The organism is Ruegeria sp. BG5 (assembly GCF_056538425.1).
Window position 1 is genome coordinate 106,805 of the sequence record NZ_JBQFTC010000006.1, and the last position, 55,202, is coordinate 162,006.

The 55,202-nt window shown below is 60.5% G+C and carries 56 protein-coding genes and 1 tRNA gene (2 of these 57 running past the window's edge); 23 read left to right on the forward strand and 34 right to left on the reverse strand.

Annotated features, from left to right (window positions below; all coding sequences use genetic code 11):
• Window positions 1-74 carry the 5' portion of a M48 family metallopeptidase gene (locus ACR0KX_RS16915; RefSeq protein WP_480708619.1) on the reverse strand. It extends 613 nt beyond the left edge of the window, so the window shows 74 of its 687 coding nt (coding positions 1-74); its start codon is at window positions 72-74; its stop codon lies off the left edge, out of view.
• A gap of 100 nt (window positions 75-174) precedes the next feature.
• Here ACR0KX_RS16915 and ACR0KX_RS16920 point away from each other — a divergent pair, with 100 nt between their 5' ends.
• Both ACR0KX_RS16920 and ACR0KX_RS16925 read left to right on the forward strand, forming a co-directional pair.
• Window positions 175-501, forward strand: coding sequence for a TIGR02300 family protein (locus ACR0KX_RS16920; RefSeq protein WP_170520078.1), 327 nt, complete (start codon window positions 175-177; stop codon window positions 499-501).
• A 136-nt stretch (window positions 502-637) separates the two neighbouring features.
• A tRNA-Ala gene (locus ACR0KX_RS16925) sits at window positions 638-713 on the forward strand.
• Between the two features lie 36 nt (window positions 714-749).
• On the opposite strand, the gene ACR0KX_RS16930 is transcribed toward ACR0KX_RS16925, so the two are convergent.
• The 4 genes from ACR0KX_RS16930 to ACR0KX_RS16945 form a co-directional block, all read right to left on the reverse strand.
• Window positions 750-1,871, reverse strand: coding sequence for an alanine racemase (locus tag ACR0KX_RS16930; RefSeq protein WP_170624326.1), 1,122 nt, complete (start codon window positions 1,869-1,871; stop codon window positions 750-752).
• Window positions 1,868-3,115: a D-arabinono-1,4-lactone oxidase gene (locus ACR0KX_RS16935; RefSeq protein ID WP_170624327.1), complete on the reverse strand. Its 1,248-nt coding sequence runs from the start codon at window positions 3,113-3,115 to the stop codon at window positions 1,868-1,870. The genes ACR0KX_RS16930 and ACR0KX_RS16935 overlap by 4 nt, the downstream gene beginning before the upstream one ends.
• A gap of 88 nt (window positions 3,116-3,203) precedes the next feature.
• A complete protein-coding gene (locus ACR0KX_RS16940; protein WP_170454843.1) occupies window positions 3,204-3,725 on the reverse strand; it encodes a DUF2478 domain-containing protein in 522 nt (173 codons plus the stop codon).
• Between the two features lie 71 nt (window positions 3,726-3,796).
• Entirely contained in the window at window positions 3,797-4,462 is a 666-nt protein-coding gene (locus tag ACR0KX_RS16945; protein WP_170624329.1) for an NnrU family protein, read from the reverse strand.
• Window positions 4,463-4,608: 146 nt separating this feature from the next.
• On the opposite strand from ACR0KX_RS16945, the gene ACR0KX_RS16950 reads away from it, so the two are divergent.
• Window positions 4,609-5,271 (forward strand): DNA-3-methyladenine glycosylase I, encoded by a 663-nt coding sequence (locus ACR0KX_RS16950; RefSeq protein ID WP_170624331.1) that lies wholly within the window; start codon window positions 4,609-4,611, stop codon window positions 5,269-5,271.
• A 42-nt stretch (window positions 5,272-5,313) separates the two neighbouring features.
• A complete protein-coding gene (locus ACR0KX_RS16955) occupies window positions 5,314-6,000 on the forward strand; it encodes a hypothetical protein (RefSeq protein WP_170624333.1) in 687 nt (228 codons plus the stop codon).
• A gap of 3 nt (window positions 6,001-6,003) precedes the next feature.
• Here the strand turns inward: ACR0KX_RS16955 and ACR0KX_RS16960 are convergent, their stop codons facing one another.
• On the reverse strand, window positions 6,004-6,405 hold the full coding sequence (locus ACR0KX_RS16960) for a cytochrome c (protein WP_170520063.1): 402 nt from the start codon (window positions 6,403-6,405) through the stop codon (window positions 6,004-6,006).
• Window positions 6,406-6,497: 92 nt separating this feature from the next.
• Here ACR0KX_RS16960 and ACR0KX_RS16965 point away from each other — a divergent pair, with 92 nt between their 5' ends.
• Entirely contained in the window at window positions 6,498-6,935 is a 438-nt protein-coding gene (locus ACR0KX_RS16965; protein ID WP_170624335.1) for a DMT family transporter, read from the forward strand.
• Here the strand turns inward: ACR0KX_RS16965 and ACR0KX_RS16970 are convergent.
• Window positions 6,919-7,605 (reverse strand): ABC transporter ATP-binding protein, encoded by a 687-nt coding sequence (locus tag ACR0KX_RS16970; protein WP_170624337.1) that lies wholly within the window; start codon window positions 7,603-7,605, stop codon window positions 6,919-6,921. The two genes, ACR0KX_RS16965 and ACR0KX_RS16970, sit on opposite strands and share 17 nt — an antisense overlap.
• Window positions 7,598-8,893, reverse strand: coding sequence for a lipoprotein-releasing ABC transporter permease subunit (locus ACR0KX_RS16975; protein ID WP_170624339.1), 1,296 nt, complete (start codon window positions 8,891-8,893; stop codon window positions 7,598-7,600). Before ACR0KX_RS16975 ends, ACR0KX_RS16970 begins: the two co-directional genes overlap by 8 nt.
• A gap of 374 nt (window positions 8,894-9,267) precedes the next feature.
• Between ACR0KX_RS16975 and ACR0KX_RS16980 the strand changes: the two genes are divergently transcribed.
• Window positions 9,268-9,627 (forward strand): hypothetical protein, encoded by a 360-nt coding sequence (locus ACR0KX_RS16980; RefSeq protein ID WP_170454857.1) that lies wholly within the window; start codon window positions 9,268-9,270, stop codon window positions 9,625-9,627.
• Between the two features lie 36 nt (window positions 9,628-9,663).
• Here ACR0KX_RS16980 and proS read toward each other — a convergent pair whose 3' ends face one another.
• Window positions 9,664-11,004 (reverse strand): proline--tRNA ligase, encoded by a 1,341-nt coding sequence (gene proS / locus ACR0KX_RS16985; protein WP_170454859.1) that lies wholly within the window; start codon window positions 11,002-11,004, stop codon window positions 9,664-9,666.
• A 168-nt stretch (window positions 11,005-11,172) separates the two neighbouring features.
• Here proS and ACR0KX_RS16990 point away from each other — a divergent pair, with 168 nt between their 5' ends.
• The 5 genes from ACR0KX_RS16990 to ACR0KX_RS17010 all read left to right on the forward strand — a co-directional run bounded on the left by ACR0KX_RS16990 (window position 11,173) and on the right by ACR0KX_RS17010 (window position 16,957).
• Window positions 11,173-12,537: an FAD-dependent oxidoreductase gene (locus tag ACR0KX_RS16990; RefSeq protein ID WP_170737530.1), complete on the forward strand. Its 1,365-nt coding sequence runs from the start codon at window positions 11,173-11,175 to the stop codon at window positions 12,535-12,537.
• Window positions 12,537-13,511: an isopenicillin N synthase family dioxygenase gene (locus ACR0KX_RS16995; protein ID WP_480708620.1), complete on the forward strand. Its 975-nt coding sequence runs from the start codon at window positions 12,537-12,539 to the stop codon at window positions 13,509-13,511. Before ACR0KX_RS16990 ends, ACR0KX_RS16995 begins: the two co-directional genes overlap by 1 nt.
• An 88-nt stretch (window positions 13,512-13,599) precedes the next feature.
• Complete coding sequence (locus ACR0KX_RS17000; protein WP_170633992.1) at window positions 13,600-14,673, forward strand: AI-2E family transporter; 1,074 nt, start codon at window positions 13,600-13,602, stop codon at window positions 14,671-14,673.
• Complete coding sequence (locus ACR0KX_RS17005; RefSeq protein WP_480708621.1) at window positions 14,674-15,363, forward strand: HdaA/DnaA family protein; 690 nt, start codon at window positions 14,674-14,676, stop codon at window positions 15,361-15,363.
• 49 nt (window positions 15,364-15,412) lie between these two features.
• Window positions 15,413-16,957, forward strand: coding sequence for a Ppx/GppA family phosphatase (locus tag ACR0KX_RS17010; protein WP_170454869.1), 1,545 nt, complete (start codon window positions 15,413-15,415; stop codon window positions 16,955-16,957).
• Between the two features lie 12 nt (window positions 16,958-16,969).
• Here ACR0KX_RS17010 and ACR0KX_RS17015 read toward each other — a convergent pair whose 3' ends face one another.
• The 6 genes from ACR0KX_RS17015 to scpA all read right to left on the reverse strand — a co-directional run bounded on the left by ACR0KX_RS17015 (window position 16,970) and on the right by scpA (window position 22,424).
• Window positions 16,970-17,344, reverse strand: coding sequence for a hypothetical protein (locus tag ACR0KX_RS17015; RefSeq protein WP_480708622.1), 375 nt, complete (start codon window positions 17,342-17,344; stop codon window positions 16,970-16,972).
• A gap of 37 nt (window positions 17,345-17,381) precedes the next feature.
• Entirely contained in the window at window positions 17,382-18,374 is a 993-nt protein-coding gene (locus tag ACR0KX_RS17020) for an endonuclease/exonuclease/phosphatase family protein (protein ID WP_480708623.1), read from the reverse strand.
• Between the two features lie 4 nt (window positions 18,375-18,378).
• Window positions 18,379-19,059: a molecular chaperone DjiA gene (locus tag ACR0KX_RS17025; RefSeq protein WP_170454875.1), complete on the reverse strand. Its 681-nt coding sequence runs from the start codon at window positions 19,057-19,059 to the stop codon at window positions 18,379-18,381.
• Between the two features lie 45 nt (window positions 19,060-19,104).
• On the reverse strand, window positions 19,105-19,593 hold the full coding sequence (locus ACR0KX_RS17030; RefSeq protein ID WP_480708624.1) for an N-acetyltransferase family protein: 489 nt from the start codon (window positions 19,591-19,593) through the stop codon (window positions 19,105-19,107).
• On the reverse strand, window positions 19,590-20,192 hold the full coding sequence (locus ACR0KX_RS17035; protein ID WP_480708625.1) for a VOC family protein: 603 nt from the start codon (window positions 20,190-20,192) through the stop codon (window positions 19,590-19,592). Before ACR0KX_RS17035 ends, ACR0KX_RS17030 begins: the two co-directional genes overlap by 4 nt.
• Window positions 20,193-20,297: 105 nt before the next feature.
• Entirely contained in the window at window positions 20,298-22,424 is a 2,127-nt protein-coding gene (gene scpA / locus ACR0KX_RS17040; protein ID WP_170624357.1) for a methylmalonyl-CoA mutase, read from the reverse strand.
• 165 nt (window positions 22,425-22,589) lie between these two features.
• Between scpA and ACR0KX_RS17045 the strand changes: the two genes are divergently transcribed.
• Entirely contained in the window at window positions 22,590-23,036 is a 447-nt protein-coding gene (locus ACR0KX_RS17045) for a DUF4174 domain-containing protein (RefSeq protein ID WP_170454883.1), read from the forward strand.
• 76 nt (window positions 23,037-23,112) lie between these two features.
• Here ACR0KX_RS17045 and ACR0KX_RS17050 read toward each other — a convergent pair whose 3' ends face one another.
• Window positions 23,113-25,158, reverse strand: coding sequence for an acetyl-CoA carboxylase biotin carboxylase subunit (locus ACR0KX_RS17050; protein ID WP_480708626.1), 2,046 nt, complete (start codon window positions 25,156-25,158; stop codon window positions 23,113-23,115).
• Window positions 25,159-25,277: 119 nt separating this feature from the next.
• Window positions 25,278-25,481, reverse strand: a complete 204-nt coding sequence (locus tag ACR0KX_RS17055) for a hypothetical protein (protein ID WP_170454887.1) — start codon at window positions 25,479-25,481, stop codon at window positions 25,278-25,280.
• Window positions 25,482-26,131: 650 nt separating this feature from the next.
• On the opposite strand from ACR0KX_RS17055, the gene ACR0KX_RS17060 reads away from it, so the two are divergent.
• A complete protein-coding gene (locus ACR0KX_RS17060) occupies window positions 26,132-27,280 on the forward strand; it encodes a DcaP family trimeric outer membrane transporter (RefSeq protein ID WP_170624361.1) in 1,149 nt (382 codons plus the stop codon).
• Window positions 27,281-27,360: 80 nt separating this feature from the next.
• Here ACR0KX_RS17060 and ACR0KX_RS17065 read toward each other — a convergent pair whose 3' ends face one another.
• The 3 genes from ACR0KX_RS17065 to ACR0KX_RS17075 all read right to left on the reverse strand — a co-directional run bounded on the left by ACR0KX_RS17065 (window position 27,361) and on the right by ACR0KX_RS17075 (window position 29,979).
• Window positions 27,361-27,711, reverse strand: coding sequence for a hypothetical protein (locus ACR0KX_RS17065; protein ID WP_170624363.1), 351 nt, complete (start codon window positions 27,709-27,711; stop codon window positions 27,361-27,363).
• 136 nt (window positions 27,712-27,847) lie between these two features.
• Complete coding sequence (locus ACR0KX_RS17070) at window positions 27,848-28,333, reverse strand: DUF6497 family protein (protein WP_170624365.1); 486 nt, start codon at window positions 28,331-28,333, stop codon at window positions 27,848-27,850.
• Between the two features lie 113 nt (window positions 28,334-28,446).
• On the reverse strand, window positions 28,447-29,979 hold the full coding sequence (locus ACR0KX_RS17075) for an acyl-CoA carboxylase subunit beta (protein WP_170624367.1): 1,533 nt from the start codon (window positions 29,977-29,979) through the stop codon (window positions 28,447-28,449).
• Window positions 29,980-30,162: 183 nt separating this feature from the next.
• Here ACR0KX_RS17075 and ACR0KX_RS17080 point away from each other — a divergent pair, with 183 nt between their 5' ends.
• Together ACR0KX_RS17080 and ACR0KX_RS17085 are read left to right on the forward strand one after the other, a co-directional pair.
• Complete coding sequence (locus ACR0KX_RS17080; protein ID WP_170454897.1) at window positions 30,163-31,368, forward strand: multidrug effflux MFS transporter; 1,206 nt, start codon at window positions 30,163-30,165, stop codon at window positions 31,366-31,368.
• A gap of 65 nt (window positions 31,369-31,433) precedes the next feature.
• Complete coding sequence (locus ACR0KX_RS17085) at window positions 31,434-32,834, forward strand: helix-turn-helix transcriptional regulator (RefSeq protein WP_170454899.1); 1,401 nt, start codon at window positions 31,434-31,436, stop codon at window positions 32,832-32,834.
• Between the two features lie 73 nt (window positions 32,835-32,907).
• Here the strand turns inward: ACR0KX_RS17085 and ACR0KX_RS17090 are convergent, their stop codons facing one another.
• The 6 genes from ACR0KX_RS17090 to ACR0KX_RS17115 form a co-directional block, all read right to left on the reverse strand.
• Window positions 32,908-33,147 (reverse strand): HP1242/YdcH family protein, encoded by a 240-nt coding sequence (locus tag ACR0KX_RS17090; protein ID WP_170454901.1) that lies wholly within the window; start codon window positions 33,145-33,147, stop codon window positions 32,908-32,910.
• 78 nt (window positions 33,148-33,225) lie between these two features.
• Window positions 33,226-34,884 carry a choline dehydrogenase gene (gene betA / locus ACR0KX_RS17095; RefSeq protein WP_480708627.1) on the reverse strand — a complete coding sequence of 553 codons (1,659 nt, stop codon included), beginning with the start codon at window positions 34,882-34,884 and terminating at the stop codon, window positions 33,226-33,228.
• 88 nt (window positions 34,885-34,972) lie between these two features.
• A complete protein-coding gene (gene betC, locus ACR0KX_RS17100; protein ID WP_480708628.1) occupies window positions 34,973-36,481 on the reverse strand; it encodes a choline-sulfatase in 1,509 nt (502 codons plus the stop codon).
• Window positions 36,478-37,050, reverse strand: a complete 573-nt coding sequence (gene betI, locus ACR0KX_RS17105; protein ID WP_170454908.1) for a choline-binding transcriptional repressor BetI — start codon at window positions 37,048-37,050, stop codon at window positions 36,478-36,480. Before betI ends, betC begins: the two co-directional genes overlap by 4 nt.
• 81 nt (window positions 37,051-37,131) lie before the next feature.
• Entirely contained in the window at window positions 37,132-38,040 is a 909-nt protein-coding gene (locus tag ACR0KX_RS17110) for a DMT family transporter (protein ID WP_170454910.1), read from the reverse strand.
• Window positions 38,041-38,080: 40 nt separating this feature from the next.
• The gene (locus ACR0KX_RS17115) at window positions 38,081-38,680 is read right to left on the reverse strand and encodes a LysE/ArgO family amino acid transporter (RefSeq protein ID WP_170624372.1); all 600 of its coding nucleotides are present in this window, start codon (window positions 38,678-38,680) and stop codon (window positions 38,081-38,083) included.
• Window positions 38,681-38,767: 87 nt separating this feature from the next.
• Between ACR0KX_RS17115 and ACR0KX_RS17120 the strand changes: the two genes are divergently transcribed.
• On the forward strand, window positions 38,768-39,685 hold the full coding sequence (locus tag ACR0KX_RS17120) for a LysR family transcriptional regulator ArgP (RefSeq protein ID WP_170624374.1): 918 nt from the start codon (window positions 38,768-38,770) through the stop codon (window positions 39,683-39,685).
• Between the two features lie 4 nt (window positions 39,686-39,689).
• Window positions 39,690-40,379 carry a nitroreductase family protein gene (locus tag ACR0KX_RS17125; protein ID WP_170624376.1) on the forward strand — a complete coding sequence of 230 codons (690 nt, stop codon included), beginning with the start codon at window positions 39,690-39,692 and terminating at the stop codon, window positions 40,377-40,379.
• A gap of 16 nt (window positions 40,380-40,395) precedes the next feature.
• Here the strand turns inward: ACR0KX_RS17125 and ACR0KX_RS17130 are convergent, their stop codons facing one another.
• On the reverse strand, window positions 40,396-41,685 hold the full coding sequence (locus ACR0KX_RS17130; RefSeq protein ID WP_170624378.1) for a permease: 1,290 nt from the start codon (window positions 41,683-41,685) through the stop codon (window positions 40,396-40,398).
• A gap of 169 nt (window positions 41,686-41,854) precedes the next feature.
• The gene (locus ACR0KX_RS17135; protein ID WP_170519960.1) at window positions 41,855-42,595 is read right to left on the reverse strand and encodes a YebC/PmpR family DNA-binding transcriptional regulator; all 741 of its coding nucleotides are present in this window, start codon (window positions 42,593-42,595) and stop codon (window positions 41,855-41,857) included.
• A 110-nt stretch (window positions 42,596-42,705) separates the two neighbouring features.
• Between ACR0KX_RS17135 and ACR0KX_RS17140 the strand changes: the two genes are divergently transcribed.
• The 4 genes from ACR0KX_RS17140 to ACR0KX_RS17155 all read left to right on the forward strand — a co-directional run bounded on the left by ACR0KX_RS17140 (window position 42,706) and on the right by ACR0KX_RS17155 (window position 47,833).
• Window positions 42,706-44,478 (forward strand): SLC13 family permease, encoded by a 1,773-nt coding sequence (locus tag ACR0KX_RS17140; RefSeq protein WP_170454920.1) that lies wholly within the window; start codon window positions 42,706-42,708, stop codon window positions 44,476-44,478.
• A gap of 16 nt (window positions 44,479-44,494) precedes the next feature.
• Complete coding sequence (locus ACR0KX_RS17145; protein ID WP_170454922.1) at window positions 44,495-45,229, forward strand: glutamine amidotransferase; 735 nt, start codon at window positions 44,495-44,497, stop codon at window positions 45,227-45,229.
• 73 nt (window positions 45,230-45,302) lie between these two features.
• The gene (locus ACR0KX_RS17150; protein WP_170519950.1) at window positions 45,303-46,160 is read left to right on the forward strand and encodes a bile acid:sodium symporter family protein; all 858 of its coding nucleotides are present in this window, start codon (window positions 45,303-45,305) and stop codon (window positions 46,158-46,160) included.
• A gap of 11 nt (window positions 46,161-46,171) precedes the next feature.
• A complete protein-coding gene (locus tag ACR0KX_RS17155) occupies window positions 46,172-47,833 on the forward strand; it encodes an FAD-binding dehydrogenase (protein WP_170519948.1) in 1,662 nt (553 codons plus the stop codon).
• A 4-nt stretch (window positions 47,834-47,837) separates the two neighbouring features.
• On the opposite strand, the gene ACR0KX_RS17160 is transcribed toward ACR0KX_RS17155, so the two are convergent.
• The 3 genes from ACR0KX_RS17160 to ACR0KX_RS17170 all read right to left on the reverse strand — a co-directional run bounded on the left by ACR0KX_RS17160 (window position 47,838) and on the right by ACR0KX_RS17170 (window position 51,055).
• Window positions 47,838-48,293, reverse strand: a complete 456-nt coding sequence (locus ACR0KX_RS17160; RefSeq protein ID WP_480626963.1) for an META domain-containing protein — start codon at window positions 48,291-48,293, stop codon at window positions 47,838-47,840.
• Between the two features lie 94 nt (window positions 48,294-48,387).
• Window positions 48,388-50,166 carry an SLC13 family permease gene (locus ACR0KX_RS17165; RefSeq protein ID WP_170454930.1) on the reverse strand — a complete coding sequence of 593 codons (1,779 nt, stop codon included), beginning with the start codon at window positions 50,164-50,166 and terminating at the stop codon, window positions 48,388-48,390.
• Between the two features lie 76 nt (window positions 50,167-50,242).
• Entirely contained in the window at window positions 50,243-51,055 is an 813-nt protein-coding gene (locus ACR0KX_RS17170; RefSeq protein ID WP_170624382.1) for a TIGR00282 family metallophosphoesterase, read from the reverse strand.
• An 88-nt stretch (window positions 51,056-51,143) separates the two neighbouring features.
• On the opposite strand from ACR0KX_RS17170, the gene ACR0KX_RS17175 reads away from it, so the two are divergent.
• Window positions 51,144-51,371 (forward strand): DUF333 domain-containing protein, encoded by a 228-nt coding sequence (locus ACR0KX_RS17175; protein WP_170624384.1) that lies wholly within the window; start codon window positions 51,144-51,146, stop codon window positions 51,369-51,371.
• On the opposite strand, the gene ACR0KX_RS17180 is transcribed toward ACR0KX_RS17175, so the two are convergent.
• Entirely contained in the window at window positions 51,368-51,931 is a 564-nt protein-coding gene (locus ACR0KX_RS17180; RefSeq protein ID WP_170624386.1) for a 5-formyltetrahydrofolate cyclo-ligase, read from the reverse strand. The two genes, ACR0KX_RS17175 and ACR0KX_RS17180, sit on opposite strands and share 4 nt — an antisense overlap.
• Window positions 51,928-53,322 carry a magnesium transporter gene (gene mgtE, locus ACR0KX_RS17185; RefSeq protein WP_170454938.1) on the reverse strand — a complete coding sequence of 465 codons (1,395 nt, stop codon included), beginning with the start codon at window positions 53,320-53,322 and terminating at the stop codon, window positions 51,928-51,930. The genes ACR0KX_RS17180 and mgtE overlap by 4 nt, the downstream gene beginning before the upstream one ends.
• 140 nt (window positions 53,323-53,462) lie before the next feature.
• Between mgtE and guaD the strand changes: the two genes are divergently transcribed.
• Window positions 53,463-54,752, forward strand: a complete 1,290-nt coding sequence (gene guaD / locus ACR0KX_RS17190; protein ID WP_170624388.1) for a guanine deaminase — start codon at window positions 53,463-53,465, stop codon at window positions 54,750-54,752.
• A gap of 61 nt (window positions 54,753-54,813) precedes the next feature.
• Here guaD and ACR0KX_RS17195 read toward each other — a convergent pair whose 3' ends face one another.
• Window positions 54,814-55,202 carry the final stretch of an 8-oxoguanine deaminase gene (locus ACR0KX_RS17195; RefSeq protein WP_170624390.1) on the reverse strand. Its footprint extends 946 nt past the window's final position, so the window shows 389 of its 1,335 coding nt (coding positions 947-1,335); its start codon lies off the right edge, out of view; the stop codon is at window positions 54,814-54,816.

Sequence of the window (55,202 nt, forward strand, 5' to 3'; positions counted from 1 at the left end):
ATCCGCCGCGCCCGCGTCGATCTGCGCAGCGTCAGCGGCACCGGCGGCGTTCCCGGCAAAGCGTGATCTCCCATATCCCGACCTCTTCCGCGCAAAGGCTTTGACAGTGCCCGCCGCCTGTGGCAGGTGAACTGAATCTTTTAGACGACTCACCTGATATCAAGGGGATTTGACATGCCCAAGGAAGAATGGGGCGTAAAGCGCGTTTGCCCGACCACCGGTAAGCGATTTTACGACCTGAACAAGGACCCGATCGTCAGCCCCTACACGGGCGAGATCGTGGAGCTTGAAACCGGCAAAAGCCGGATGATTGCCGCCGATGCCGAGGACGCAGCGACCGCGAAAGCACGCGAAAACGCATCCGAGGATGATCTGGTTCTGGATGATGACGACAATGTCGACGTGGATCTGGACGACGATCTGCTGGACGATGATGACGACAACAACGATGACGTCTCGCTGGACGACATCAAGGACATGTCATCAGAAGACGAAAACTGATCTTAAGGCGGCCCTGGGCCGCCTTGGTTCTTTGTGCGGATGGCGACGGAAAGTTTTTGCACAATTCTATTTTTGGACTTGCACTCCCCGCCGTCGTCTCATAAACGTCCGCCCACTGCTTCGGCAGTACCCGGATGGGGCCTTAGCTCAGTTGGGAGAGCGCTTGCATGGCATGCAAGAGGTCAGGGGTTCGACTCCCCTAGGCTCCACCAAATCTACCTGGATTTGCAGTCTAACAAGACCACCAATCAATTCGGCAAGGTTTGCCACTCGTCGACTACAGCGTCGCTGCATACCGCAAGGACTGTACCGAACTGGTTCAGAACAGCCTCGCTTTGGCTGGGGCGTAGCAAGGCGATGTCGCCGGGTCGGGCTGCGCTTGTGGCAGGTCCTGTCCAAACCTCCTGATTGCTGGAGCGACCGAATATTGAGGAATAGGCGAACCCCTTTGGATGCACCGGATGTGCGAGGTAGTGACCGCCAAACACGGCGATATCGGTTTTGCGACGGGGCAGAAAATCCAGCCCGGGCAACCCGTTGCCGGGCATGGCCTTGAGAATTGGCGTCCCTATAAACGCCGCTGGCTGAAAGGCACGGGTCGCGCTGTGGTCAAAATCCGAGGGTTTGACCAGAACCGAGCCAAAGGCGACCTCGGTCGCTGAATTGTCCGAGGCATGGGTCTGGAACGTCAGGCTGCCCCCGGTATTCAGGCACAGGCCTGCGCCTTGATCCGGCAGTGCGGCGACCGCGCAGCGAAAGGTCTGGGCCGAGGCGCGGGCCGCTCTGTTTCTCAGAAAGCCTGGCAGTTTCGCCAGATGGGCCTCATAGCCCATCACACCGCTCAGCCGTGCCAAGGGATGCGCTTGGATGCCCTTGGCGACCTCGGCGACCTGCTCGGGCGTCAGACCGCCGCGATGCAGACCGATGTCGAGTTCCAGCGACAGGCGGAGCCGGGACTGGGTCTGATCGGCAAGGGCCAGATACTCACGCAACCGGTCGGGCGTATCGATCAGCCATTGCACCCGCTCCGCCGCGTCAGGACAGGACGCCAGGACACGGGCGGCGGATCGAACCGGCAGAGGCTTTCCGCTCAGGTGATCCGTTCCGCTTTCTGCTTTCAGCAAAGCCGTCAGCATCGGCGCAGAGAACGTCATCAGGCCCGAGGTTGGGATCAGGCCCCTGATATGATCCAAAAGCGGCAGGCAGGGCAGAGATTTGGCCACCAGTCGCCGATCCAGCGCAGCATCCGCGCCAGCATCGGCGGCTGCGCAATTCGCCTCTAACCGGTCCAGATCGACGGCCACAACGGGCTGATCTACGCCATGTTTGTGCAGCGTTTCGGACAATCGTTTTAGATACGGATCGCTCATGGCCGGAACAGCCGCGCCAATGCGGGTGTCAGGAATTTATCCTGCGGGTCCAGCTGCGCGCGCAAGGCGCAGAAGCGGTCGAAATCCGGATAAAGCCCGGACAGGTCCTTGTAGGTCAGGCTGTGCATCTTGCCCCAATGCGGCCTGCCCCCGGCCTCAAGGAACAGCGGTTCCAGCGCATTGAAGTACCGGCTGTGATCTTGATCCGCATCCGTGTGAACCGCGACCGAGATCCGGGGGCCGCCCTGAAATGGAGACAGACACGCAGTATCTCCGGCGGTTTGCCGAACCTCGATCGGGAAATAGATGTCCTTGTGATCCCGTTCCAGCCTGCGAAATACTTCGTTCAGCACGTCACCGGCGGTGTCAGGCGGCAGATGATATTCCATTTCCTTGAAACGAATATGCCGGTCGCTGCACAGAACCTTCCAGCTTTCACCAACATAGTCCTCGTCGGACTGCGCCAGCGTCAGCAGCTTCAACAGCACAGATCGTATGCCCGCGCTGAAGCGGCCCGTGTTCCGGGCAAGTTTCAGCACCTTGACCGCGATCATATCCAGATCGCGCGGCGCTTTGCTTTCCGGACTATCAACAATGGCATGCCTCAGTTCGACCGCCTTGCCGGTGAAGGGGATGTAGAAGAATTCGAAATTCCGGTTCTCGGCCCAGTTCTGGTGCATATTGGCCAGACACTCTGACAAATCGGTCAGTATGACGAGTCGGCGCAGGTTGTATTTGGGCACGACATTGATGCGCGCCTCGGTCAGCACCCCAAGCAGGCCAAGCGATACTTGAATCATATCCAGCGGCACGTCACCCGTGGTCAGGATTTCTCCGCCTGCGCTGATCAAACGGGCATCGGTGATCTCGGCCGACAAACAGGGCAAGCCGCGCCCGGTGCCGTGGGTCGCAGTTGCGGTTGCACCGGCCAGCGACTGCGCGTTGATGTCACCGAGATTGCGAAAGGCCAGACCCTGTTGACCCAATGCGGGCGACAGATCGCGCAGGCGGGCGTTGGCGTTCACCCAGACCTGACCATCCTTAGCGTCGCCGACTGTGGGCAGGTTCAGGTTTGACAGGTCCAGAATTCTGTCGGCCCCGGCCACAATGGGCGTAAACGAATGCCCGGCCCCGACCACACGCAGGCTTTCGGGCGCGTATACCGCCTGCTGCAAGTCTGCAAGCGTTTCGGGGCGCGCGACGTCGATCTTGGCGCTTTCATTCCCTGCCCAGTTTGACCACATGCTCCCGCTCCTCCGTTGCAAGAGGATTGCAGCCAGCAGTCTGTAAAACAAGTCAGGGAATCAGCGCGTTACGCTACGTGACCCGCACCTAGGCCGCGTTGGCCCGCTGGGCTGAGACGCGCTTGAACCACTCGGACACGGCGGTCAGGTCCGGGGCTAGCTGCTCGGCCTCGCCATCCGTGAACTCTTGAAACTTTTCGCTGTTCATCCCGTTCACACCGACCAGAACCGGGATGTCCTGCGCCAATGCCTCGGCAATCACAGGGCGGAACCCACGGCCATCAGCCTCGTGCTTGCCGAACTTGTTGATGATCAATAGCTGCGGCGCATCCGACAGCGAGGCGGTGACATAGCCAACCGCCTGCTCCAGCGCTGCCGGGTCCAGCCGACACCCTCGGGATTCGGTCCCCAAGGATTGGGAAATCCGGATTGTCTCACCTTCCGGCAACACGCGCACATCCATGTCGCATTTGCTGCTGTCAGCACATTCCGTGTTGGTCTGGACAACGCCTGCCAGCTTCGCGCCCGATGCCAGCAGATGCTCTGCCACTGCGCTCAACAAGCGGTCGGTTGCGCCGCGATCGGTGGTTGTGACATAGGCCAGATTCATCTTGGGACCCCCGTGGGATGAGTTTCAGAGTTTCAAATAGCACGCCGACTGCGGCTCGACCACTCCCGGCGTCAGGGAAGCGGCGACAGGCCGGTCACGAGAGGGTGTAGCACTAGCAGCACCGCATAGGCCGCAACCGCGCTCACCCACACCCAAGGCCCAGGCCAGGGGCGGGGCGCGCGCAGCGACAGGCGCGCGGTATTGCGTGACAGGCGCACCCACTCTGGCCCCATTTCGCGGGCCTTGCGGCGATCGATCAAGGCCATTCCCATCAGCGCGAACCCGGCAAACAGCCCAAACAGGATCACATGGGACAGGCTGCCATTGGCGACCAGATGCGCGACGGCCCACAGCATCAGGGCGGCAAGGATCGGATGGCGCGTGGTGCGCAGAATACCCGGGCATTCGGGGTCAAACCTGCGCATACCCATGCCACCAAACGAGAACGGGTTTTCGATGCTCAAACCGGCGATTGCCAGCCAGCACACAAGCGGCATGACCAACAGCGGAACCCATCGCAGGGCCTGCGCCGGTGGGATGACCTCGACATAAGGCGCGTTTGCCGCGGCTATGATCAGCCAGATCAGCACTGCGACGGACAACAACGAATAAGCGACGAAATAGGCCCGCCGCCCCATGGCATCGATCAGCCATCCACGAACGGGCGGGCGCACGGGGATGGCGTGGCTCAGCAGGAATACTGTCAACGCTGCTATGAAGATGCCCCATCCGGCCATTTCGATCTCCGAACCTGTTTTCTGGAATTGGTAGGTTTACCGGACCGGCGGGTCTTTGTCCGAAATCAAGTCGCCGGGCCATGGATTGGCAAAACCTCCTGCAATCTGGCATCAAAGAAAAAGCGTCACAGGCGGAGGCCGCAACAATGCGTTCATTTGATGAGATTTTCGACATCGCAGCAGGTCGCCACGGCGGGGTCGACGCCCTGAATGCAAACCTGAGCAAGCCCAAAACCCCCGAAGAACTGGCTGCGATGCCCGAGGATCGCTGGCTTGCGACCCTGACCAAATGCATCTTTCAGGCCGGGTTCAACTGGAAGGTCATCGAGGCCAAGTGGGACGGATTTGAAGAGGCGTTTGACGGTTTCGACGTGGGCCGCTGCGCCTTTATGGATGACGAGAAATTCGACGCGCTTTTGCAGGACACCCGTATCGTGCGCAACGGCACCAAGATCGCGACCGTCCGCGACAACGCGGCGTTTCTGTTGGAGTTGCGGGACGAAGGCGGGGCCGGTCAGGTTCTGGGCGGTTGGCCCTCGACCGATTACATCGGCCTTCTGGCGATGCTGGCAAAACGGGGATCACGGCTGGGCGGGGCCTCGGCCCAATATGCGATGCGGTTTGCCGGGCGCGACAGTTTCATCCTGTCACAAGACGTGACAGCCCGGTTGATTGCCGAGGGCGTGATCGACAAGGCCCCGACCTCCAAAAAGGCGCTGGCTGCCGTGCAAGAGGCTTTCAATGCATGGATGGATCAGTCCGGACGCTCACTGACGGAAATCAGCCGTGTTCTGGCGATGAGCATATGAAAACGGCTTGCGGAACCGATGGGGCAAGCTAAATTTTTCTTCATGGGTTTGCGTTTTTTGGTTCTGGCGTTTCTGTTTCTGGCGGCTTGCGGACGCCCGTTGACTCAGCAGGAACGCGACTTTGCTGATGCCGTGCAAGGCGAGACGCTGAATCTGGATCGCGTTCGTCTTGTCGAAGGTGCCCCGGTCGCGCCGATCACCTATTACCGCGAAGCCCGCCCGCGTCTGGCTTGCCGCGAGCGCATTCTGCCTCCGGTCGAGCCGGGACCGGTTACCGGGAAGCCTGCGGCCATCGCCTTGTTCAACAAGGTCTATTTCGCCCGCGACTGGTATCTTGAGGACTATATGTCTGACTATCCCGAGCAGATGAACCTGATCGCGGCCATGTTGCTGGCGCATGAATTGACCCATGTCTGGCAATGGCAAAACCGCAAGACCACCGGCTATCACCCCCTGCGCGCAGCGGCCGAGCATGGCGGGCGCAAGGATCCGTATCTGTTCGATCTGGATACCTCGCCCGATTTCCTGTCCTACGGCTATGAACAGCAGGGCGCGATTGTCGAAGAGTATGTGTGCTGCCGCGCGCTGGACCCACAGGCGCAGCGGACCAAACGGCTGCACCGTATGCTGGGCGCGCATTTTGACCTTTCTCCGCTGCCGCAGGAAGGGCGCGAGCGTGCGGTTGCCATCCCATGGAGCGATGCGAAGGTCGAAGGGATCTGCAGCTAAGCGTCAATTACGCTGCAGGGTTTTCAGATACGCCACCAGATCGACGATTGGCTGACTTGTCAGGATAGGCTGGCCATCTTCGGTTTTCATCGACGTGTCCTGCCCGTCGAAATACGGCCCGTAAACCGGCATCGGGCTTCCGTGGCTGACCAACGGATCACGCCCGTCAATCCGGGCAACAACGCGCGCGGTTGGAAAGCCACCCCCTTTCGCCAAGCCCGTCAGGTCGGTCGGCTGAATGACCAGAACCCCGGCCATCGGACCTTGGCCGGTGGCATCTATGCCATGGCACGTCGCGCAATAGTGCTGATACAGTTCCGCGCCCGTTTGCGCATCCTGCGCCGCGGCGCTGTGTCCGGCGAACATAAGCAACACAGATACAGTTCCGAGCTTTGACCACTTCATCGCATCCTCCTGTCAGCATTGGCATTTACAGGCTTGCCCGCGCGGCGGCTTGGCGCAATGATCCAGATCAACGAGGCAGGAGGGTTCGGGCCATGACACAATACGCAGCCATCATGCTGGCCGCAGGGATCGGTGTTCCCATTCTGGCCGCATTGAACGCGGCGCTTGGCAAGCTGATCGGGTCGCCCACCACCGCTGCCGTGGTCCTGTTTGCCATCGCCTTTGCCGCGTCGGCCCTGGTGATGCTGCTGTTTCCCGGATTTGAGGCGCTGTCCAAGGTGACGCGGGCCCCCAAACACCTGCTGCTGGCAGGCGTTCTGATCGCGTTTTACGTGCTGTCGATCACCCACGTTGCCCCGCATTTCGGGGTCGGAAATGCCGTCTTCTTCGTTCTGCTGGGTCAGTTGATCAGCACAGCCGCGATTGACCATTTCGGGCTGTTCGGCGCTCAGATAACGCCCCTGACATGGATGCGCGCTGGTGGGATTGCCGTGATGGCCGTTGGCGTGGCGATCACTCAGCTGGCTTGAGAACGCCGCCTTCAAGCCGCACCATCCGGTCCATACGCGCGGCAAGCTCCATGTTGTGTGTGGCGATCAGGGCAGACAGGCCCTCATCCCGCACCAGCACCATCAACGCATCGAACACCTGATCCGAGGTCTCGGGGTCAAGGTTCCCGGTTGGCTCATCTGCCAGCAGAACCTTCGGCTTGTTCGCCAGCGCGCGGCAGAACGCCACGCGCTGTTGTTCGCCGCCCGACAACGCCGCCGGGCGGTGGCTGGCGCGTGGGGCCACGCCAACGCGGTCCAGCAGGTCCATGGCCCGCTCCTGCGCCGCTTTTTCAGAGACGCCGTTGGCCAGTTGCGGCAGGGTGATATTTTCCAACGCGGTGAACTCGGGCAGCAAATGGTGGAACTGATAGACAAAGCCCACATCCTGTCGCCGCAAGGCCGTTCGCGTCCGATCGCCCTTGCCGCTGACATTCTGCCCGCCGATCTCGACCTGGCCGTCATCCGGCATGTCCAGAAGGCCCGCGATATGCAGCAGGGTGGATTTGCCAGCGCCCGACGGCGCAACCATCGCCACCGCCTCACCCGCGCGCAGGTCCAGATCGACGCCGCGCAAGACCTGCACCTCGCCCGGAGTACCTTGCAGATAGGTCTTTGTCAGGCCCTTCAGTCGCAATGTCACATCATTCATAGCGCAGCGCCTCAACCGGGTTCAGCCGCGCCGCGCGGCGGGCGGGGAAATAGGTGACGATGAAGGACAGGCCCAGCGACAGGGCCACAGCCTTGAGCACGTCGCTCAGGTGCAGTTCGGCGGGAAGGGAATAGATGACGCGGATAGACGGATCCCAGACGCCACCGCCCATCACATAGTTCACGAAGGAAAAAATCGGGTCGATATAGATCGCGAACAGGCAACCCAGGATCACGCCCATCACGGTTCCGATGATGCCGGTGAAGGCACCGCAGATGAAGAACACCCGCAGGACCGAGCCCTCGCTCAGGCCAATCGTGCGCAGAATGCCGATGTCGCGACCCTTGTTCTTGACCAGCATGATCAGGCCCGAGACGATGTTCATTGCCGCAATCAGTACGAGGATCGACAGGATGATGAACATCACGTTGTCCTCAACCTCAAGCGCGCGCAGGAACCCGCCCGAGGCGTCCTGCCATGTCCAGATCTGGCTGCGCTGGCCCGACGCTTCGAGGATGGGGATCAGGATCGGGCCCAGCGTTTCAGGTTTGTTGACCATCACCTCGATCTCATCCGCCACGCCCTCGCGGTTGAAAAACCCCTGAGCTTGGGAAAACGGCATGTAGACGCGGGTGCGGTCAATGTCATAGCGCCCGGCGGAAAACACGTAGACCACGCGATAGGCATTGACGCGCGGTGAGGTTCCAAAGGCGGTTTTCACCCCGTTGGGTGACGTCAGCTTGACCGTATCCCCCACAGTGGCCCCGATGCTGCGCGCCACGCCCGAGCCGATGGCGATCACATCCTCGCCCGTCTGAAACAGGGACAGATCCCCTGCCGCCTGTTCGGCTTGCGCAATGCCTGGCAGGTCCATCAGGTCATCGGGACGGATGCCAAATACCTCGACCCCGCTGCTGCGGTCGCGGTTGGTGATCAGCACCTGACCTTTGACCAACGGCGCAGCCCGTTCGACGCCCGGCACCTCAGCGATCCGCGCGGCCCGTTCCTCATAATCTGCCATGGTGCGCACCGGGCGGCCCTGCGCGTCAATCTCGCCCGAGGAATACACGGCGACATGCGCGTTGGCCCCAAGGATCGTGCCCACGAACTCGGCCCGGAACCCGGACCGCACCGCCAGGGTCGCGATCAGGGCAAATACCGCCAGAGTGATCCCGATCAGCGAGATCCACGTCATCACGCTGACGCCCCCCTCGGCCCGGCGGGCCCGAAGGTATCGCCACGCGATTTTCCATTCGAAAGGGGCAAAAGGCGGGGGTGTCTTGGCCATGCCTGCTCCGGTCTTGTTGTTTGGCGGCGACCCTTTCGGCATTTCGCGCGATGGTCAAGCCGCTTATGGGCGTGTCGGTCCCGGCAGGCGAATTCGGCGTGGAAAACCCCAATATCGAACCGAATCAGTTCCGGCTGCCGGACACAGCGCTCAGATAAAAAGTGATATTAGAATCAAAGACTACACTATTGGTTGTGACGACCTTCACAGACCGCGCGTCATTGTTTCAGCTATGAAGTCAATATCGGCATTGCGTGATCGACTGAACTCAAAATGCCACATATAGTAAGCAATATTATTTCGCTTTTTGCTTATTTTCAGAAACTTTGTCACCCTGCTTGCGGGGGAACACATTTCAGAGCGGGGGTCGCTCAATGAATATTCACAATACACCGGAAGGGTTGGACCCGATTTTGGTCCGCGCATCATCAACGGAATTGGATTGCGAAACGGCCGCGTTGCTGCGGGCCGCGATCCGGCCAATCTTCGCAAAAGCAGCAAGCTGGGGCAGCTTAGCGGATCGGCTAAGGGAAAAGGGCTATCGCCTTGCCTTTCTCAAAGGCCGCCTTTGCATCACCGATCGTACAACCGGTCAGCGCATCTGCGGGATACGGTTTCTGGGCTTTGAGCTGAAAGAACTGGTCAACCGGCTGGGCCGCCCCATCGTGGTTGCACGCGGCAATCAGGCGGATGGCGAGCTGCTGATCGCCCGCCCTGCGTCGGCGCGGTTGTAACACCGCGCCAGCATTGATCGAGGCCTATCGCCGTGGTCAGGCGATACCCTGATAAATTTCAGCGATCTTGGTAACAGCCGCCTCGGGGCTTAGTTCTTCGCTTTCGCCGGTCCGGCGGCTGGTCAATTCAACCACACCGTTTTTCAAACCACGCGGTCCGACAGTGATCCGCCAGGGCAGACCGATCAGGTCCATCGTGGCAAACTTGCCCCCGGCCCGTTCGTTGCGATCATCATAGAGCGGCTCAAGGCCTAGTGCCGTCAGCGCGACGTAGAGTTTCTCACAGGCCGCATCCGCCTCTTCATCGCCCTGCTTCAGGTTGACGATCCCGCAATGGAACGGGGTCACGCCTTCGGGCCAGATGATGCCCTTGTCGTCATGGCTGGCCTCGATGATCGCACCGATCAGGCGGCTGACGCCGATACCGTGGCTGCCCATATGTACCGGAACCGGCTTGCCATCGGGGCCCTGAACGGTCGCGCCCATGGCCTCGGAGTATTTGGTGCCGAAATAGAATATCTGGCCGACCTCGATCCCGCGCGCAACGCGGCGGCGATCTTCGGGGACCTCGTTGAACAGCGCCTCGTCATGGGTTTCATCGGTGCGCGCGTATTTCGAGGTGAACTCTTCCAGGATCGCCTGACATTGGTCGCGGTTGTCATAGTCGATCTCCCGATCCCCAAAGGTCAGATCGGTAACTGCGCTGTCATAGAAAACCTCGGACTCGCCAGTGTCGGCCAGTACCAGAAATTCATGCGTGTCGTCGCCGCCAATGGGACCAGAGTCCGCGCGCATCGGGATTGCTTGCAGACCCATGCGTTCATAGGTGCGCAGATAGCTGACCAGATGGCGGTTATAGGCGTGCAGCGCGTCCTCTTTCGTCAGGTCGAAATTGTAGCCGTCCTTCATGTAGAACTCGCGCCCGCGCATAACACCAAAGCGCGGGCGGATTTCGTCGCGGAACTTCCACTGGATCTGGTACAGCGTCAGCGGCAGGTCCTTGTAGCTGCTGACATGGCCGCGGAAGATGTCCGTCACCAGTTCTTCGGCTGTGGGTGTATAGAGCATGTCGCGGCCATGGCGGTCCTGCATCCGCAACATCTCCTGACCGTAGTCGTCATACCGCCCGGACTCGCGCCACAGGTCCGCCGATTGCAGAATCGGCATCTGGATCGCGATATGACCCGCGCGCGCCTGTTCTTCATGCACGATGTTTTCCAGCTTGCGCAGCACTTTGAAGCCCAGCGGCAGCCAGGAATAAATCCCGGCGGCGGCCTGCTTGATCATCCCGGCGCGCAGCATCAGCCGGTGGCTGACGATCTGAGCCTCGGAGGGGTTTTCCTTGAGAACGGGCAGAAAGTAACGGCTGAGGCGCATGGGTGGACCTTCAAAGGTGAATTTGGACTTCAAAGGTCATTATTCCAAAGCCCCGCCGGGGGCAATCGCGCATTGGCGAATTTGCGACGCCGGACCTGTCGGTTTTTTGATTGACCCGCCAGTCAGGGTTCTCAATTGTGACAGGACTGTAAATCCCATGAGGCGCCGATGCAGACGATTCAGGAACCCGCCCGCCAAATCCCTGTTGTTCACCAGACCGATATTCTGGTCGTCGGCTCCGGCCCTGCCGGGCTGGCGGCTGCGTTGGCGGCGGCGCGCGCGGGGGCCGAGGTGTCTCTGGTCGACCGGTTCGGCTGCATGGGCGGCAATATCACCGCCGTGGGGGTCGAGGGGTTCGCCTGGTACCGCCACGAACAGACCGTCGAAGCCGGCGGCATCGGCATGGAGTTCGAAACCCGCGCCAAAGAGATGGGCGCGGCAGTGCCCGAAAGCCAGTCGCTGAGTTATGAGCTGGACAGCGAAGGCTTCAAACTGGTGGCCGACAAGCTGGTCGAAGAGGCCGGCGTGCATCCGATGCTGCACCGTCAGTTCGTCGCCCCGATCATGGACGGCGACCGTATCACCGGCATCATCACCGAATCCAAAGCCGGGCGTGAAGCAATTCTGGCCAAAGTGGTGATCGACGCCACCGGCGACGCGGATGTGGCCCATCGGGCCGGAGCGCCCACGCACAAAACCACGCGAGAAGATATGATGGCCGCCTCGGTCATGTTCCATCTGGCGGGGGTGGACAAGCGAGCCTTTATGGAGGGCGTCAAGGCCGATCCCCAAACCTACAAGGATTGGGGCGGCGGTGGTGAATGGAACATCGAAACCAGCGGAAAAGAGGACGACATGTTCTCACCCTTCGTGCACAAGCCGTTCCAGCAAGCCATCGATCAGGGGCTGATTCCGCCGCATCTGAACACCATCGCGGGCACATGGGGTGCGATGCATGACACGGGTGAGCTGACCTATATGAACCTCATCCATCTGGCCGAGGTGGACGGCACCGACCCCGACAGCCTGACAAAGGGTGAGATCGAAGGGCGTCGCCAGTCGATGCTGGCCATCGAAGCCCTGCGTCGGTTTATGCCGGGCTGTGAAAACGCACGGCTTCGGAACTTTGGCATGACCATCGGTATCCGCGACACCCGCAAGATCGACGCGGTTTACAATATGACCGAGGATGACGCCCGCCATCAGGGCCGCTTCGAGGATACGATCGGCATCTACCCCGAATTCATCGACGGCTATGGCATCCTGATCCTGCCCACCACGGGGCGATACATGCAAATCCCCTATCGTTCGATGCTGCCCAAAGGGGTCAAGGGCCTGCTGGTCGCCGGGCGCTCGCACGGTGCGGACCGGGTGGCCCATGCCGCCACACGCAACATGGCCTGTTGCGCCGTCATGGGTCAGGGCGCAGGCATTGCGGCCGCGCTGTCGCTGAAAAGCAATCAGGAGCTGGATCGGTTGAATCTGACCCCCGTGCATACTGAATTGGAACGTCAGGGCGTAAGGATCAACTGATGGATACAATCCCGACCATAGACATCTCGGCACTGGCACACCCGGACAGCCCCGAATACAAGGCAACGGCGCAACAGATACTCGAGGCCTGTGTTGGCATCGGCTTCTTGTCGATCACCGGGACGGGCGTGTCGCAGGACAGCGTCGATCAGGTCCGGCAGACGGTGCGCAAGATCTTCGACCTGGAAGAGAGCCGCAAATGGGATCAGGCCATCACGCGCGAAAACTATCGCGGCTACATTCCGATGGGGTTTTTCACCCCGAATGACGGGTCGGGCAAAGCCGACAAATACGAAGGCTATAAACTGCATCACGAAATCCAGGAAGACGCGGAAATCCGGCAGGCCTGTGCGCTGTATGGCCCAAATATCTGGCCGGATCATGCGCCCGAGGCGCGCGGGGTCATTCTGGACTATTGGTCCCAGTTGGACCGCGTGACCGACCTGTTGCTTGGCGCGCTTGAGACCGGCCTGAACCTGACACCGGGGCAGTTGCAAGACGCGTTTCGCGATCCGATGACCAACATGACCCTGCTGCACTATCCGCCGCAAGCCGCAGAAGAGGACGGGTATGGTATCCATCCGCACAAAGACACCGACGCGCTGACAATCATCGCCCCCGACCCGGTTGGCGGGCTGGAGGTGCAAACCCGCGATGGTGGCTGGATCACACCTGACTGTCCCGAAGGTGGCTTTGTCGTAAACATTGGCGACATGTTAGAGCTATGGTCAGGCGGGCGGTTGAAATCGACACCGCACCGCGTCGTCAATCGATCCGGCAAGGAACGGTATTCGTTCCCTTATTTCGCCGTCCCGCGCCATGACGTGGTGATCCAGCCGCTGCTGCCCGCCCTGCCCGGTTTTGATCGCCCGGCCGTGCATTGCGGTCATTGGTCGGCGGAAATCTGGCGCACAAACTGGCCGGACGAGGCGGCGACAAGCGACACTCCGGAATTGGGGACGCTGGCGGATTAAGCGCCTAAATCTGCGTGTCATGAACCGCTTGCATCATGTGCCGGTATAAGCGAAGAACATCCCCGACGGTCAAAGCACGAGGACGACCATGGCGCTGCCGGTAAAGGATCAACTGAGATACTGGGGCTTCGCCGCAGCGATTTTCATTCTGATCCTGTGGGCCTTGGGCGACGTCCTTCTGCCTTTTGTGATTGGCGGCGCGATTGCCTATTTCCTTGATCCGGTTGCCGACCGGCTGGAAAAGCTGGGCCTGTCTCGGGTTGCGGCGACCGGCATCATAACCGTTGTCGGCGTTCTGGGATTCGTCCTGATGATCCTGATGGTCGTCCCGGCCCTGATCACGCAGCTGCTCGAGCTGGTCGATATCCTGCCCAGCCTGTTCAAACAATTGCGCGGTTTCATCGAACAACAATTCCCATCGCTGCTCGACCGCGAATCCAGCACCCATCAGATGCTGGTCTCGTTCGGCGAAACCCTGAAATCGAAAACCGGCGATGTGCTGGAAACGGTGCTGGCCTCGCTGGGGTCGGCCATCAACATCGTTGTTCTGCTGGTCATCGTCCCGGTTGTCGCGGTCTACCTGCTGCTGGACTGGGACCGTATGATTGCCCGTATCGGAGAGCTTCTGCCCCGCGATCACGCCCCCACAATCAAGCGGCTGGCCGGTGAGATCGATGCGGTTCTGGCCTCATTCGTACGCGGTATGGGCACGGTCTGTTTGATCCTTGGAACCTATTATGCAGTTGCCCTGATGATCGTCGGCCTGCAGTTCGGGCTGATCGTCGGTTTCATTGCCGGGCTGGTCACCTTCATCCCCTATCTGGGCGCGCTGATCGGTGGCACTCTGGCCATCGGGCTGGCCCTGTTCCAGTTCTGGGGCGATTGGGCCCATATCGGTCTGGTTGCCGGGATTTTCGCGCTGGGTCAGGTGACCGAGGGCAATTTCCTGACGCCCAAACTGGTCGGCAGTTCGGTTGGGTTGCACCCGGTCTGGCTGCTGCTGGCCCTGTCGGTCTTTGGCGCGCTGTTCGGATTTGTCGGGATGCTGATCGCTGTGCCTGTCGCCGCAGCCTTGGGGGTTGTGGCGCGGTTCGGCACATCGCTTTATCTTGACAGTCGCCTTTACACCGGCCTTGAAAGCCCGGATCAGGAAGACAAATAAATGGCTCGACAACTGAGCTTTGATCTACCAGCCAAAACCGCGCTGGGGCGCGAGGATTTCTTTGTCTCGCCCTCTAATGCGCTGGCCGTGGCGATGATTTCGGCCTCATCCTGGCCCGGCAACAAACTGGTGCTGAGCGGCCCGGCAGGCGCGGGCAAGACCCATCTGGCACATGTCTGGGCCGCCGAAACCGGGGGACGTATCGTGCGCGCGGCGGACCTGCATCATGACGAGGTGCCGGAACTGGCACGCTCGGCCATCGCGGTCGAAGACGTGCCGGATATTGCTGCCGATATCGAACAGCAAAAGGTTCTGTTTCACCTGCACAATCTGGTCCTTGCCGAAGGTCACGCCCTGCTGATGACCGGCCGCCTTGCGCCTCGGTTCTGGCAATTGCCGCTGGCCGATCTGCAAAGCCGGGTCGAGGGTGCGCATCACGTAGCACTGGATCCCCCCGATGACGCGCTGTTGGGTGCAGTGCTGGCCAAGCTGTTCGTCGACCGCCAGCTGAACCCCGGACCCGAGGTCATTGCCTATCTGGTCAAACACATGGACCGCCGCTTTGAAACCGCAGCGGACGTTGTACAACAACTGGACCAACTGGCGCTGGCCGAAAAGCGCGAAATCACGCGGTCGCTGGCCATCCGGGTTCTGAACACGGACCAATACGAAATGGATACTGGCGATTGACCGGGCACCGGGGATTTCGCATCTTACGTCTGGAATATCTGGAAGACACATGGATCAGACCGTCGAAACCGACATCCCGGATTGGGGCCCCTTCGGTAAACCTCTGTTCGATGACCCTGGCAGCCGCGCGCTGTCGCGGGTGGGGGTCGTCGATGTAGGGTCGAACTCGGTCCGAATGGTGATCTTTGACGGCGCGGCGCGCTCGCCCGCTTATTTCTACAACGAAAAGGTCATGTGCGAGCTTGGCGCCGGCCTGTCCGAAACCGGCAAGCTGAACCCGCGCGGGCGCGACCGGGCGCTGGCAGCGTTGCGTCGGTTCCAGCATCTGGCCCGCGATCTGGACCTGCCCGGCCTGCATGTCGTCGCCACAGCCGCCGTGCGCGAGGCAAAGGACGGCCCGGATTTCTGCGCCCAGGTCAAAGCTGAAACCGGCCTGCATGTGGCCGTGATCGATGGCGGGGAAGAGGCCCGGCTGTCCGCACAGGGCGTGCTATTGGGCTGGCCCGGGGCCTATGGTTTGATCTGCGACATCGGCGGATCCTCGATGGAACTGGCCGAGATTGGCGACGGGCAAGTGGGTCGCCGTGTAACCTCGGACCTGGGCCCCCTGAAACTGCGCGACATCAAGGGCGGGCGTCGGGCGCGCAAAGCACACATCAAGGGCACGATGGAAGACCTGCGCGCGCAGCTTGGCCAACAGCGCGACCGCCTTTTTCTGGTCGGCGGCAGCTGGCGCGCCTTTGCCCGGCTGGACATGTTGCGGCGCGGCTATCCGCTGAATGTCATGCACGAATACCGCATGACCACCAAACAGGTGCGCGAGACGATCAAGTTCATCGAAGCCAATGATCACGACAAGCTGCGCAGTCAGGCTGGCGTGTCCAGTTCCCGGATGGCTTTGATCCCTTATGCGATGGATGTTCTGGCCCGGCTGATCCGCACCTTCAAACCCAAGGACATCGCAATCTCAAGCTATGGCATCCGCGAGGGGTTGCTGTACGAACAAATGTCGCAGGAAATCCGCGACCGCGACCCGCTGATCGAGGCCAGCCGGTTTTCCGAATCCAAAGACGCCCGCCTGCCGGGCTTTGGGCGGCACCTGTATGATTTCGTCATGCCCCTGTTCAAATCCGCCCCGCCCGCGCGGGTTCGGCTGATCAAGGCGGCGTGTCTTTTGCACGACGTCAGTTGGCGCGCGCATCCCGATTACCGGGCCGAGGTGTGTTTTGACTACGTCACCCGCGCCAATCTGGGGGGCCTGAAACACTCAGAACGCGTCTTTATCGGCCTTGCCTTGCAACACCGCTATCGCAACAAACGCGAAGGCAACCGGTTCGCACCGTTTTACGAGCTGCTGGACGAGCAAGGGCAAAAACAGGCCGAGATTCTGGGCAAGGCGATGCGGTTCGGCGCGATGCTGTGGATGCATAACGATGCCAATATGGGACGGTTGCGGTTCTATCCCAAAAAGCGGCAGCTTGACCTGTTCCTGCCCAAAGCCGCGGGACCTCTCTTCAACGAAGTGGCCGAGGCGCGCCTGAACTCGCTCTCAAGCGCGCTGAAATCCGAGGCGCGGGTGATTATCAAGGGTTAAGCGCAAAAGACGTCAGATATCCGTGCCTTCGTCAGGGGCTTGTTCCTCGGCTTTCGGATCCTCTGGCGCGTCCTGAGTTGGCTTCTTACGGATGATAATATCGCCATTGGGCAGTATTTCGGGCGCTTCATAGGCGCTCCAGTCCTTGACCTCTGCGGCCAGTTCCGCCAGCGCGGGGCCCATTTCTTCCAGAAAGGACTGCATCGCCGGGCCGAAGGTTTCTGCCATGCCCAACAACTCGTCCAATGCAGGCTCCATTTCCTTGCGCAAGCCTTCCAGGAACAGTTCGGCCCCTTGCTCCATCAGGGATTTGCTGTCCTCTTCCTGCGCGAACGCAGTTGTACCGATGCCGGACGACAAGGCGGCGATGATCAGAATGTGTTTCATGTCAGAAATATAGGCACCGGGGTGGCGTGAGGGAAGATCACAGATCGATATCCAGCATGACCGGGAAATGGTCCGAGGCTGTCAACAATGCCTCGCGCAGTTCCGGGTTCGACCAACAGGTCGTGTCACGAAACGGATGCCAGATGCGCCATACCGGGCGGCGGGCGCGCAGGTCCTGGCTGATCATGATGTAATCCAGCAGCGCTTCAAGGAACTTCCCCTCTTTGGGCCGCGCAAACCGCGCAGTCGAGGGGACCGAGCCCGGTCGCGGGCCATGTGCCGTCACCGCATGCGGATCAAACAGACCCGCCTGCAGCAAGATTTCGACCGAGGATCGCCCGAACAGATGTTCGAACTCATCCAGTCCCGGCCCGTCGTTGAGGTCCCCCAGCAGGATCACCGGTTCCTGCGCCTCGACATGCGCCTCGACCCGCCGGGCCAACCAGATCGCTTGTGCCAACTGCTTGCGCCGATTGGCAATCGAAATCCGGATCGCTTCGTCCCGCGTTTCCGCCCCATGCGGTGCTTTGGATTTCAGATGCGCCCCGATCAGACGAAATTCAAATCCGGCCTGTGTCTGGATCGACAGTTCCATCGGCGGTTTTGAAAAGCGCACCACATCTTCGGTGGCGTCCACATCCAGATCGATGCGGAAATCGCCATCAAAACGGGGCGTATGAGCATCGCCCCGAGGATCGTGCCGCGCAGTCAGGGCTCCGGGATCATACAGCAACGCCAGTTCCTGATGCGTATCGTTGGCAAACCCCATGATCGCATGACTGGTTCGCAGATCGAACGCTTCGGCAAACTGTTGCAACGCCCGCACGGTGTTCTGTTTGCGCCCGGTGTTCGGAGCCTCGACAATCAGGATCGCATCCGCATCCAGCGCAGTCAGAACCTTGGCAATCGCCTCGACCTGCTGCGCCTTGGTTACGTCGTGCCGCCCGGACCAACTGTCATCCACGATCAGCGCGTCGTTCTTGTCGAACAGATTGGCGAACCATTCGATATTGTAGGTCGCCAGCCGCATCCGCTCAGGCTCGCGCGCCGTTGATGTCGTCCCAGGCGCGGTTGATGTCGATCATCTTTTTCTCGGCCAGCCGGATCGCCTCTTCCGGGACGCCACGTGCCATCATCGCGTCGGGATGGGTCTCGCGCACCAACTGACGCCAGACCTTGCGAATCTCGGACACCGGCATATCGCGCGAGACACCCAGCACCACGTAAGGATCGTTCGGCGCATCCGGCACAAAACGCGCGCGCAGGGCCAGAAACTGCGCGTCGGTCTGGCCGAAGATGCGGCTGACATCCTCAAGAAACTCGTTTTCGTTGGGATGATAGAACCCGTCGGCCATTGCGATGTGAAACAGCCCCTCCATCAAATCGCACAGCGTGGTGCTGTCTTCGGCGAACATCCGGGCGATCTTGCGGGCATAGTCCTGATAGCCTGCCACATCCGTCCGCGCCATGTTGAAGACACGTGCGGCGCCTTCCTCATCCTCGCGCGCGATCTGGAACACATCGCGGAAGGCCGTAACCTCATCCCGTGTCACCTGCCCATCGGCCTTGGCCATTTTGGCACCCAAGGCAATCACCGCAATGGTAAATGCCACGGATCGCTCGGGCGGCGAGCGCAGTTTCTCGAAAACAGCGGTCAGGCTTTCGCCTTGGGCCAGCGCGCTCAGCGCGTCGGATATGCGGGTCCAGATCGACATGGGCGTACCCTAGCGTCCCATTTCGGGACTGTCAGGTGGAACAGGTCACTCAGTGGCAAGAATTTTCTGCATCAGCACAAGATCCAGCCACCGGTTCCATTTGAACCCCACTTCCGGCATCAGGCCGACCTGCTGAAACCCCATCGCCTTGTGAAACGCAATGGCCGCAGGATTGGCCGAGGATACCCCGGCGACCAGAACATGGATCCCGTCAGCGCATGCTGCGGCTTCCAATTCCGTCATCAAAGCCCGTCCTGCGCCCTTGCCCCGCGCATCCGGGGCCAAATAGATCGCGTGCTCGCAACTACGGGCATAGCCGGGCCCATTCCGAAAAGGACCGTAGGTGGCAGAGCCTAGTACCGTGCCGTGATCCTCGACCACCAGATAGGACGGGCCACGTTGGCGGATGTCGGCTGCAATCGCCTCGGCACTGCGTTCGTCGGTTGTGAAGGTCACCAGCGTGTCGCGAATGATCGCGTTGTTGATCGCGGCAATGTCGGCGGCGTCCGAAGGTTGGGCCTGACGCACCCTCATTCCAGCACGCGCAGCCCGTGCGGCGTATCAAACTCGGCCCGCATGGACACCGGACCGGTGTCAAAGACAACCAGATCGAGTGCGCCCAGATGCTGCGCCAAACGCATCGCGTCCGGGTGGTACACCACCAGTCGCCGCAAGCTGCACCCGCTGTCCTGCAACATCTGCGCCGGATGCAGATCGCCTTGCCACTGGATCAGCGCGGGAAACAGATTGTCAAAAGGCAGGCGGCCATTGGGCGGCACGGCCATGCGCCAGCGCAATGCCCCACGGGTCAGATCGATCGGCGTGCCAACGCCATCGGGAAACAAAGCAAGCGACGCTTCGATATCGGGCACACGGCAAATCCAGTTGGTCAGGCGCGGCTTGCCCGCAAACCGATCCAGATCGAACCAGCGGGTGCGCTGAGGTGCGGGCGCATTCGGATCGATGGCAATTGCTTCCAGATACAGACCATCCCGCAAGCCCAGCAGGCGATTATAGGTGCCGAATTTCTCGTGCTTTCCGCCGGGCTGAAGCGGCACACCCAGCGCCTGTTCGATATGCGCGGACGCCTCTTCCAGCGTCTCACCCGCAACGGCCAAATGATCGAGTATCATGCGCGCCCTCCCAACAAAAACGACCAGACCCAAGCAGGTCTGGTCGCATGTTTTAGCCAAAGGCGGCGGACCACAAGATTTTTCGTCGAAAAACCGCGGTCGCTGTTAGCCGCGCGCTTCGCTGATCAGGCGCAGAATGTCCTGCGCAGCTTCGGGAATGTTTGTCCCCGGCCCAAAGATCGCCTTGACGCCGTGGTCATACAGGAACTGATAATCCTGCTGTGGGATCACACCACCACAAATGACGATGATATCCTCGGCACCGGCTTTCTTGAGTTCCTCGACCAGTTGCGGTGCCAGCGTCTTGTGCCCCGCCGCCTGAGACGAAATGCCGATCACGTGCACATCGTTGTCCACCGCGTCCTGCGCCGCCTCGGCAGGCGTCTGGAACAGCGGACCCACATCCACGTCAAAGCCGATATCGGCAAAGGCGGTGGCAATCACCTTGGCCCCACGGTCGTGACCGTCCTGACCCATCTTGACCACCAGCAGACGCGGGCGGCGGCCTTCGGTCTCGGCGAATTCCTCGATGGATTTCTGGATCGCGGCAAAGCCTTCGTCGCCTTCGTAAGCCGCGCCATAGACGCCAGCCAGCGTTTTCACTTCGGCGCGGTGACGGCCGAACTCTTTTTCCATTGCCATGCTGATCTCTCCTACGGATGCGCGGGCACGGGCGGCCTCGACGGCGGCGGCCAGAAGGTTGCCGCCCTCGCGGGCGGTGGTGGTCAGGGCCTCAAGCGCGGCCTGACAGGCCGCTTCGTCCCGCGTTGCACGGATACGTTCCAGACGCGCGACCTGAGCCTCGCGCACGGCGACGTTGTCGACGTCCAGAATGTCGATCGGGTCTTCCTGTTCCTTGCGGTACTTGTTGACGCCGACGATCACCTCTTCGCCCCGGTCGATCATCGCCTGACGACGTGCAGCGCTTTCCTCGATCCGCAACTTGGGCATACCCGAGGCCACGGCCTTGGTCATGCCACCCATCTCCTCAACCTCTTCCATCAAAGCCCAGGCTTTTTCGATCAACTCGTTGGTCAGGCTTTCGACGTAGTAAGAGCCCGCCAGCGGATCGACCACATCGGTCACGCCGGTTTCTTCCTGCAGCACCAGCTGGGTGTTCCGCGCGATACGGGCCGAAAAGTCAGTCGGCAGCGCAATCGCCTCGTCCAGCGCGTTGGTGTGCAGCGACTGGGTGCCACCCAGAACCGCGCTCATCGCCTCATAGGCGGTGCGGATCACGTTATTATAGGGATCCTGTTCCTGCAGCGACACGCCCGAGGTCTGGCAGTGGGTGCGCAGCATTTTCGACCGTTCCGACTTGGCCCCGAACTCGGTCATCACGCGATGCCACAGGGTCCGTGCCGCACGCAGTTTGGCGATCTCCATGAAGAAGTTCATGCCAATGGCAAAGAAGAAGGACAATCGGCCCGCGAACTTGTCCACATCCATCCCGGCCTCGGTCGCGGCGCGTACGTATTCGCGGCCATCGGCCAGCGTGTAGGCCAGCTCCTGTACCAGGTTCGCCCCGGCCTCTTGCATGTGGTAGCCCGAGATCGAGATCGAGTTGAATTTCGGCATCTCGTTCGAGGTGTATTCGATGATGTTCGAGATGATCCGCATCGACGGCTCGGGCGGGTAGATATAGGTGTTGCGCACCATGAACTCTTTCAGAATGTCGTTCTGAATGGTTCCCGCCAGCAGCGATTTGTCATGCCCCTGCTCTTCGCCTGCGACGATGAAGTTCGCCAGAATCGGGATCACCGCGCCGTTCATGGTCATCGAGACCGAGACCTTGTCCAGCGGGATGCCGTCGAACAGGATCTTCATGTCCTCGACACTGTCGATGGCCACACCGGCCTTGCCCACGTCGCCAACCACGCGCGGGTGGTCGCTGTCATAGCCGCGGTGCGTCGCCAGATCGAACGCGACCGAGACGCCCTGCTGACCGGCGGCCAGGTTGCGGCGATAGAAAGCATTCGATTCCTCGGCGGTCGAGAAACCGGCATACTGACGGATCGTCCACGGACGACCCGCATACATCGTCGCCTTCACGCCACGCGTGAACGGCCCGAACCCGGGCAGCGACCCCATATGCGGCAGATCGGCGGTGTCTTCCTGCGTATAAAGCGGTTTGACGTCGATACCTTCCAGCGTTTCCTTGGTCAGATCGTCCAATGGCCGTCCGCGCAGCTCTTTCTCGGCCAGCGCGCGCCAATCCTTTGTGTCGGTCATTGAGGGGTCCTCTTGTCAATTCGGATCGCAGATGGCTGCAATCCGTGCGTATGGTTGATCAGCATCCAATCGGTCGGGGCAACGCGCAACAAATTGAGCATCATGTGCATTTCGTCAGTCGCATTCGCGCGCGCAGAGGCTATATTCAACGGGACAGGAGGCCCCATGAACAGAACGCTTGCCCTTGTTTTCTCGGCACTAATCCCGCTGGCCGCGATGGCCGCTGACGGGTCTGCACCTGCTGATGATGAATTTGTCCGCCCGGTCGGCGACAGTGAATTGTCTGAATTTCTGTGGACCCACCGGCCCATAATCGTCTTCGCAGACACGCCAGCCGACCCCCGGTTCCAGCAACAGGTCGACATGCTGCTTGAGGGGGAAGAGGCCATGCGGGACCGAGATGTGGTGGTCCTGACCGACACCGATCCGTCGGCCCGATCCCCGATCCGGTCGCAACTGCGCCCGCGTGGGTTCCAGATGGTGTTTGTCGACAAGGACGGCGTGGTCAAACTGCGCAAGCCCTCGCCGTGGAGTGTGCGTGAGATTGGCCGGTCCATCGACAAAACCCCCCTGCGCGAACGCGAAATCCGCGAGCGGCGCGAGGGCGGCTGAGCGTTTTTGCCACGCCCGAAGGCCCCAGCGCAAAACGCCGGATACCTTTGGAGATATGACAAAAACGCGGTCATGATCACTCGAATTCGATGATCACATCGTCCACGGCAAGGCTGTCGCCGGGGCCTGCGTTGATCTTGGCAACCACGCCTTTCTTCTCGGCGCGCAGGATGTTTTCCATCTTCATCGCCTCGACGGTGCACAGCGCCTGACCTTCCTGCACTTCCTGACCCACCTCGACATCGACCTTTACGATCAGGCCGGGCATCGGACACAGCAGCATTTTCGAGGTATCCGGCGGCAGTTTTTCCGGCATCAGCTTGGCCAGTTCAGCCTGACGCGGACGGCGCACCTGCACCTTCAGGTCAGCACCCCGGTTTCGCACGCGGAAACCGCCCGAGATCTTGCCAACCTTCAGAACCAGCGGGCTGCCATCGACGTCCAGAACGGCCAGTTGGTCGCCCGGTGTCCAGTCAGAGGCCACGCGCAGGGTCGAGCCGTCCTCGAACTTGACCGTCGCGCCTTCTTTGTCGGCGTTGACCTGAACGGCGAACTCGTGACCTTCCAGCGAGACGACCCAGCGCTTGCCAACCTTGCGTTCATGGTTGTCCATCCGGCCCGATACGCGGGTGCGGCGAATTTCGGCCACGCGGTGCATCGCGGCGCACGATGCTGCGATCTGGCGCAGATCGCCCTCGAGTAGGGTGACACCTTCGAACCCTTCGGGATATTCCTCGGCGATGAAGGCGGTGGTCATGTCGCCGCTGATGAATTTCGGGTGATCCATCACCGCAGACAGGAACGGCAGGTTGTGGCCGATACCTTCGACCTCAAAGCTGTCCAGCGCCACGCGCATTGCCTCGATCGCGGCCTCACGGGTCGGGGCCCAGGTGCAAAGCTTGGCGATCATCGGGTCGTAATACATGCTGATCTCGCCGCCTTCATAGACGCCGGTATCGTTACGCACTGCGGCCTCACCTTCGGGTGCCTCGCCCTGCCATTTGCCGTTTACCTGCATCGGGCCAGCCGCGACCTCTTGCGGCGGGCGATAGCGGGTCAGACGCCCAATCGAGGGCAGGAAGTTGCGATAGGGATCTTCCGCATACAGACGGTTTTCGATGGCCCAACCGGTCAGGGTCACGTCATCCTGCGTGATCGACAGAGGCTCACCGGCTGCAACACGGATCATCTGTTCGACCAGATCGACGCCGGTGATCAGCTCGGTCACAGGGTGTTCCACCTGCAGGCGGGTGTTCATTTCAAGGAAGTAGAAGTTCTTCTGACCATCAACGATGAATTCAACCGTACCGGCGCTGGCATAACCCACGGCCTTGGCCAGGGCCACGGCCTGTTCCCCCATCGCCTTGCGGGTCGCTTCGTCCAGGAATGGCGACGGCGCTTCTTCCACCACTTTCTGGTTCCGGCGCTGGATCGAGCATTCGCGTTCGCCCAGATAGATGCCGTTGCCGTGGCTGTCGCACAGAACCTGAATCTCGATGTGACGCGGCTGGGTGACGAATTTCTCGATGAAAATCCGGTCATCGCCGAACGAGTTCGCGGCTTCGTTCTTGGACGACTGGAAACCTTCGCGTGCTTCTTCGTCGTTCCACGCGATCCGCATGCCTTTACCACCGCCACCGGCGCTGGCCTTGATCATCACCGGATAGCTGATCTCGTTCGAGATCTTGACCGCTTCTTCCGCGTCTTCGATCAGGCCCATGTAGCCGGGAACCGTGGAAACACCGGCGTCCTGAGCGATTTTTTTCGAGGTGATCTTGTCACCCATCGCCTCAATCGCGCCTTTCGGGGGGCCGACGAAGGCAACACCTTCGGCCTCAAGCGCCTCGGCGAATTTGGCGTTTTCCGACAAGAAGCCATAGCCGGGGTGCACCGCCTGCGCGCCGCTTTGGCGGATGGCGTCCATGACCTTGTCGATCACGATATAGGACTGGTTCGCAGGGGGCGGGCCGATATGCACGGATTCGTCGGCCATCGACACATGCAACGCGTTTTTGTCTGCGTCCGAAAAGATGGCGACAGTGCCGATACCCATCTTACGGGCGGTCTTGATAACCCGGCAGGCGATCTCGCCCCGGTTGGCGATCAGGATCTTATTGAACATGGAACGTCCTTTGGCTTGGTGTTCTGGAAACGCACAACGCCGCCGCAGGGAATGACCCCCACGACGGCGTGATGCGCGATGACGGACGGGGCGACGAAACGCGCCCCGGGAATTTCAGGTTAGCGGCAGGTGTTCTGCGTTTTGCAGTAGAGCACGTTGCCCGCGGCGCCCACTGCGGCCCCGAACAGCGGATCGGCGCTGAGCACGGCAGCGCCAACTGCCCCTGCACCGCCGCCCAGGATGGCCTGTTCGCCGGTTGTGTCGCCGCACGCGGCAAGGCCCGCACAGGTTGCCGCAACAAGGAAGAAACGTGAGAGTCGCATGATGTCTGCCCTTTTTGTCGTCTCGATAGCTTTGAGGGCAGATGCCGGTTTTGGGCCTTGTTATTCAATATCAGACGCGGAATTTCCGCGTTTTGCGCAGATTTATGCCGCTTTACGCCTACAGGCTGCGCAAAGAAAAACGCGGACAGGACTATGTGGGGAACACAAGCCTGCCCGCGGAAGGAAGGGGTACGGAATAGTAGGTGCATGTGCGGCGCAGGCAAAGTAGAGCCGCACGGCTTGAACAGGTTGCACGCCACAATCATGGCCGCAAACAAAGTATTGTTTCCAAGCGAGATTCCGGCTGGAAATTGCCCATCCGGCGAAAATCCGCGCAAAATCGTGCCGATCCGGTTTTCTGACATTCCAGCCACATGCACGAGATCAGCAGTCACATTGCTGTTACATTTTTCTCTCTGGCTGAGACTATTCGCACACGCAGCATCACAATCCAATGACTCGCCGCCGTGCAGAAACACGTTCGGATTCACAGGGTTGACCGATCTGTTCACCTTGACGTGAGAATTTTCCGCAACCAAAGCACAATTGCTTGAGAAGTTTGGGCTTTTCGATCCCATTCTCGTGATTTCCTTCACTAACAACTGCGTGAAACGGTGCGAGCGCACACTCGCACACAAGGAAACACCTACATGAAGACCATACGAACCAAGGCAATCCTGCTTGCTGCCTCTGCGCTTTGTGTGACCGGCACGGTTGCTTTTGCCCAGGACGCCTCGCAGGCCGAACTCGATGCGCTGCGCGCCCGGGTCGAAGCGCTCGAGGCCAACAAGTCCGGCCCCGCCAACGGCGACTTCAGAATCGGAAACACCACTCTGGACGTCTATGGATACGTCAAAGCCGACTTCTTCTATGATTTCGAATTCGATCAGGGGGACACAGCTTTTGTGAACGTCATCGGTGAGCCTTCTGCGGCTACTGATGGGACGTTTGGCGCCACGATCCGCCAATCGCGCATCGGCTTGCGGACAAGCACCCCCACCAGCATCGGCGAAATCGGAGGTCAGTTGGAACTGGACTTGTTTGCCAGTGGCGGCGCTGCTGAGCTTCGCCTGCGTCACGCGAACATCACCATTGGTGATCATTGGCTCATCGGTCAGTACTGGACAAACTTCCAGCCGCTGGACACCTATCCTACCTCGGTCGAATTCAACGGTCCGGTTGGTATTCCGTTCGCTCGCGTACCCCAAGTGCGCTACACGAACACCATTGGCGCGAACACTACTTTCGCAGTGTCTGTTGAAGAGAACGTAGGCGGCTCGAACTCGGACGATCCGGTTCTGACCGGTGCGGTGGAGTACAATGATGGCAAGTACATCGCGCGTGCGTCGGCGCTCTACGGCAAGGCTGAGTCCGGTAGCGTCGAGGTGGATCAGACCGGCTTTACACTGTCCGGTTCGATCCGTCCTTGGCAGGGCGGCTTGTTCCAAGTCAACTACGTGACCGGCGAAGCGCTTGGCCCCTACCTGATCGGCCTTGGTGATCCAATCGTCGGCGGGCAGGCCAACGATGTCGACGGCTACACGATAGAGTTCCGGCAGGATCTGAGCCCGAAGTGGAATGTCGGCATCGCCTACGGTCGCGAGGATTACGACCTCCCCACCTCGACCGGCGATCTGGCCTTCACCGAACTTGAGACGATCCACGTCAACGCCTTCTACAAGGCCACCGACAACCTGACGCTCAGCGCCGAGTACATCTACGGTGAGCGGAATGACGTGAATTCCGGCGACACCTTCGATGGCAGCCGGGTACAAGTCGCCGCCCAGCTGAACTTCTGATACCGCAAATCGGCCTCGCCCATTTCTGGGCGGGGTCTTGCCACACCGGACGAGATTATGCGGCATCGGCCTCTGCATGATCAGGCCGCTCCAAACAGATCAGGGAACGACGCACGCGCCGCATCCGGGTCGATCACCAGCAGCGCATCATAGCTTGCCGGATCAAACGGATCTTCCGCCGGAACAACCTCGCGCCCGAACAGCCAGCTTAACCGGCCTGCATCCAGGTTGCCGCGTTCAAACGGCTGATCTCCGAAATGGTGCCACAGCGCTTCCATGAACGCCGCATCAGCCCGCCGGTCCGCCGGTTTGCGATCCCGAAACCGCTCGCGCCGTGTGATCGGCGTCACGCCCTTGGGGTTGGCGCGGCGGATGGTGAATTGAAAATCTGTCCCGGCCAGACGTCCGGGGAATCCACGATGTTTCAGCATGTCGTTACCTCCGTGCCCCGGGTAGCACCGAGACGGGAAATAACACAGCCTTTATGGGGCGCTTTCATGCGGCGCACCCCGAATATGGCAGCTTTGGCCTGCGGCGCGCTGAGGTCGCGAAACCCGAAGGACATGATCAAAGCCCCTCCCAGATGCAATCTGACGATTCCAGCCTGTAGGCTTCGAAGAATTGCGTGGCATCCGGTGCCGTGTTGCCGAACTCGATCGGGCGATCGGCCAGCGAAATGATCACCAGCGCCGGGTCCAATTCATGCTGCGCAACATAGGCCACCGCCAGCGTCTGGCACAGATGCGCCATGTCCTGCGATGCCACATCATATCCGATCCGTCCCACCGTCGCGCCGATCTTCGGAGCGATGAACCGGAACCGCACCCACAGCTCTCCGGGGTTATTGTCCAGCAAGACATCGTTCAGATGCACCGGCTGCCCTGACGGAACCGGCAAGGTTACGTCGGATTGCGCAAAGGCTGCGGTGCCAAGAACGGACAAGACCAGACCAATGGCGCGACCCCGGACCCACCGACGGCAGGCTCCTCCTTCCGGAGTCGCGCGCGCAGTGCTGTTGGCCTGCGCGGTTCTTTGTCTGGTGGGACGGATCATTTAACTATTTATCGGCTATTGTCAAACCTGCCTCATATGGCGGTGAGTTCTGACCTGTTTTTCGCGTTACCCGGCCAAGGGCGGGATGGGGTGGGTTGCCCCACCCCGTAGGCTTACAGCGGAATATTGTCGTGCTTTTTCCACGGGTTCTTCAGCTGCTTGCCGCGCAGGCTGGCGAATGCGCGCGACACCCGGCGACGGGTCGATTGCGGCATGATCACCTCATCGACAAAGCCACGCTCGGCCGCCACGAACGGATTCGCAAAGCGGTCTTCGTAGTCCGCCACATGCTGCGCCGTCTTTTCGGCATCGTCCAGATCGGCGCGATGGATGATCTCGGTCGCGCCCTTGGCGCCCATCACGGCGATTTCAGCAGTGGGCCAGGCATAGTTGAAATCGCCGCGCAGGTGCTTGGACGCCATAACCACATAAGCGCCACCATAGGCCTTGCGGGTGATCACGGTGACCTTCGGCACGGTTGCTTCGCCATACGCGTACAGCAGCTTGGCCCCGTGCTTGATGACGCCGCTATATTCCTGCTGCGTTCCGGGAAGGAAGCCCGGCACGTCGACCAGAGTCAGGATCGGGATCTCGAAACAGTCGCAGAACCGCACGAACCGCGCCGCTTTGCGCGAGCTATCAATGTCCAGACACCCGGCCAGAACCATCGGCTGGTTGGCCACAACGCCGACCGTCTGCCCTTCGAGGCGGATGAAACCGGTGATGATGTTCTTGGCGAAATCTTCCTGAATTTCGTAAAAGTCGCCCTCATCCGCGATCTTGGTGATCAGCTCTTTCATGTCATAGGGCGTGTTCGGATTGTCCGGCACCAACGTGTCCAGCGATTTCTCGACGCGGTTGGGTTCATCAAAGAACGGGCGAACCGGCGGCTTTTCGCGGTTGTTGAGCGGCAGGAAGTCGACCAGCCGGCGCACTTCGGCCAGCGCTTCGACATCGTTTTCGAACGCGCCGTCCGCGACGGACGATTTCTTGGTATGGGTCGATGCGCCACCCAATTCCTCGGCGGTCACAACCTCGTTGGTGACGGTTTTCACCACGTCGGGGCCGGTCACGAACATGTAGGACGAATCCTTTACCATAAAGATAAAGTCCGTCATCGCCGGGCTATACACAGCGCCACCGGCACAGGGGCCCATGATCACGCTGATCTGCGGCACCACGCCCGAGGCCGTGATGTTGCGCTGGAACACTTCGGCGTAACCGGCAAGCGAGGCAACGCCTTCCTGGATTCGCGCACCGCCCGAATCGTTGATGCCGATGATCGGCGCGCCGTTCTGCACCGCCATATCCATGATCTTGCAGATCTTCTGAGCGTGCGTTTCAGACAGAGAGCCGCCGAACACGGTGAAATCCTGGCTGAACACATAGACCATACGGCCATTGATCGTGCCCCAGCCGGTCACCACACCGTCACCGGCAGGCTTTTGTTTATCCATCCCAAAATCTGTGCAGCGATGGCTGACAAACATGTCGAACTCTTCAAAGCTGCCTTCATCCAGCAACAGTTCGATCCGCTCGCGCGCGGTCAGTTTGCCACGCCCGTGCTGTGCATCAATTCGCTTTTGCCCACCACCCAAACGGGCGGCTTCGCGACGGTCTTCAAGCTCGGAAAGGATGTCTTTCATGGCGCGTATCCCCTATTAAATTTGGACGGACAGTATATGCAGTTGTGATCCGACCAAAGCCCTTTTCGGCAAATTTGCAAAGTTTTGGCAACTGCATTTTGGAAAACTGTAAAAGTGCAAATTGCTGACGTGGCGGCAGCACCCGTCTGGCATTCCTCGGAACCGCAGCTATACATGTGAACTATGCAGTTCAGAACGTCACCGGCCCGCCGCACACCCCCAAAGATCGGCACACTTGTCTTGCTGTCTGGCCTCGCCGCGCTCAGCATGAACCTGTTTCTGCCCAGCCTGCCGAACATGGCGCTGCATTTCGAGACCGACTACAAGGTCATGCAACTGTCCATCGCGCTGTACCTGCTGGTGAACGCTGTCCTGCAAATCCTCCTTGGCCCGCTGGCTGACAAGGCGGGGCGCAGACCGGTTCTCCTGTGGGGGCTGTCGCTGTTCCTGCTGGCCACGCTGGGCTGTATTTTCGCTCCAACTGCCGAGATATTTCTGGCCTTCCGCATGTGTCAGGCGGTGGTTGTTGTCGGCATGGTCCTCAGCCGGGCAGCCGTGCGGGATCTATACGATCAGGACCAAGCCGCATCAATGATCGGCTATGTCACAATGGGCATGGCGGTGGTTCCGATGATCGGTCCCGCCATTGGCGGATTGCTCGAAGAGACCTTCGGCTGGAAGGCCAATTTCTGGCTGCCATTTGCCTTGGGCGCACTGACGCTTCTTTTGACATATGTGGACTTCGGCGAGACCTCGGCCAAAAGCGGCAAAACCCTGATCCAGCAATTCCGCGAATACCCCGAGCTTCTGAAATCCCCCCGCTTCTGGGGCTATTCGCTGTCTTCAGCGTTTTCGTCAGGCGCATTCTTTGCCTATCTCGGTGGCGCACCCTTCATCGGAACCGAGGTTTTTGGCCTGAGCGCGGCCGAGGTCGGCATTTACTTTGGCGCGCCTGCCGTCGGGTATTTCCTCGGCAACTTCCTCAGCGGTCGGTTTTCTGTCCGCTTTGGCGTCAACCGTATGGTTCTGTGGGGCAGCATTCTGAACGCAACCGGCGTCGCCATTTCTGCGGTCATTTTCCTGACCGGGATGGGAACTGCGCTTAGCTTCTTCAGTTTCATGACCTTTGTCGGCGTCGGCAACGGCATGACCATCCCAAACGCCACATCCGGCGCGCTGTCCGTGCGCCCGCATCTAGCGGCCACGGCCTCGGGCCTCAGCGGGGCGATCATGCTGGGCGGCGGGGCGGGCCTGAGCGCGCTAGCCGGCGCATTGCTGACCGTGGAATCGGGCGCCATGCCGCTGCTTTGGCTGATGCTGACCACCGCCATCCTGGCCATCTGCGCGATCTGCACCGTGATCTGGCGCGAGCGGCAATTGGGTCTTTAACATCGCTTGCCATTGTGGGTTTGCAAAGTTAGCCTGCAACAAAAGTAAAGTTGCAAAGGCATTCCATGGCCACCCAGAAACTCTACGCCGGTGCAAAACTGCGCGAGATGCGCACACGAATGTCCCTGACACAACGGGAATTCGCCGCAAAGCTTGGCGTCTCACTGCCCTACCTCAATCAAATGGAGAATAATAACCGTCCGATCTCGACCACAGTGGTTCTGGCCTTGGCGCAGGAATTTGGCATGGACGTCACCGAGCTTAGCACCGGTGACAGCGAACGCCTCGTGTCGGACATGCGCGAGGCGCTGGCCGATCCGGTCTTTGCCGACGCGGTCCCGCCGCTGGCCGATCTTCGCCTGACGGCCTCGAACGCCCCGGCCCTGGCCCGCGCCTTTATCGAACTGCACCGCACTTACCGCCAGACCCACGAACGTCTGGCATCGCTGGACGAAGCATTGGGGCGCGAGGATGCCAGCACACAGGCCAGCCCCTGGGAAGAGGTGCGGGATTTCTTCCATTATTGCGACAACTATATCGACGCCGTCGACCGCGCAGCCGAACTGTTTGCCAACCGCGCAGAAGAGCCGGGCGGCATACGAGAAGCAGCCCTCAGCAGCCTGTCCGAGCGCGGGATTCAGGTCGTCTTTTCCGATATCGAGGACCTGCGCGTCTACGACGCCGAAAGCAAAACGTTGCGCCTGTCCTCACGGACCGCACCACAGACGCAGGTTTTTCAACTGCTGCTGCAAGTGGCTCTGATCAGCCAGGACAAGCTCCTCGAAGCCACACTGGATTTCGCCAAATTCCAAAGCGAGGAGGCGCGCTCGATCGCCAAAATCGGACTAGCCAATTACTTTGCAGGCGCGTCCCTGATGCCCTATGCCAAATTTCTGGCCGCCGCACAGGATTACCGGCACGATCTGGAATTGCTCAGCACCCGGTTCGGGGCATCAATCGAACAAATCGCCCACCGCCTGTCCACACTTCAAAGACCCGGCGCAAAGGGCATCCCGTTCTTCTTCGTACGCGTCGATCAGGCCGGAACAATCACCAAACGCCACTCGGCCACGCGGCTGCAATTTGCGCGTTTCGGCGGTGCCTGCCCCCTGTGGAACGTTCACCGCGCGTTTGAGACACCCGGTCACTTCCTGTTGCAACTTGCAGAAACGCCGGATGGCGTCCGCTATATCTCGTTGGCCACAGATGTTTCGAAATCGGGCGGATCTTATGGCGCGCCCGTCCGCCGCTATGCCATTGCATTGGGGTGCGAGGTGCGCCACGCCCAAGCCCTGGTCTATGCCGACAACCTCGACATCAACAACGCCAGCGCTTATGAGCCCATCGGCATTTCCTGCCGCATCTGCGAGCGGCAAACCTGCCACCAGCGCTCGGTTCCGCCGTTGGAACGTCGCCTCACCATCGACACCCATACCCGCGGCACCCTGCCCTATCAGGTCACCTGAACTTCACCTGGCTGAAAATATCCCGGGGGAGTCGCGGCCTGCCGCGACGGGGGCAGAGCCCCCGCCACATGGCTCAGGCTTTTGACAGAATCGCCCAGATCTCGTCTTTCAGGGCTGCGCGTTTCTTGCGCATCTCACCCTCAGCCAGATCTTCCATCGGCTCGATATTGGTTTCGGCCCGATGCACGACGCGATTGATCTCGTGATATTCCTCGGCCAGCCGGGCGAAATGCGCGTCCGATTGCTTGAGCTGGCTCATCAATTCGACCTTGTCCGGAAACTCTTCGGCCAGTTCATGCGGGGTGTGGGACATTCCTGTTCGCTCCTGAATTATGTCATTGCAAGTCACATCTACAGGTCGCTGCCTCACCCCGCTTTGACGCGGATCAAATCACCGTTGCGCAATGGCCCATTGCGGGTGAATCCACGGGCGATCATTGGCCTTTGGCAACGCGTCTTTACCCAGCAGGTGGTCCGAGACTTTCTCGCCAACCATGATCGACGGCGCATTCAGGTTGCCGTTTGTGATCTGCGGGAAAACCGAGCTGTCGGCGACGCGCAAACCGTCCACACCGATGACACGACCTTCGGGATCGACAACGGACATCTTGTCGTCCGCCCGCCCCATCCGACAGGTGCCGCAGGGGTGATAGGCGCTTTCGGCATGGTCCGCGATGAAGCCGTTCAACTCCTCATCACTTTGAACATCTGCGCCCGGCTGAATCTCTTTCCCCGCATAGGGTTTAAAGGCATCCTGACCAAAGATTTCGCGGGTCAGGCGGATGCAGGTCCGGAAATCCTCCCAATCCTCTTCGTGGCTCATGTAATTGAACCGGATAACAGGCGCATCCTCGGGCCTGTTCGACCGCAAGGTGACTGCCCCGCGCGAGGGTGAGCGCATCGGACCGACATGCGCCTGGAACCCATGCCCCTCAGCCGCCGCCTGACCGTCATAGCGCACCGCCATGGGCAGGAAGTGATACTGAATATCGGGATATTCCACACCCGGCTTCGACCGGACAAAGGCCGCGCTTTCGAACTGGTTCGAGGCACCAAGCCCGGTTTTGGTGAACAGCCATTGCGCCCCGATCAGCCCTTTGCTGATCAGATTCCAATGCTTGTACAGCGTGATAGGCTGCAGCGAGGCCTGCTGGATATAAAGCTCCAGATGATCCTGAAGGTTCGCACCCACGCCGGGGCGATCCGCGACCACGTCGATCCCATGCTCGGCCAGATGGGCCGCAGGGCCGATCCCCGACAGCATCAGCAGTTTGGGAGAGTTGATCGACGATGCGGCCAGAACCACTTCGCGCCGGGCGCGGATAATTTCGGTCTTTCCACCGCGCACCAGCTCGACACCGGTGGCGCGCCCGTTTTCCATCACCACACGCGCCGCCAGACCGCGGATGATTTCGCAATTGTCCCGTTTGAGCGCAGGCCGCAGATAAGCATTCGCCGCCGACCAGCGCCGCCCTTTCCAGACGGTCTGCTCCATCGGGCCAAAGCCTTCCTGCTTTTCGCCATTATAGTCGCCCGTGACTTGATATCCCGCTTGCCGACCTGCATCGACGAAAGCCTGGAACAGCGGATTTTCGCGAGGGCCGCGCGAGACATGCAGCGGGCCATCCGTACCGCGCCATTCGGGATCGCCTCCATGGCCACCATCGTGCCAGGTCTCCATTCGTTTGTAATAGGGCAGCACATCGGCATAAGACCAGCCGTCAGCCCCCATTTCGGCCCAGGTGTCAAAGTCGCGCGCATGGCCGCGCACATAGACCATGCCGTTGATCGAGGACGACCCGCCAATCACCTTGCCACGCGGGCAAGCCAGACGGCGGTTGTTCAGATGTGGCTCGGGTTCCGAGCTAAAGCCCCAGTCATAACGCGACATATTCATCGGGTAGCTCAGCGCGGCGGGCATCTGGATGAACGGTCCGGCATCCGTGCCACCATGCTCGATCACCAGAACCGAAGCCCCGGCCTCGCTCAGGCGATAGGCCATCGCGCAACCGGCGGAACCGGCACCCACAATGACGAAATCAGCTTCCATTTTCGGGTCTCCTTTGCCCGCCAGCCCAGATTATCCGTCGCATAATCAATTCGCCTCCGGCGGGAGTATTTTCAAAAAGATGAAGAGGTTATTCGCCGCGCGGGAAGCGCTGGCTTTCCTCGACGATGTTCAGATCCATGTGGTTGCGCATATAGCGTTCCGATGCCTTTTGCAGCGGCTGGTAATCCCAGGGGTAATAGCCGCCCTGCCGCAGCGCCTCGTAAACCACCCAGCGGCGGGCCTGACTGGCGCGGACATCAGCATCGAACCGGTCGAGATCCCAGCGTGCCTCGGATTTGGCGCGCAGGGTTTGCAACGTGCCTGCGTGTTCCGGATTGCCCGCCAAATTGGTCAATTCCTGCGGGTCGTTTTCCAGATCGAACAGTTGGTCCGGGTCCAGCGCGCAGCGGTTGTATTTCCATTTGCCATAGCGCAGTGACACCAGCGGCGCATAAGACGCTTCGGCCGCGTATTCCATCGCAACCGGCGCGGTACGCTCGGTACCGTTGGCCAGCGGAACAAGGTCTTCGCCATCGGTCCACGGGGCGATCTCGGCCATATCCACACCTGCCAACGCGCCTAAGGTCGGCGTGACGTCGATGGTCGAAACCGGCGTATCGATACGTCCGGCAGGCAGGTCCGGCGCGGAAATCATAAGCGGTACACGTGCCGAACCTTCGTAGAAGTTCATTTTGAACCAAAGGCCCCGTTCGCCCAGCATATCACCATGATCCGAGACAAACATGATGATCGCCTCTTGCCGCGTGCTTTCCAGCACTTCGAGGATTTCGCCGATTTTGTCGTCCAGGTATGAGATGTTGGCGAAATAGGCGCGGCGGGACTTGCGGATGTCGTCTTCGGTAATGTCAAAGCTGCGCCAGTCATTGGCATCGAAAATGCGCTGCGAATGCGGGTCCTGATTGTCATAGCCAAGGTCTGCGACCTCGGGCAGCAGGTGTTCGCAGCCTTCATAAAGGTCCCAGTATTTCCGGCGCGCCACATACGGATCGTGCGGATGGGTAAAGCTGACGGTCACGCACCAAGGGCGGTCATCCTTGCCCCGGGCCAGATCATACAGCTTGGCCTTGGCGTTGTAGGCGACCTCGTCGTCATACTCCATCTGGTTGGAGATTTCGGCCACGCCCGCGCCTGTGACCGAGCCCATGTTGTGGTACCACCAGTCGATGCGTTCGCCCGGTTTGCGATAATCAGGGGTCCAGCCGAAATCGGCGGGGTAGATGTCGGTGGTCAGGCGATCCTCGAACCCGTGCAACTGGTCGGGGCCGACGAAATGCATCTTGCCCGACAGGCAGGTGTAATAGCCGGCCCGGCGCAGGTGGTGCGCATAGGTGGGGATATCGCTGCGGAATTCAGCGGCGTTGTCATAGACCCCCGTGCGCGAGGGCAACTGACCGGACATGAAACTCGCCCGCCCCGGCGCGCAAAGCGGCGACGCCGTATACGCATTGGCAAAACGGGTCGAACGTTCGGCCAGCTTTTTCAGGTTCGGTGCATGAAGCCAGTCCGCGGGACCATCGGGAAAGAGGGTTCCGTTCAGCTGATCCACCATCAGGATCAGAATGTTCGGGTTTGTCATTTTTCAGCCTCGAGCAGAGTGTTGAGGACACGCATCGCATGGTTCACGGCCAATTGCGGGTCTTCGGGCGCGCTGAGCGCCGCGCGGATATACAGCCCGTCGATCAGGGCGGTCATGTCTTCCGCAGCAGCCACCGGATCGTCGAGCAAGGGGCGCAGCCCGACGATCAGGTTCGACCGGATCCGCGCCTGATAGATCTTCCACAACCGCAGCGCGTCATCATTGGTCTGCGCGAGAACGTAGAATGTCATCCAGGCGGCGATCACATCCGGCGAGAAACACGAAGGGGCAAAACAGGCGCGGATGATGGCCTGCGCGCGTTCGGTCGGGGCGGCAGCTTTGAGCTCGGCCCGCGCCTCGGCCCCGAAATCCGACAGAATCTGACGCATGGCCGCCAGAAAGATCTGGTCCTTGCCGCCGAAATAGTGATGGGCCAATGCGCTGGACATGCCCGCCCGTTTGGCGATCTGGCTGACCGTGACGTCCAGGGATTTCTTTACGCCAAGCTCGGCGATCGTGGCACGGACAATCGCATCGCGACGGATTGGTTCCATTCCGACTTTCGGCATCCCTACCCCCTGAACTGGCGCTACACGCCAAAGCTAGGGCGTTTTTATTGACTCGTCAATCAATAACGAAGCCACGCCGGGTTACAGCTTGGTCGCGATGCTGGGTGGGGTCACGTCACGGCGGTTCAGCACCAGTTCGCGCCAGGAAATGAAACTGACCGCCGCAAGGATCAACGTACCACCAGCCACCACCCACACGTCAACGCCTTCGTGAAACACAGCGGCGCCCAGCAAGGTCGCCCAGATCAGTTGCAGGAACGTTACCGGCTGCGTCACCGCAACCGGGGCCGCCTGCAAGGCAAGCGTCATGAAATAATGCCCGGCGGTGGCAAAAGTGGCGATCAGGAACAGAACACCGATGTCGCGCAAGCTGGGCGCGCTCCAGACCGCAATGGCGAAAGGGATCAAAGCCAGCGTCGTCCAGATCGACAAATGCGCCACCACGACCGAGGGCGGGATATCGCGCACCAGCAGCTTGGCCAACAAGTAAGACCCGCCCAGCGTCAGTGCCGTTCCGATCATTGCTATGTGCCCGGTCGAGACCTCTCGGAATCCGGGGCGCAGGATGATGAGCACGCCCACCACCGCGACCAGAATGGCAGCGATCCGGCGAAACGCTAGTTTTTCGCCCAAAAACAGCGCAGCCCCAAGGGTGACGTAAACCGGCGTCATGTAGTTCATTGCGGTAACTTCGGCCAATGGGATCTGGGTCATCGCATAAAACCACAGCATCACTGCGCCCGCATGGATCACGCCACGTAGCCCGAACAGCGTCAGATCACGTTTGCTGAGACGGGTGGCCAGGATGGATCGCAAGGCGGGCAGCAGAAACACAAGCCCCAGCGCATAACGCAGGAACGCCGCCTGTATGGGGTCCATCGTCGAGCCGAGCGATTTCACCAGCGCGGTCATGACAACAAAGCACAGCCCGGCGGAAAACATCCAGAACATGCCTGCGATCGGGCGGGATGAAACGGCAAGGGTGGTCATGGCTTTGGTTGAACACTGAAACCCGCTCGGGAACAACCCTTCACATGATAACAAGTTTCAAAGCGATACTCAGCATGACCAGACCGATAAGGACATCCAGCACCTGCCAGGCCCGGGGACGTGCAAAAAGCGGGGACAGAATTCGGGCCCCGTAGCCAAGGGAAAAGAAGAACACAAAGCTGGACAGAATGGCCCCGACCGCAAAGCTCAGCCGGTCGTCATATTGCGCCGAAATCGAACCGATCAGGACAACCGTATCCAGATAAACATGCGGATTCAGCCAGGTGAAGGCCAACACTGTCAGCAACGCGCTGCGCAGGCTAGTACGTTGGCCATTGCCTGCCTCCAATGCCGCCCCACCCCGCCAGGCCGACAGAAAGCTGCGCAGCCCGTACCAGGTCAGAAACGCGGCCCCGCCGTACCGCATGACGGGTTCGAACCAGGGCATTGCCTTTGCCAACGAACCAAACCCCGCCACACCCGCTGCAATCAGGATCGCGTCAGAGACCGCGCAGGTCAGGCACAGGACAAACACATGCTCGCGCCGCACACCCTGCCGCAGGATGAAGGCGTTTTGCGCCCCGATGGCAAGAATCAGGCTGAAGCTGAGCACAAATCCGGCGATAAGGGTTGTCGACATAGGGCCTCCTGCTGTTGCGAGGCGTTGACTAGCGGTCGCGGCGCGCTCTATCAAATTAAAGATGCTGAAGTGAATTAAATCTGGCTAATGCTGCTTGATCCCAACCATCTGTCGGCTTTGTCCGCCATTCTGCGCCATGGCAGCTTTGACGCGGCCGCAAACGCGCTGGCGGTGACGCCTTCGGCGATCTCGCAACGGATCAAGGCGCTGGAGGATCGCATCGGCGCGGCGCTGATCAACCGGGGGACACCCTGCACCGGCACACCGGCTGGCCTGCGCATCGCACAATATGCAGAGGATATCGGGCTGCTAGAGGCGCAGCTGGCCCGCGAGCTCACGCTGGATCAAGGCACCGATCCGGCACGGGTGCGGGTGGCGATTCCAGCTGATGTTCTGGCCACGTGGTTCGTGGGTGCGATGGCCAACGCACCGGGCTTGCTGTTCGATCTGGTCATCGACGATCAGGACCATTCTGCCGAGTGGCTGCGCCGAGGCGAGGTCAGCGCGGCGATCACCGTGGGCGGCCAGCCGGTCACGGGCTGCGACGCGGTCGAGCTTGGCGCCATGCGATACCTGCCAACTGCCAGCCCGGACTTCATCCGACGCTGGTTTCGCGACGGTGTCGATGCCGAATCCCTCAGCGCGGCGCCCAACCTTGTATTCAATCGCAAGGACGGGCTGCAAAAGGCGTGGATTGCCGGGCGGACCAGTCGCCGCATTTCTCCTCCGTCACATTTTTTGCCGTCATCCCATGGGTTCGTCGATGCGGCGATTGCGGGGATCGGCTGGGGCATGAACCCCGAACCCCTTGTGCGCGGCCCCATATCAGATGGGCGCTTGCAGCCGATTGTCCCGGACGCGCCGCTGGACATTGCGCTGACCTGGCAGGTCAGGCGCGTTCTGGCCCCGGCGCTGGCCCCGTTGACCCGGGCAGTCAAACACGCTGCTGCCAAAGTCTTGATCTCTGTCGCTGACCGCCGGATAAAAGGGAAACCTTCGGAGTAACTTTATGTTTTCACGCGACGCTCTCAGCTATGATCCCATTCCCCTGCCCGACCGCTGCGATATCACAGACGCACAGATGCAGGAGGCGGCGCAGGCCTTCTATGACAAGATGCGGCAGCGCCACTCGGTCCGCGACTTCACAGATCGAGCGGTTGAAAAACAGGTGATCGAGACCTGCCTGCGTACGGCGGGTTCCGCGCCCTCTGGTGCGAACCATCAACCCTGGCATTTCGCGGCCATTTCCGACCCTGCCCTGAAACAGCGCATCCGCGAAGAGGCAGAAGAAGAAGAGCGCCGGTTCTACGATGGCGGTGCAAGCGATGAGTGGATCAAGGCGCTGGAACCCATCGGCACCGACGCCGTCAAAGAGCACCTGACCATCGCCCCCTGGCTGATCGTGGTGTTCGCCCAGCGCTGGGGTGAGTTCGAGGACGGGACGCGCTACAAGAACTACTACGTTCCCGAAAGCGTCAACATCGCCACCGGCTTTTTGCTGGCCGCCTTGCACCACGCGGGGTTATCCACCCTGACGCACACGCCCAATCCCATGAAATTCCTCAACGACGCTTTGGGGCGTCCGGCCTCGGAAAAGCCCACGATGATCATTGCGGTCGGACACCCGTCGGACAGCGCGACGGTTCCGGCTGTGGCCAAGTTGAAAAAGCCGCTGGAGGAGATTTCCTCCTTCTTCTAAGCAACGCGATCTTGGATCAGGTGCCGGTTGCGCTGCCTGGCGCAACCTGTGCCTCTTTCGGCAAAACCACACGGTAACAGGCCACCGCGGCGATCAAACTGCACAACACGATGAAGGCGACCGCCAGCGACACCTCGTGCAGATGCGCAACGCCTGCAAGGGCGGCGGATACGGCAACGGCGGTCAGGCGCACGATGCTTTTGATCGCGGCTGACCCCTGAACGCGCTGCTCTTTGGGCGCGACGTCCAGAAAGTACAGCTTGCGCGCGCTGCTGATCCCGGTCACCGCGACCGTGACGATGAACAACGCAATCGCGTGCAGATGAACCTCGTGATCGATACCAAGATAGTGAAACCCCAGCAGGATGATCCCCGTCGCCGCCACCATCAGCGTTCCGGCCACCATGACCGCGCGATGGGATTTCATGTTCACGATCTGCCACAATGGGGCCGAGACCAGATATCCCGAGGCCGACGACACAATCATCGCCGTCAGCCCTTTGGCCGAACTGTGATGCGCCTCGGCCGCGATCAGCGCGAAGAAGGGCACAGATAGCGAGACAACCACCAATGGCATCCGCATGACCAGATAGCGCCGGAACCACTGATGTTGAAACATGCTGAGAACGGATTGGATATTGGCCCTCAGCGACAGTTTCAGTGTCGATTTTTCAGTGCCTTTGCCCTGTGTAGCCTGACCAATCTCGGCCATGGCAAGGATCGACAGGCCGGACAGCAGGAAGAACGTGACCGAAACGGCAATAACGGCAGAATGGCGGGAAAAGGGCGGGTTGTCCTTGGTGATTTCGTGGACCAGCAATGCCAGCCCAATTGCGCCCAAACCGCCTGCACCCAGTTGCAGGTAATGCATCAGCATTCGGGATTTGGACTGAACATGATCCCCGATCAGATCCGTATACATCAGGTTTTGGATCTCATCGAACAGACCGATCAGGAAAAAGATCGAAATGAATGCAACCGCGATCAGGGGCACCAATCCCGTCGCCGCCACAGCTATGGCGATCAACAGGCAGGCGCCAATCGCAACCTCGGTCATCGCGATCCCGCGCTTTTTCTGCGTCTGGGCGGCAATGGTTCGGGCCAGGAAAAAATCAGCAATCATGCTGCCAACCATCCGGACCGAGACCAACGCCCCGGCGACGAACATCGGCAATTCAAAAGACACCGCCAGAAACGGCAGAACAACCGAAGGGCTGCCCAGCGTCCAGGCGACCTGGGACAGAATGCTCTGCCCGGCCAAAACCGGAACGTTTCGCTTTGCCAGATCTGATGGGTCTTTTGCCATTCTTGTCGAAATCCCAAGCCACGCAGCCAGCCTGCGCGCCCGTCCCGGTTGCTTTGTCAGGCCCCCAGACTATTGCGTTCCCCGGCCTTGACCAAGCATCACGTGAAATGCCCGAAACAAAAAAGCCCGGCCAAACTGGCCGGGCCCAACACCAATCAGGTCAAAAGGGTCAGAGCTGCGCCATGACCTCATCAGTCGCTTCGAAATTGGTTGTGACGCGCTGCACGTCATCATCGTCTTCCAGCGCATCGACCAGTTTCATCAGCTTTTGCATGTCTTCCAGACCAAGTTCGGTTGTGGTCGTGGGTTTCCAGACCAGCTTGGTGGATTCGGATTCACCCAGCGCCTCTTCCAGCGCGTTGGACACATCGTTCAAATCAGTATCCGCGCACCAGATGATGTGGCCGTCTTCCGAGCTTTCGACATCTTCGGCCCCGGCCTCGATCGCGGCTTCGAAAATAGTATCCGCGTCGCCTGCGTCCGCCTGATAGACAACCTCACCCTTGCGGTCGAACATGAACCCGACCGAGCCGGTCTCACCCAGATTGCCGCCATTCTTCGAAAACGTCGAGCGCACGGTCGAGGCCGTCCGGTTGCGGTTATCCGTCATCGTCTCGACAATCACAGCAACGCCATTGGGGCCGTAGCCCTCGTACCGGATTTCTTCGTAATCGTCGCCTTCACCCGCGACCGATTTCTTGATCGCGCGGTCGATCACGTCCTTGGGGACCGAGTTCGACTTGGCCTCTTTCACCGCCAGACGCAGGCGCGGGTTCTTATCGGGATCAGGGTCGCCCATCTTGGCGGCCACGGTGATCTCTTTCGACAGTTTGGAAAACAGTTTGGACCGCGCGGCGTCCTGACGTCCCTTGCGGTGCTGGATATTGGCCCATTTGGAGTGGCCTGCCATAATGCGTCCTCGTCATCGTGTTTGCGTATTCGGCGCTCATATAGACGTTTGCGGGGGGCAGGATCAAGAGACCGGCTTGCGAGACGCCCCCTTGCGGGTATGGTGAGCCCATGACGACAGATCAAATCATTCTTTTTGCGCTTTTCATTACTGTTTTTGGGCTGCTGCTATGGGGGCGTTTCCGCTATGACCTTGTGGCCTTTGCCGCCTTGATGGTGGGCGTCGTGCTGGGCGTGGTGCCGGTCGACGACGCTTTTGCGGGGTTTGGGCACCCGGCCACGATCATCGTCGCACTTGTGCTGGTCGTCTCGGCCGGGCTGGTCCGGTCCGGGGCCGTGTTCCTGATCACGCGCACTCTGGTCGATGCCTCGCGCGGTCTGGGGGCGCATATCGCGCTAATGGGTGGGATCGGTGCGGTCCTGTCGGCCTTCATGAACAACGTCGCCGCACTGGCCCTGTTGATGCCGGTGGACATTCAGACCGCACGCAAGGCGGGACGATCCGTGGGCCTGTCGCTGATGCCGCTGAGTTTCGCGACCATACTGGGCGGGATGGCAACCCTGATCGGTACGCCGCCCAATATCATCATCGCCTCAATTCGGGCAGAGACGCTGGGTGAGCCCTTCAGGATGTTCGATTTCGCCCCGGTCGGTGGCATTGCCGCCATTGCCGGGCTGGCCTTTGTATCTCTGATCGGCTGGCGACTGATCCCCAACCGGGGCGAGCAGGAAGAGGCGTCCGAGACCCTTGCCGAATATATCGCCGAACTGACCCTGCCGCCTGAATCGTCCCATATCGGCAAGCGCGTCAGCGAGCTGTACGAGGCCGCCGAAAAATCCGACGTGGCCATTATCGGCCTGATCCGGGACGGCAAGCGGCGCTATGGCCGCTCTGCCCATGCGACTCTGGCCGAAGGCGACGCGCTGGTTCTGGAAGCCCGCCCCGAGGCGCTGGACGAGTTCCGCGCCGCCCTGAACCTGGATTTCTCGGATACCCGGCGGCAAGAAGTGCTGACCGCCGAAGGCGAAGGGCTTGAGGTTATCGAGGTCGTCGCCACCGAAAGCGCCCGGATCACGGGCCGTACCGCGCAAGGGTTGGGGCTGGCCTGGCGGCAGAGCACGGTGCTGATGGGTATTTCCCGTCAAGGCCGCCGGATCACAGAACAGGTCCGCAAGACGGAAGTCGAGGCCGGTGACATCCTTCTGCTGCTCTGCCCCCGCGACCGGGGAGCCGACGTCACCGAATGGCTGGGCTGTCTGCCTCTGGCGCAACGGGGCCTGAACGTGACGGCGAATGAAAAGGCGTGGCTCGCCATTGGTCTGTTCGCAGCCGCCGTTCTGGCCGCCAGTGTCGGCCTGATCTATCTGCCTATCGCTTTGGGATTGGTGGTCATCGCCTATGTCCTGACCAAGATCATGCCCATCAGCGACATCTATAATCACATCGAATGGCCGGTTGTCGTGTTGTTGGGTTCGATGATCCCGCTGGGCAGCGCTTTGGAGACCTCGGGCGGCACCGAGTTGATCGCCAACGCCTTGATCCAATTGACCGGCGGATTGCCCGCTTGGGCCATTCTGACCGTGCTGATGGTTGTGACGATGACACTGTCAGACGTTCTGAACAACACAGCCACTGCCATTGTCGCCGCCCCGGTCGGTATCCAGATGGCCCGCACGCTTGACGTTTCGCCGGATCCGTTCCTGATGACGGTGGCCGTGGCAGCCTCGGCCGCGTTTCTGACGCCGATTGGGCACAAGAACAATACGCTGGTTCTGGGTCCCGGAGGGTATCGGTTTGGCGACTATTGGCGCATGGGATTGCCGCTTGAGATCCTGATCATCGCCGTCTCGATCCCCGCCATCCTTGTGTTCTGGCCGCTTTGACAGGTAAAGCCAGCCCATGAAACGTTTTCTGATCCTCCAACTGCGTCCCGAAACCGATGCCTCGGACGCGGAATATGCCTCGATCCTGGACAAGACCGGTCTGTCGCCCGAGCAGACCCACCGCATTCGGCTGGATTGCGAAGACCTGCCCGCGGGGCTGGATGTCACCGACTATGCGGGCGTCATCGTCGGCGGTGGCCCGGGCTGCGTCAGTGACGAGCCCGAGACAAAATCCGCGTTGGACGCAAAGATCGAAGGCGCGGTAATGGGGCTGATGCCTCAGATCACGGCGCAAGATCATCCCTTCATGGGCTGCTGCTATGGGCTGGGCGTTCTGGCCGCGCATCTGGGCGGGGATGTCAGCAAAGCCCGGTTCGGCGAGCCGGTTGGCCCATCATCCTGCCGACTGACCGACGACGGCGCATCAGACCCTTTGACAGCAGGGTTGACCCCGGAATTCGACGCCTTTGTCGGCCACAAGGAAGCCGTGCAAGCTCTGCCTGACGGCTGCGTGCACCTTATTGCGTCTGACCCCTGCCCGTTTCAGATGATCCGCTGGGGCCGGAACGTCTATGCCACGCAGTTTCACCCCGAGGCGGACGCAAAGGATTTCGAGCAGCGCATCAATATCTACAAGCATCACGGCTATTTCCCGCCTGAAGACGCGCAACGTCTGATCGATATCTGCAACGCCGCAGACGTCACCCAACCCGGAGAAATCCTGAGACGCTTCGTCGACCGCTACAAGTGACCTAACGGCGGTATTGCCTGCGGCTTTCAGGCTAGCATAGGCTGATCCGAAACGACTTGGGGAGGAGTTGTTCTTGGATCTACTCATTAATGTCGGCCTGCCGATCTCGCTGGCCATTATCATGCTGTCGCTGGGCGTCGGGCTTGAAATCGCGGATTTCCGGCGTGTGCTGAGCCGCAAATACCCTTTTGCAATCGGTGCGGCATGTCAGGTCGTCCTTCTGCCCATCGCGGCGTTCACGACCGTCAAGCTGTTCGGCCTGCCACCTGAAATCGCGGTCGGTTTCATGCTGCTCAGCTTTTGTCCCGGCGGTGTGACCAGCAACATCCTGACCAAACTGGCCAAGGGGGACGTGGCCCTGTCGGTCAGCCTGACGGCGGTGATCAGCATCCTGTCGATCCTGACGGTACCCGTTCTTGCAGCATGGTCCATCACGCATTTCATGGGCGAAAACGCGCCCGAGGTTTCGATCAGCGGTCTGGCCATTGCCATGTTCCTGATCACAACACTTCCCGTGGCCATCGGCGTGGGACTTCGCAGGTTTGCAACTGGGTTTGCAAACCGGATCGAAAACGGTTTGTCCAAGCTGGCAACCGTATTGTTCGTTCTGATCGTCGTCGCCGCGCTGGCCGGAAACTGGCAGCTTTTTGTCGATAACCTCGGGATCATGGGTGCGGGCTTGATTTCCCTGAACGTTGCGCTTTTGCTGATCGGGCTGGGGATCGCGCGTGCCGCAAATCTGTCATGGCCCGAGAGTAAAACTGTCTCGGTCGAAACAGGTATCCAGAACTCGACGCTGGGGATCACGCTGGCGGCCCTGATCACCGGCACGGATAGCGGGTTCAGCCCCCTGGCCCTGCCATCTGCTGTCTATGGGATTACGATGTATGCGGTCGTGTTCCCCTTCCTTGTCTGGTTTCGCCAACGCTGAAAGGACTGTTCATGACCAATAACACGGCAGATGCGGTTGTCGTCGGTGGCGGACTGGCGGGATTGGTTGCGGCAGCGGAACTGGGTGATCGGGGTAAAAAGGTAATCCTGCTGGATCAGGAGCCTGAGCGTTTTCTGGGCGGTCAGGCATTCTGGAGCCTTGGTGGGCTGTTCATGGTCGATACCCCCGAACAACGTCGGATGGGGATCAAGGACAGCCACGACCTGGCCTTGCGCGACTGGATGGGCAGCGCGCAGTTCGACCGGGACGAGGACGCGTGGCCGCGCAAATGGGCCGAGGCTTATGTGGAATTCGCCGCCGGAGAAATGCGCCCATGGCTGCACGAGATGGGTCTGCGCTGGTTTCCAATCGTGGGATGGGCCGAGCGAGGCGGGTCTTATGCGGACGGTCACGGCAACTCGGTTCCCCGGTTTCACATCACGTGGGGCACCGGTCCGGGCGTTCTGAAACACTTCATCCGCCGCGTGCGTGACCATGTCAGCGCCGGACGGATCGAGTTGAAATTCCGCCATCAGGTTAGCCATATCATCATGCAGAACGGCAGCGCCAAGGGCGTCTCGGGCGAGGTGCTGGCGGATGATACCGCTCCGCACGGTGCCAAAACCAACCGGGATGAGGTGGGTGAGTTCGAGGTCTATGCGCCCTCGGTCATCGTCACCTCGGGCGGGATCGGCGGCAATTTCGAGATGGTGCGCAAGAACTGGCCCCGTGACAGGCTGGGCGAGCCCCCGAAGGACATGGTGGCGGGTGTTCCGTTTCATGTGGATGGCCGCATGATCGCGATCAGCGAAAAGGCCGGAGGGCACGTGATCAATGGCGACCGGATGTGGCACTACACCGAAGGGCTGCGCAACTGGAACCCGATCTGGCCCTCGCACGGTATTCGCATCCTGCCCGGCCCCAGTTCCATGTGGTTCGACGCGCGCGGCAACCGGATGAAACCGCCATGTCTGCCGGGGTTTGACACGCTGGGCACGCTGAAAGAAATCCTGAAAACCGGGTATGACTATAGCTGGTTTGTGTTGACCCAGAAGGTGATCAAGAAGGAATTCGCCCTGTCGGGGTCTGAACAAAACCCCGACATGACCGAAGGTGGCTGGCGCGAGGTGCTGTTCCAGCGCGTCCTGACCGGGTCAAAAGCCACTACCCCGGTCGAAGCGTTCAAGGAACATGGCGAGGATTTCATTGTTGCCAACACGCTAACCGAACTGGTCAGCGGCATGAACCAACTGGGCGGCGGCCTGATCGACGAGGCGCATCTGCGCGCCCAGATCGAGGCGCGGGACAGCCAGGTCGACAACCCCTTTACCAAGGACGCGCAGATTGCGGCGATTCTGGCGGCGCGCAACTATCGCGGCGACAAACTGATCCGCACAGCCAAGCCGCACAAATTCCTCGACCCGTCCAATGGCCCGCTGATCGCGGTCAAGCTGCATATCCTGACCCGCAAGACTTTGGGCGGATTGCAGACCAATCTGGACAGCCAGATGATCGGCGCAGATGGTCAGGTCGTCCCCGGCCTGTTCGCCGCCGGAGAGGTCGCCGGGTTCGGCGGCGGTGGCTATCACGGATATAACGCGCTTGAGGGCTCGTTCCTGGGTGGCTGCATCTTCTCGGGCCGCAACGCAGGCCGGTCCCGGGCCGTGGCGTAAACGCTTAGGGCAGGCGGATGAATTTCAACACCGGCTCGCCATTCTGATCCAGCATGACCAGACTGTCGCCCGCAACGGCATAGGTCGCGACCTGTTGCAGCGCGTCAAAGAACTGGCGTTCCGTCTGCTCGGCCTCGGGCGGGCAGGCCATCAAGGTCGCGGCGATATTCTCGGGGAATTCGATCCGATCCCCAGACATCTGGGCCCGTCCGGTAAACCGGTTGCACCCGCCGCTGCCGCCAAATGCACCATCGGCTTCAAAGGCAAGTTCGGGGCTTTTTTCGGCGTTTAACACGGCCCCGTCGATACCGATGGCGGACCATTTTGTGTTCTCCAACACCGCGGCATCCGGTGTTTGCGCCGGATCGCTGTCACTCTGCGCCATGCTGTGGGTGCCCAACAGGGTCAATACGATTGCACCGGCAACAATGGCCTGACCGATCTTTGGAAAAGGCATCATTCTGTCCTTTTACTTCAAACATTTGAAGAAAAGATTGGGACAGAAACGGGATTTACAAGGTTGCGACGTTGCGTTCGGCAAAACAGCGCCGGTATCACAGCGGCCAGATCAGCGGGATCAGCAGCGAGGCCAGCAGGCCGACCGTCAGGTTCAGCGGGATGCCAACCTTCATGAAATCGGTGAACCGGTAGCCGCCAGGGCCGTAAACCATCATGTTGGTCTGATAGCCGATAGGTGTCGCGAACGAGGCCGAGGCGGCGACCATAACGGCAACAACCAGCGGGCGCGGATCAATGCCCACCGCCTGCGCCAAACCGATGGCAATGGGGGTCACAACCACCGCCACCGCGTTGTTGGACACCAGCTCGGTCAGGACCGAGGTCAGAAGGTAAACCGCCCAGATGATCAGGAAGGGCGGCAGCAGCCCCAGCGACGGCGCGATGGCTTCCACAATCAGCGATACTGCGCCCGAGGCATCCAGCGCCGCCCCGATAGCCAGCATGGCAAAGATCAGCGCCAACAGGCGGCCTTCGACAAAGGAAAACGCCTCATCCGCGTCGATACAGCGGGTCAAAAGGACAATCGCAACCGCAAGGATCGACAGCAACAAAATAGGCGCCACGCCCAGCGCGGCCAGAGCGACGATCCCGATCAATGCGCCAATCGCAATCGGGGCATGGCTGCGGCGGAACGCTCGGGCCGAAGGTTGGCTGACATCGACCATATCCATTTCCGCCGCCAGACGCTGAATATCCGCCGGGGCCCCTTCCAACAGCAGCGTGTCACCAACACGCACCACCAGATCATCCAGCTGTCGCCCGATATTCTGATTCCGGCGATGTACGGCCAGAGTATAGACACCATACCGGCGACGCAGACGCATTGCGCCCAACGTGCGACCGACCATGCGGCATCCGGGGGTGATCAGAACCTCGACAGTTTTTGTCTCAACCGCCGAGACCTGATCAACGCGCTTCAGCTCTTTGTTGCTTTGCAGGCTGAGAAGCTCGGTCATTTCAGTGCGCAGAACCACCCGGTCACCGACGCGCAGCTCGATCCCTTTAAGGTTGCGCCGCAGGGACTCGTCGCCCCGAACCACGTCGATCAGACGTACGCCGGGGCGTTTGAACAGCTGGACCCCAGTGACCTCGCGCCCGATCAGGTTGCTGTCGGGGGGAATGACGGCCTCGGTAAAGAATTTCATCTTTGACCGGTCGCTGAGCAAGGTTGCCATGCTGTCGCGATCCGGCAGCAGGCGCGGGGCGATAAAGCGCAGGTAGACCATGCCATAAATGACCAGAGCGATGCCCAATGGCGTAACCTCGAAGATCGTAAACGCCGCCATGCCCTGCGCGCGGGCTACGCCATCCACCAGCAGATTGGTCGAGGTTCCGATCAGGGTCAGCGTTCCGCCCAGAATGGCCGCATAACTCAGCGGGATCAGCAGTTTTGAGGCCGGAACGTTCAGCGTGCGCGCGATCTGAACAAAGACCGGGATCATCACCACAACGACCGGCGTATTCGACACAACCGCCGAGGCCAGCACCACAAACGCCATCAGTAGCCCAATGGCAATGCGCGGGTTCACCTGCGCCTGTTTCTGCGCGGTCGAGGTGAAGGCGTCCAGTGCTCCGGTACGCACCAGCGCCCCCATGATGATGAACATCGCGGCAATGGTCCATGGGGCCGGGTTCGACAGGACGGCCAGCGCGCTTTGGTAGGGCAGAATGCCTGTGACCAACATCAGGGCAACGCCGCCAATGGCCACAACCTCGGTCGGGTAGACCTCGCGCAGGAACATGACGAACATGCCCGCAACGATCAAAAGCGCCAGAATTGCGCTGCCCGTATCTGTCAGTGTGAGGAATTGCATTCGTGGTATTCTGTCCGAACCCTGGCCCAAGCGCCTGATGGGTAGTTTCCCGCATTGCGCGGGGCAGAGCAAGCCTTTACGGCCCCGCCTGTTCCAACCGCCCACCGACGCGCACCATTCGCACGGTTTTTGCGCTGCCGTCCTGATCGTTGGTCTCGACGAATACACCGCTTAGCGTTGCCTCGCCATTCGCCGGGGTAAAGCGGGCCTTGGGCATGCCGGTGATGAAACGGCGCATCGGCTCGATCTTGTCCATGCCAATGACCGAGTCATAGTCGCCGCACATGCCCGCATCCGTCAGATAGGCGGTGCCACCGGGCAGGATCTGTGAATCCGCCGTCGGCACATGCGTATGCGTCCCCACCACAAGGCTGGCGCGCTTGTCGCAGTAATGGCCCATCGCCATCTTCTCGGACGTGGCCTCGCAATGCATATCAACGATGATGGCGTTGGCCTGCCCGCCGCGCGGGTGGGATTTCAGGATCGGTTCAATGGCCGAAAACGGATCGTCAAAGGGCCGTTTCATGAAGACCTGCCCAAGCACCTGAGCCACCAGCACCTTGCGGCCGCCGGGCGCATTGAACAGGCGATGCCCCCGCCCCGGTGCGCCTTTGGCAAAGTTCACCGGGCGCACGATGCGCGGCTCTTTCTCGATGAATTGCAGCATGTCCTTCTGATCGAAGGCATGATCACCCAGCGTCAGACAATCCGCGCCCGCATCCAGCAACAGCTTGGCGTGATCGCCCGTCAGGCCCATCCCGTTCGAGGCATTCTCACCATTCACCACAACGAAATCCAGCCGCCATTCGTCGCGCAGACGCGGCAGATGCTGCTGGATGGCCGTGCGTCCCGCGCGGCCCATGACGTCACCCAGAAAAAGTATCCTCATGCCAACCGTCCTAAGTGTGGTCAATGCCAAGCACAAGCGGTTAAACTATGGCGATAGAGCGCAAAACTGCATTGGACAGGAGAGATTTATGACCCGCTACCTCATTTCGGTTGCCATACTGATCCCTCTGGCGGCCTGCGATCAGCCGTCGAAACAATCGACCGAACTTGCCAACCCGGCGGCGACCTACTGCGTCGAAAAAGGCGGGCAGTACGAGATAAAGGACGGCGCGGACGGTCAAACAGGGACCTGCACCTTGCCCGATGGCTCAACACAAGATGCGTGGGAGTATTTCCGGGCAGAGAATATGGGTTAGGGTCCGAAACTCAGCACCCGGCTTTCGGTGATGACCATGTCCAGCGGCTGATCGGTCGGTTCCAGCGGCAGCCCCTCGGCCTCTTGCGCATCGAAGGCGAACCCTATGGCCAGCGTCGGACGCTTGGCGCGCAGTCCTTCCAGTGTACGGTCGTAGAACCCGCCACCATAACCCAAGCGGCCACCCTGAGAATCGAAGGCCACCAGCGGGACGATCAGGATCTCGGGGTCGAAATAGTCGTCAACCTCGGGCACTTTTGCCCCGAAAGGCCCGTCTTTCAGCGCGCCTTCGGGCGTCCAGCGCGAAAACTTGAGCGCCTGACCGGCGGCTTGAATCACAGGCACACAGACCGGACCATAGGCCGAGGCCTCGGCCATGGCGGGCAGCGGATCAATCTCGGTTCGGATTGGCATGTAGCCCGACAGCGGCACACCGCGGTAGCCAGCCAGCACTTCGGACAGACGCCCTGCGGCGCCGGGCAGGCGCGCGTCAAACGCAGCTTTGCGGCGGGCGAACGCCGCTTTGCGCGCTGCGGCCTTGATTTCAGTCAGATCGGTCACAAAAGCACCACGCTGGCCAGCCCCAAGAAGATAAAGAACCCCATGACATCCGTTGTGGTTGTCACAAAGGTCCCCGATGCCAGAGCCGGGTCAACGCCCATTCGGTCCAGCAAGACCGGTACTACCGTACCCGCAAAGCCCGCGATGATCATGTTCACGACCAAGGCTGATCCAATCACGACGCCCAGCAGCGGCGAGTCGAACCACAGCATCCCAACCGTCCCCAGAACGATGGCAAAACACAGCCCGTTGAGCATGCCGACCAACAGCTCTCGCCGGATCACACGCCCCACGTTTGAACCGGTCAGGTCGCGCGTGGCCAACGCCCGCACCGCAACGGTCAGCGACTGCGTACCCGCATTGCCGCCCATCGAGGCCACAATCGGCATCAGGATCGCCAGTGCCACCAGTTGATCAATCGCCGCCTCGAACTGCGAAATCACCAGCGAGGCACAAATGGCCGTACACAGATTCACCGCCAGCCACGGCAGACGCCGACGACTGGTCGCGGCCACACTATCCGACAGAGAGCTTTCGTCGCTGACACCGGCCAGACGCAGGATGTCTTCCTCGTGTTCCTCATCCAGAACCACCATGGCGTCGTCGATGGTGATCACCCCGACCAAACGGCCATCGGCGTCAACCACGGGGGCCGAGATCAGGTGGTACTGGTTGAACGCATAGGCCACATCCTCTTCGTCCTGATCGACGGGAATGATGTGGAATTCCTCCTCGGCCAGATCCAGCAACGGAACCTCGCGCCGCGTCGCCATCAGCTTGCCCAGCGTGACCTGCGCAATGGGTTTCAGGCGCGGATCGACCAAAACGACGTGATAGAACTGCTCGGGCAGGTCATCATTGGCGCGCATGAAATCGATGGCCTGCCCTACGGTCCAATGCTCGGGCGCCATGACGACCTCGCGCTGCATAAGGCGACCGGCCGAGCTTTCGGGGTAGGACAGCGCCTGCTCTGCCGCCAAACGCTCGGAATCTTCCAGCGCGTCCAGAATGGTCTCCTGCTGGGGTTCCTCAAGGTCTTCCAGCAGGTCAACGACATCGTCGCTTTCCATGTCCCGCACCGCTTCGGCCAGAACATCCGGCTTCAGAACACCGATGACCTCTTCCCGGACGGCTTCATCAAGTTCCGACAGAATGTCGCCGTCGAATTCCTTGTCATACAGACGGATCAGGCGGGCGCGGTCATAGGGGTTGATCTGTTCCAGAAGGTCGGCGATGTCGGCGGCGTGCAGCGGCTCCATCAACTCGATCAGCTGGGACCGATCTTCCACATCCACCGCATAGAGAATCGCCGCCACGGTTCGGCGGTCCAGCGCATAGACGTCTTCGTCGGTGGCAGAGTCGGCTACGGGATCATCAAAGCCTGTCGTCATGTGCTGCTCCCGCTTATTTTGCCATTGGCCCTTAATTAGAAGAAGCAGCTACCGGAAAACAATGACAATGCGCCGATTTACCCACATCTTTCGCACGCCTATGCTGATCAACGGTCTCAAACAGCTAGGGAACAGGGCGAATGGCGCAAAAGACGCTTTTGAAAGGGCGCGTTCTGAGTTTCGACGGATCGCCGTTTGAAGGGGAGCCAACCGACGCGACCCGGCTGGACGAAGCCGTTCTGATCGAAGACGGGCGCGTTCAGGCCGTCGGCGCGCTGGACGCGCTGAGCAGCGCGCATCCGGATGCCGAAACGCGGGACTATGGCAACCATCTGATCATGGCGGGCTTTGTTGATCCCCACGTTCATTATCCGCAAACCGCAATGATCGCCAGCTGGGGCAAACGGCTGATCGATTGGCTGAACACCTATACGTTCCCCGAAGAGATGAAGTTCGGCGACACGGGCTATGCGACTGAGATTGCCAACCGCTATCTCGACCTGACAACGGCACATGGCACGACGACCATGTGCAGTTTCTGCACGATCCATCCCGAAAGCGTCGATGCGTTCTTCTCGGTCGCTCAACAGCGCGGCCAGCGGGTCGTCGCGGGCAAGACCTGTATGAACCGCAACACCCCCGAAGGGCTGCAGGACACCGCGCAGACAGCCTATGACCAGTCCGAGGCCCTGCTGGAGAAATGGCACCGCGTGGATCGGTTGTCCTACGCGATCACGCCGCGTTTTTCGCCCACCTCGACGCCCGAACAGCTTGAGGCTTTGGGGGCGCTTTGGGCCGAGCATCCGCATTGCCTGATGCAAACCCATCTGAGCGAGCAGACGGACGAGATCGAGTGGGTTCGGTCCCTGTTCCCCGACGCGCGGGATTATCTGGACACCTATGAGAAATTTGGACTGCTGGGTCAGAACGGCTTGTATGGCCACGTCATCCATTTGGAAGACCGCGAGCGCGACCGGTTGCGCGAGGTGGACGCGGCGCTGGTGCATTGCCCGACGTCGAACACTTTCATCGGCTCGGGTCTTTTTGACATGAACGGGCTGATCCATGACGGCCACCGGGTCGGGCTGGCCACCGATACGGGCGGCGGGTCCAGCTTTTCGATGCTGCGCACGATGGCCGCCGCTTACGAGATCGGCCAGTTGCGCGGCCGCCCCCTGCACCCGGCGCAGTTGCTGTGGCTGGGTACAGTCGGTTCGGCGCGGACACTGCGGATGGAGGATTGCATCGGCAATATTGCTCCGGGGATGGAGGCGGATCTGATTGTGATCGACCTTGCCTCGACCCCGGCGATTGCCCAGCGTGAGGCCCACGCAGATGATCTGTGGGAGGCCGTGTTTCCGACCATCATGATGGGCGACGACCGCGCCATTGCCGACGTCTGGATCGGAGGCACGCAAGCCGCTTGCTGAATGCGCCTGCGGCGCATGCCTCCGGCGGAGATATTTTTAGCCAGATGAAGGGCGGATCCCGCTATTGTGCAAGCGCGCGCGCCAGACGGTTTTGGGTTTCGATGGCGCGTGGCAGGTCGATTGTTGTGATCTGACCGCCCCTCACGATCTGACGTCCTTCGACAAACAGGTGTCTGACCTGCATCGGTCCGGCCAGCAGCAGGGCCGCCGGATCCCAACTGCCCGCGCTTTCGATGCAGCGCGTATCCCACACGGCGATGTCGGCCCGTTTGCCCGGCATCAGCCGCCCGCAATCGGGCCGTCCCAGCACATCCGCGCCGCCTCGGGTCGCGATCTCAAGCGCTTCGCGGGCGGACATGGCGTCGGCACCGTTGGCGACACGTTGCAGTAACATCGCCTGCCGCGCCTCGAGCATCAGGTTGCCGTTGTCATTGCTGGCCGACCCGTCCG

Excerpts from the sequence above, each read along its gene's own strand:
- ACR0KX_RS16920 (WP_170520078.1), top strand. The coding sequence starts at position 175 with ATGCCCAAGGAAGAATGGGGCGTAAAGCGCGTTTGCCCGACCACCGGT.
- ACR0KX_RS16930 (WP_170624326.1), bottom strand. The coding sequence starts at position 1,871 with ATGAGCGATCCGTATCTAAAACGATTGTCCGAAACGCTGCACAAACAT.
- ACR0KX_RS16935 (WP_170624327.1), bottom strand. The coding sequence starts at position 3,115 with ATGTGGTCAAACTGGGCAGGGAATGAAAGCGCCAAGATCGACGTCGCG.
- ACR0KX_RS16940 (WP_170454843.1), bottom strand. The coding sequence starts at position 3,725 with ATGAATCTGGCCTATGTCACAACCACCGATCGCGGCGCAACCGACCGC.
- ACR0KX_RS16945 (WP_170624329.1), bottom strand. The coding sequence starts at position 4,462 with ATGGCCGGATGGGGCATCTTCATAGCAGCGTTGACAGTATTCCTGCTG.
- ACR0KX_RS16950 (WP_170624331.1), top strand. The coding sequence starts at position 4,609 with ATGCGTTCATTTGATGAGATTTTCGACATCGCAGCAGGTCGCCACGGC.
- ACR0KX_RS16955 (WP_170624333.1), top strand. The coding sequence starts at position 5,314 with ATGGGTTTGCGTTTTTTGGTTCTGGCGTTTCTGTTTCTGGCGGCTTGC.
- ACR0KX_RS16960 (WP_170520063.1), bottom strand. The coding sequence starts at position 6,405 with ATGAAGTGGTCAAAGCTCGGAACTGTATCTGTGTTGCTTATGTTCGCC.
- ACR0KX_RS16965 (WP_170624335.1), top strand. The coding sequence starts at position 6,498 with ATGACACAATACGCAGCCATCATGCTGGCCGCAGGGATCGGTGTTCCC.
- ACR0KX_RS16970 (WP_170624337.1), bottom strand. The coding sequence starts at position 7,605 with ATGAATGATGTGACATTGCGACTGAAGGGCCTGACAAAGACCTATCTG.
- ACR0KX_RS16975 (WP_170624339.1), bottom strand. The coding sequence starts at position 8,893 with ATGGCCAAGACACCCCCGCCTTTTGCCCCTTTCGAATGGAAAATCGCG.
- ACR0KX_RS16980 (WP_170454857.1), top strand. The coding sequence starts at position 9,268 with ATGAATATTCACAATACACCGGAAGGGTTGGACCCGATTTTGGTCCGC.
- proS (WP_170454859.1), bottom strand. The coding sequence starts at position 11,004 with ATGCGCCTCAGCCGTTACTTTCTGCCCGTTCTCAAGGAAAACCCCTCC.
- ACR0KX_RS16990 (WP_170737530.1), top strand. The coding sequence starts at position 11,173 with ATGCAGACGATTCAGGAACCCGCCCGCCAAATCCCTGTTGTTCACCAG.
- ACR0KX_RS16995 (WP_480708620.1), top strand. The coding sequence starts at position 12,537 with ATGGATACAATCCCGACCATAGACATCTCGGCACTGGCACACCCGGAC.
- ACR0KX_RS17000 (WP_170633992.1), top strand. The coding sequence starts at position 13,600 with ATGGCGCTGCCGGTAAAGGATCAACTGAGATACTGGGGCTTCGCCGCA.
- ACR0KX_RS17005 (WP_480708621.1), top strand. The coding sequence starts at position 14,674 with ATGGCTCGACAACTGAGCTTTGATCTACCAGCCAAAACCGCGCTGGGG.
- ACR0KX_RS17010 (WP_170454869.1), top strand. The coding sequence starts at position 15,413 with ATGGATCAGACCGTCGAAACCGACATCCCGGATTGGGGCCCCTTCGGT.
- ACR0KX_RS17015 (WP_480708622.1), bottom strand. The coding sequence starts at position 17,344 with ATGAAACACATTCTGATCATCGCCGCCTTGTCGTCCGGCATCGGTACA.
- ACR0KX_RS17020 (WP_480708623.1), bottom strand. The coding sequence starts at position 18,374 with ATGCGGCTGGCGACCTACAATATCGAATGGTTCGCCAATCTGTTCGAC.
- ACR0KX_RS17025 (WP_170454875.1), bottom strand. The coding sequence starts at position 19,059 with ATGTCGATCTGGACCCGCATATCCGACGCGCTGAGCGCGCTGGCCCAA.
- ACR0KX_RS17030 (WP_480708624.1), bottom strand. The coding sequence starts at position 19,593 with ATGAGGGTGCGTCAGGCCCAACCTTCGGACGCCGCCGACATTGCCGCG.
- ACR0KX_RS17035 (WP_480708625.1), bottom strand. The coding sequence starts at position 20,192 with ATGATACTCGATCATTTGGCCGTTGCGGGTGAGACGCTGGAAGAGGCG.
- scpA (WP_170624357.1), bottom strand. The coding sequence starts at position 22,424 with ATGACCGACACAAAGGATTGGCGCGCGCTGGCCGAGAAAGAGCTGCGC.
- ACR0KX_RS17045 (WP_170454883.1), top strand. The coding sequence starts at position 22,590 with ATGAACAGAACGCTTGCCCTTGTTTTCTCGGCACTAATCCCGCTGGCC.
- ACR0KX_RS17050 (WP_480708626.1), bottom strand. The coding sequence starts at position 25,158 with ATGTTCAATAAGATCCTGATCGCCAACCGGGGCGAGATCGCCTGCCGG.
- ACR0KX_RS17055 (WP_170454887.1), bottom strand. The coding sequence starts at position 25,481 with ATGCGACTCTCACGTTTCTTCCTTGTTGCGGCAACCTGTGCGGGCCTT.
- ACR0KX_RS17060 (WP_170624361.1), top strand. The coding sequence starts at position 26,132 with ATGAAGACCATACGAACCAAGGCAATCCTGCTTGCTGCCTCTGCGCTT.
- ACR0KX_RS17065 (WP_170624363.1), bottom strand. The coding sequence starts at position 27,711 with ATGCTGAAACATCGTGGATTCCCCGGACGTCTGGCCGGGACAGATTTT.
- ACR0KX_RS17070 (WP_170624365.1), bottom strand. The coding sequence starts at position 28,333 with ATGATCCGTCCCACCAGACAAAGAACCGCGCAGGCCAACAGCACTGCG.
- ACR0KX_RS17075 (WP_170624367.1), bottom strand. The coding sequence starts at position 29,979 with ATGAAAGACATCCTTTCCGAGCTTGAAGACCGTCGCGAAGCCGCCCGT.
- ACR0KX_RS17080 (WP_170454897.1), top strand. The coding sequence starts at position 30,163 with ATGCAGTTCAGAACGTCACCGGCCCGCCGCACACCCCCAAAGATCGGC.
- ACR0KX_RS17085 (WP_170454899.1), top strand. The coding sequence starts at position 31,434 with ATGGCCACCCAGAAACTCTACGCCGGTGCAAAACTGCGCGAGATGCGC.
- ACR0KX_RS17090 (WP_170454901.1), bottom strand. The coding sequence starts at position 33,147 with ATGTCCCACACCCCGCATGAACTGGCCGAAGAGTTTCCGGACAAGGTC.
- betA (WP_480708627.1), bottom strand. The coding sequence starts at position 34,884 with ATGGAAGCTGATTTCGTCATTGTGGGTGCCGGTTCCGCCGGTTGCGCG.
- betC (WP_480708628.1), bottom strand. The coding sequence starts at position 36,481 with ATGACAAACCCGAACATTCTGATCCTGATGGTGGATCAGCTGAACGGA.
- betI (WP_170454908.1), bottom strand. The coding sequence starts at position 37,050 with ATGCCGAAAGTCGGAATGGAACCAATCCGTCGCGATGCGATTGTCCGT.
- ACR0KX_RS17110 (WP_170454910.1), bottom strand. The coding sequence starts at position 38,040 with ATGACCACCCTTGCCGTTTCATCCCGCCCGATCGCAGGCATGTTCTGG.
- ACR0KX_RS17115 (WP_170624372.1), bottom strand. The coding sequence starts at position 38,680 with ATGTCGACAACCCTTATCGCCGGATTTGTGCTCAGCTTCAGCCTGATT.
- ACR0KX_RS17120 (WP_170624374.1), top strand. The coding sequence starts at position 38,768 with ATGCTGCTTGATCCCAACCATCTGTCGGCTTTGTCCGCCATTCTGCGC.
- ACR0KX_RS17125 (WP_170624376.1), top strand. The coding sequence starts at position 39,690 with ATGTTTTCACGCGACGCTCTCAGCTATGATCCCATTCCCCTGCCCGAC.
- ACR0KX_RS17130 (WP_170624378.1), bottom strand. The coding sequence starts at position 41,685 with ATGGCAAAAGACCCATCAGATCTGGCAAAGCGAAACGTTCCGGTTTTG.
- ACR0KX_RS17135 (WP_170519960.1), bottom strand. The coding sequence starts at position 42,595 with ATGGCAGGCCACTCCAAATGGGCCAATATCCAGCACCGCAAGGGACGT.
- ACR0KX_RS17140 (WP_170454920.1), top strand. The coding sequence starts at position 42,706 with ATGACGACAGATCAAATCATTCTTTTTGCGCTTTTCATTACTGTTTTT.
- ACR0KX_RS17145 (WP_170454922.1), top strand. The coding sequence starts at position 44,495 with ATGAAACGTTTTCTGATCCTCCAACTGCGTCCCGAAACCGATGCCTCG.
- ACR0KX_RS17155 (WP_170519948.1), top strand. The coding sequence starts at position 46,172 with ATGACCAATAACACGGCAGATGCGGTTGTCGTCGGTGGCGGACTGGCG.
- ACR0KX_RS17160 (WP_480626963.1), bottom strand. The coding sequence starts at position 48,293 with ATGATGCCTTTTCCAAAGATCGGTCAGGCCATTGTTGCCGGTGCAATC.
- ACR0KX_RS17165 (WP_170454930.1), bottom strand. The coding sequence starts at position 50,166 with ATGCAATTCCTCACACTGACAGATACGGGCAGCGCAATTCTGGCGCTT.
- ACR0KX_RS17170 (WP_170624382.1), bottom strand. The coding sequence starts at position 51,055 with ATGAGGATACTTTTTCTGGGTGACGTCATGGGCCGCGCGGGACGCACG.
- ACR0KX_RS17175 (WP_170624384.1), top strand. The coding sequence starts at position 51,144 with ATGACCCGCTACCTCATTTCGGTTGCCATACTGATCCCTCTGGCGGCC.
- mgtE (WP_170454938.1), bottom strand. The coding sequence starts at position 53,322 with ATGACGACAGGCTTTGATGATCCCGTAGCCGACTCTGCCACCGACGAA.
- guaD (WP_170624388.1), top strand. The coding sequence starts at position 53,463 with ATGGCGCAAAAGACGCTTTTGAAAGGGCGCGTTCTGAGTTTCGACGGA.